We start from the raw sequence: 56,829 nt of genomic DNA on the forward strand, positions 1-56,829 counted from the left end.
ATCTGCGGAGTTGCTGGATGAGTGGTCGGTGGCCATTGGTCAAAGCCCTTATTGAGCCTGGTAGCTACTCCATGGCCGCATAGTTACACATGAACAAAGCGCACTACGACACTTTGGAATGCACCCATCGTACGAGTGTAGGATATCGAGGGGGAACCTGCTCCCTTTTGGTACGATTCAAGAGGCTCCATCCGCAGCAATTACATTGTCTTACGGTACACCCAGGGCTACTCCCTAAATGGACGTTTCTACCGCCTGGCCCAACTCTGTCCGCTGCTTCGGCGGCACACGCCTACAGATCATCCAGCGGACTTTTGAGGGTGCTGATTTTGTTGGCCGTTACGTGCGCATACTCTATGGTTACTCTCCAATGTAGTAGCCCTTATCGCACTATCGCCCAGTCAAAAGCAGCAAAAAACCGAACGGACATTACTCACCGAACAATACGTTACGCGTTGTTCGGTTGGTGATGCCCGTTCGGTAAAAGGGTTATTAGGTGAACTACAGTTCTTCCAGCACCAGATTCCGCCAGCGGACTTTGATGCCGCCCCCGTCGTGGATCTGCAACGCGATAGAGCCGTTGGCCTTGGCAATCTTGTCGTCGCCCATGTCTACCATCGCTTTGCCGTTCAGCCAGGTTTGCACGTGGTCGCCCTGGACCCGGATACGCAGTTTGTTCCACTCGCCGGGTTTCAAAATATTTTCTTTGGACTGCGGAATCTGATGCAGCCAGCCGCGGCCGTACGATTCGTAGATGCCGCCCGTATCGTGGTTCGGCGGGGCTACCTCTACCTGCCAGCCGCTGATTTTGGTGCCCTCGATAGTGGAGCGGAAAAAGACGCCACTGTTGCCGTTGGCTTCCTGCTTAAACTCTACGGTGAGGTCAAAATCCTTGTAAAATTTGTCGGTGGCCAGGTAACCGTAGCCTTTGTCCGGGCCGCTTTCGCAGATCAGTTCGCCGTTGTCGACGTACCACTTTTCGGTGCCGTAGATCTTCCAGCCGGTCAGGTCTTTGCCGTTGAACAACTTTACTTTCTTGGGAGCCGTAAAGGCTACAAACGCCAGCGCCAGTACGGCAATCAAATAGGTTTTCATTCGGTTAGGGAGTTAATTAAGGTGGTAAAATACCTGTTTTACGCGATAAAACGCAAGGCAGACGTTCAACTGTTTCAGGTTTCATGGTCTAGGTTGCTGACGCACAAACCTCAAACGTTAAACCTCAAACTTCTTCAGCGCCTGGTACACCCGGTGGGTGGGCAGACCCATGACCGTATAAAACGAACCCTCCAGCCGGTCTATGCCGACGAGCCCGATAAAATCCTGCGCCCCATAAGCCCCGGCTTTGTCGAACGGGCGGCATTCGCGGATGTAGTAGGCAATCTCATCGTCGGTGAGGTGGGCAAAGTGAACGGTGGTTTCGTCGGTAAACGAGATGGTATCGTCGGGGGTCAGGATGCACACACCCGTGCGGACCCGATGGCTACGGCCCGACAATTGTTTCAGCATCCGGTAGGCGTCGGCCTCATCGGCCGGTTTGTTCAGGATCGTTTTATCCAGAATGACCACCGTATCGGCGCAGAGCACGATTCGCCGGCCCAGGTCGGGGCGGAACTGTTCGGCTTTTTGCCGGGCCAGGTACTCGGCCACCTCGCCGGCGGGCATATCGACCGGAAAGGCTTCGTCGGTCGGGCGGATTTCAATGGTAAAGGCAAAGCCGGCATCGGTCATCAGTTGTCTGCGCCGGGGAGAGCCCGACGCCAGAACCAGCGGGTAGCGTAAGGTAAGCATAGCTAAAAATCAGTCCGGCAAAGGTAGTAGTAGTTACCGGCTTTTGTCGTATTTTAGAGAGTTATTGCCTAATCTGATGCACATTCGCCACGCCACCATTGAGGATGCCGAAGTCCTGACCGGTCTTGCCATTGACACTATGCAGGAATCTTTCGGGCCACCCCACAATCCAGCCGAACTGGTCGACGCGTATATTCAGGACACCTATTCGGTGCCGATACTCCGGCAGGAACTGGCTGATCCGCGTTCGACGTATCTGCTGCTGGAAACCCCGGCCGGCGAAAGCCTCGGCTACGCCCGGCTGTACCGCCACGCGCCACCCCGCCGGATGCGGGAGCGACGGGCGCTGGAGATTCAGCGGATTTACCTGCGCCAGGCTTGTCTGGGGCAGGGGCTGGGCCGGCAGCTGATGAACTATTGCCTGGAGCAGGCGAGGGTCGAGGGCTACAAAGCCGTGTGGCTGGGCGTCTGGGAGCGAAATCAGCGGGCACTGGCTTTTTACCGGAAAATAGGATTTGAGCCGTTTGGCTGGCATTATTTTCAATTTGGCCCCGAACGGCAGCGTGACTATTGGCTGCACAAATCGTTATAAGCAAGTGGACAACAAGTACTTGGATAATCATACGATCAACTGCCAGATCTGGCTCGGCCGGCTCTGGATAGTATGGATATGGCTATCCGGTACGCTTTGCCTGGCCCAGACCGGTAGCGGGGGATCGGCCCCGACAAACAATAAAGTGCCGGCAGATTCGGGAGCGGCTGCTTATCCTACGCAAGTGGTTGAACCGAAGATCGACAGTGCCACTAAAGCCCGCGACAGTCTGTTTTACACCACGCTGAAGCAGAAAATGTACCGCCACCGGCTAACCCGAGAGCTGTACAACGCCTTTATCCATGACGTGTATAACAGTACCGAGGTGGAGGAGGTAAACGTCATTGAAGAAAATCCGTTTAGAGCCTATGCCGGTAAAGTAATCGGTACCATTTATGTCCGGCGGCTGGGCGTATTCGGACAGAGTGTGTACGATACCCTCCGGCAACCGCATAGCTGGTTTGAGCGCTTCGCTAACCGCGTTCATATTAATACGCAGGAGGGCGTGATCCGGCGGTCGTACCTTCTGTTTCGGGAGGGCGATCGGGTAGAGCCCGACATGCTGCGTGATAACGAACGGCTGCTGCGAAACCTGCCGGTGTTTGTCGACGCCCGTATTCTGGTGGTCCCCCGCGAAGGCAGCCGGGAGTTTGTGGATGTATACGTGATTACGCAGGATGTCTGGTCGCTGCTGGCCGACGGTAGTGTGGGGGGACTGGACCGCTTCAGCGTTGGGCTTGAACAGCGGAACGTACGCGGGCTGGGGCATACGCTGAAAACGCAGTTTTTTTACAATGGCAAAGACCCCTTGCAGCGTGCCGAGTACCAGGCCCGGTATACGGTGCCCTATATTGGGAAAACGTTTCTGACCGCTCAGGCTGATCTGCTGTATTTCCGGGACTGGAAGCAGTTCTCCGCCAAGGTGTTCCGGCCGTTTCTGACCCCCGAAACCAAATACGCCGGTTCGCTGGAACTGGGCCACTACAAAATACGGAACCGGCTGCTGCGGAACAACCAACTGGATACAGCCGCTTCGTTTCCGATTAGTTACAATTACAGCGATGTCTGGTTTGGCCGCTCGTTCAAAATGTTTTTTGGCAACCCACAGGAGCAGGAGCGGGCACGGCTGGTAGTGGCCGGGCGCATGACCCGCTACACCTACCTGGTACGCCCGGAGGTCGGGGCCGATACCAACCAGTTGTACCAGAACAGCCGCACCACGCTGTTCAGTGTGGGGTACTCGCAGCGTAAGTATGTCCGTGATGTGCTGATCTACGGCTTCGGCCGGACGGAAGACGTACCCGTTGGCAGCCTGATCTCGCTCATCGGCGGGGTCGATAATGCCGAACTGGGCGAGCGGGTGTACGTGGGCCTGAATTTGTCGAGGGGGCAATATATCCGAAAAGTCGGCTATCTGTATACGCTGATCAACGCCGGTACGTTTTACCGCCTGAAACGACAGCAGCAGGGCTTGTTCTCGTTAACCACGAATTATTTTAGTCCGTTGCAGGCTATTCCCTGGGGCCATATGCGGCATTTTTTTAACGCCCGGATCACCATCGGAATGGACCGGTTCAACAATGAATACATTACGCTCAGCGGGCGCGACGGTATTGGCCTGACCAACGACGCACTGATCGGTACCAGGCGATTACTGGTTGGTTACGAAAATGTTTTATTTTCGCGTCTGAATCTGATTGGGTTTCGGGCGGCTTTTATCACCTTTGCTAATGTGGGGCTTATCAGTTTCAGCGACCGGGCCTTTCTGCAGAGTCCTCTGTACCAGGCCTACGGAATCGGTATCCGGCTCCGGAACGAAAACCTGACCTTCAACAGCTTTCAGATCCGGCTGACGTGGTACCCTAATATTCCGAACAACCCGTATGCGTTCCGGACTGCTTTTGAAGGTATTCCGACGCTGAGATTCAGAGACTTTGATATATCGGCACCGGCTATCGTTCCCTACCAATAACGAACCTAAGGCGTAGAAATGTTGTTACATTAAATGTAAATACACAAATTTGCTGACTGTAAACAACAACTACGCATGAGACCTTTTTCTGAAGCTATGTCCATCGAGAAAGATATAAAGCAAACGTCCTTTCGCTCGCCGTTCCATCGGCTGGTGGTAAACCTGATGTACACCAACAACTGGGTGTGCGACCACCAGACGCGCCTGCTAAAACCCCACGGTATTACCCTCCAGCAATACAATGTGTTGCGCATCCTGCGCGGCCAGTACCCCAATCCGGTCAAGGTAAGCGACATTACCGAGCGGATGCTCGATAAAATGTCCAATGCCTCCCGGCTGGTGGATAAACTGGTGGCCAAAAAACTGGTGGATCGCACCGAATGCCCCAGCGACCGCCGGGCGGTCGATGTGGTAATAACCCAGAAGGGCCTGAACTTACTAAAACAACTGGATACCCAGCAGTGGGAAGACCGGCTGAAAACGCTGTCGGAAGACGAGGCCGTTCAGCTTAGCCAGATGCTCGACAAACTGCGGGGTTCCGACGAATGATCTGATTGGGGATTTCGGATTATCTGCCGACTCTTAAAAAGGTGTTCGGCGAAGGACACCCCGTTTCGTGGCGTGGCCCCGACCGGGTCTGGTGTTCGGGGGGGTATCTATACAAAAGCAGGGAAGTCGTCGAGAAAGCGAACCGTGGCCGTTTCGTGATCGATGCCGCAGCAGTAGTGCGTTAGTCCGTTGGTAACCACCAGGTAAGGGGCCTGGTGAACATGGTTATACCGGGCAATCTGGTCGAACACAGCCTGCGTGAGGGCTACACTGGGCGCTTTACACTCTATCAGTAAAAATGGTTTTCCCTGCCGGTCAAACACCAGCACATCGGTCCGCTTCTGGAGCTGATTCAGCGTAAGTCCACCCTCTGTCCGGATCAGGGCCTTTGGGTACAGGTAGTGGGTTATCAGGAGGTGTACTATATGCTGCCGTACCCATTCTTCGGGCGTAATGCGCACGTATTTCCGGCGCAGCGCATCAAAAATATACGGTTTCCCCTCGATCTGCTTAATTTTGTAGTCAAAGGCGGGCAGATTCAACGTTTCCATGCGCCAAAGATAAAGAGCGAAAGAATGAAAGAGTGAAAGAGCGGTGGAAAACTTGCCCATTCCAATGTCCGCTTCTACTCATTCACTCGTTCGCTCATTCACTCTCTATCCTATGAAAACCAAAGACGAGATTGTACAGAATTGGCTGCCGCGCTATACCGGCACGCCGATCGACCAGTTTGGGGAGTATATACTACTGACCAATTTTATTAACTACGTTGAGCTGTTTGCCACTAAGTTTGGGGTAGAGATCCACGGCATGGGCCGGGCTATGCAGACGGCTACGGCCGTGAATATCACCATTATCAACTTTGGGATGGGCAGTGCCATGGCCGCTACCGTGATGGATCTGCTATCGGCTATTCGCCCTAAAGCGGTGCTGTTTCTGGGGAAATGCGGTGGGCTGAAGAAGACGCAGGTAGGGGATCTGGTACTGCCCATTGCCGCTATCAGGGGCGAGGGGACCAGCAATGATTACATGCGGCCCGAAATACCCGCGCTGCCGTCGTTCCGGCTACAGCGTTCGGTATCCTCCATTATTAAACGCCACGAACTCGATTACTGGACCGGCACCGTGTACACGACCAACCGCCGGATCTGGGAACACGACGAAGAATTTAAGGAATACCTGCGGGAAATCCGGGCAATGGCAATCGATATGGAAACCGCCACCATTTTTACCGTTGGTTTCGTCAATTCCATTCCGCACGGTGCCCTGTTGTTAGTATCGGATAATCCGCTGGTACCTGAAGGCGTAAAAACCGAAGAAAGCGACAAGCGCGTGACCTCCTCCTTTGTTGAAGCCCACCTGCAGATCGGCATCGACTCTCTGATCGAACTCGCCAGCTCCGGCGAATCCGTCAAGCATTTGAGATTTGAGTAATAAAAAAGGACCGCTCAGCGGTCCTTTTTTATTACTCAAATCTCAATTACAGTACTCGCTAATGACCTTATAAGCCGCCGTGTACCCAACTTCGCCGGCTTTGCTGAGGTCGAGGCAGCCGCCGTTTTCGTCGCCGAGGCTGTGCTTGATAATACCCCGGACATAGTACGCTTCACCATAGCGCGGGTTCAGTTTTACGGCGCTGCTGAGGTCCATAATAGCCCCTTTCTGGTCGCCCTGCGCCGATTTAATTATCCCTCTGGTGAAATGCGCTTCGGCGTACGTGGGGTTTAGCTCAATAGTTTTGTTTAAATCCACAATGGCTCCTTTGGCATCGCCCTGCTTGTTTTTGCTGACCGCCCGGCTAAAATAGGCTTCCGACCGTTCGGCAGTTAGATCATTGATCTTATTGCGTTCCTGCACGGCATTGCGCAGGTTATCGAGCGCGGCCCGGTTCAGGCGGCCACTGTACAGTACTTTGCCGCTCTCCATGTTCTCATTATTGAGTTCAATAGCGGAGTTGAAGTCCTGAATAGATCCTTTCTGATCGCCCAGTTTGCTACGGGTAAACCCCCGGCCGTAATACGCCCGGAAATCGGCTCCGTTCAGGGCAATGGCGCGGTCGTAGTCGGCGTAGGCCGATTTGTAATCGTCGAGTTTACTTTTGGCAAAGCCCCGGTAGTAGTATGAGTCGGCGTCCTGCGCGTTTAGTTCAATGGCTTTGTTGAGGTCGGCAACGGCTCCGCTAAAATCTCCTAACTCTATTTTGGAAACGGCCCGACCCGCAAACGCCTGGGCGCGTTTCGGGTTCATATCGATTACTTTGGAAAAATCGGCCAGGCTACTGGCGTAGTCCTCCAGCTTTTGTTTGGTAAGGCCACGGGCGTACAGGGCGTTGGCATTCGTGGGTTCCAGCTCAATCGTTTTGCTGAAGTCCTGAAGCGCCCCCCGGTATTGATCCAGGCGGCTGCGGCTGGCGCCCCGGTTGAAATACGCCTGCGGATCATCCGGATTTAACTCAATGGCCCGGCTGAAATCCATCAGGGCCGCCCGGTGATCTTCCTGCTTGCTTTTGCTGACCCCCCGGCTGAGATAGGCCAGAGCATCTTTCGGGTTCAGTTCGATGGCCCGGTCATAATCCAGAATGGCCCCCCGGTGATCTTTCAGATTGGCTTTGGCCAACCCCCGGTTGTAGTAACTGGCCGAGTTTTCGGGGTTTATAGTAATGGCCATGCTGAAGGCCTGTAGCGCACCCGGAAAATCACCCGACTTACTCTTGGCGATACCGTTTTCAAAATAGTCGGCGGCCGACTGTTGGGCCAGGGCAGAGCCGTTCAGGCCGGCGACTACCAATAAAGCAGACAGCGGCAGGAGAAATTGTTTCATAGGTGACAAGTACGTAAGTTGTGGTAGGTAACAAACTTTAGCCTATAAAATTAGGCCTAATGTTGGTAGCGGCCAAACAGAGATATTGTTAAATTTTGGCTGAGAGGTACGGCCACATAATCAGGTACTCCACCACAGCATCCGATGAGGTGCCGGACTGCTGTTGGTAAACCGAAGACTTTATAACCATTCCGGCAGGTATGTTTGAATTAAATGTGTCAAAATGGCTGTACTTCTGGCCCTTACATGGAATTTTAGTGACATTTTGTCTGGATTGGGATGGGAAGCGGGTTTGGCTCTTTAGTTGATTACCAATAGGCGTATTCGATTAGCAACGAAAACCTCACACAACAGCTATGACTACGTTAGTTCGTTATAATACCGTACCGGCACTGGTCAATCGCCTGATGGCCTTGAACAATTATTACAACCGCCCGACTTATCGCGGCAACGGGTATGTCCACACGCCGGCCGTCAATGTCAAAGAAGACGATGGCGCGTTCCACCTCGAAGTAGCCGCTCCCGGCCTGAAGAAAGAAGATTTCAAGGTAAGCGTCCACAAGAACACGCTGACCATCTCGTTCCGGCAGGAGCAGAACACCGACGAAACGGTTGGGACTTATACCCGTAAGGAGTTTGGCCTTCTGGCGTTTGAGCGGTCTTTCCGTCTGCCAAAAACAGTTGATGTCGGGCAGATTCAGGCCACCTATGTCGACGGTATCCTGAAACTGGACCTGCCGAAAGTTGAAGTGAAAGAAGAACAGCCAAAGGAGATTACCGTAGCCTGAAGCTGACCGGAAAGTTTGTTGAATCAGGTGCGGTGAACAGAGGCCACGACCCGGACGGGTGTGGCCTCTGTTTGTTTTCACGAGTGTCGGCTAAATCAGGCGTTGGTAATGAGCAGGCTGTTTCCGTCGGCACTGACGGTTGTTTTGTACTGGGTTAGAGACCGCGTAGCCGGTCCCTGCGTGACCGCGCCCGTGGTCGAGAAGCGGGCACCGTGGTTTGGGCAATTAATGCTGTCGGAACTGGCAATATACTGTACCGTAGACCCCTCGTGGGTACACTTTTTAGATAGAGCAATGTAGCTGCCGTTTTTGATACGCGCCACCAGAATGTTGCCGGAATAGGTGTAACTCCCAATGGTTTTTAAGCTGGCATACGCCGGCGTGGTCAAATCCAGAGTAATGCCATTTGCATCGAGAGGCTCCACATCCATATCAGATTTGGAACAGGACATCAGGGTGCCGGCGCAGTAAAAAGCCAGCAGCGCCGAGCCGCTCAGGCCTAATTGCTTCAGAAAGGCCAGACGGCTGATGGATTCGTTGTCGGTTTGCATAGGTGGTAGGTTAGTACTGCCAATACGCTCAAATTCTGCTATATGTTGCGTACGAGAATCGCTTTTTTTCTTTATACCGGCCGGTGTTGCCGACGACCCAAAGCAGGATAGTCCGGACATTGACTATCAGCCGCAGCTTACTCGAAAATCACGCAGGAAATGGCTGGTTAACCACAGTCAGCCTTGGTCCTGATTCGCGTCATGTTCCGACCAGCGGGTGGGGGGTAATTTTGTGCCATCAGATAAAAAGACAAAAAACAGACAACAATATGGCAACTGTTTCACACGCATCGACGGTATACACAGGTCCTCATTCGCAGAAAGCAAACTGGCCGGCCCAATACGCTGATTACGTAGCTAAGGCCGAATTCAACCGAATTGGCTGGGCGGCTTCGGCCCTGGCTGTTCAGGGGTGTATTCTTTCCCCGGCATTATTGCTGACTATGGCTTATTTCGGCGGGGGCGACTGGCAGTTCCTTGTCAGCATGCTGGGCTTTCTGGTGGTGCTGGTTCCGGTGCTGGCGGCATTGCCCGTGAGGTTTATATTCCGGATGTTTACCCTAAGCGCATTGGCTCATCTGATCATCATACTTATCAACGTTTTGCAGGGTTTAGCCGGTTAAGGCTTCCGGGCAGGCAATGACGTACCGGCCCGAATGCTTATCTATCCGGAGCGATGTGTTCAGAAGGCCCTTTAGCAAACAGAGGGGTACCAATAAAATCGCCGGTTGCAGACACAACCGGCGATTTTATTGGTACGAAAAATGGCTGGTTTACCGGGCCGGCCGCAGTGCCGTGTAGCGCTGTTGCAGCAGGTAGTATCCGCCAAACAAAACGGCGGTGTATACCAGATCGCCCAGCACCGAGTACTGGAAGAACGGCAGGGCGGCTACGTAGCAGGCCAGCAGGCCGGCCCCGTTTTGTGGGTAATACGCACTGCCATACCACACGCCAAAATTAGTAATGAGGAAAAACAGCACCGACGATAGCAGCGAGGCCGCCCCGATGACCGGCACCGTTGGGTTTTTGCGTATCCAGAGTCCCAGCAGCCAGCTCAGCGCAAAACTACCGTAGACGTACGCCATCAGACCGTGAAAGCCGATCAGGGCATCACTCAGCAGCATGGCCGCAAACGGGGCCAGCAGACCAATTACTTTCCGCTCAAACAAAGCTGCGCCGAACAACGCCAGAGCCGCCACCGGCGCGAAGTTAGGCGGGTGGGGCAGCAGGCGGGTCAGCGCCGTCAGCAGAACCAGTACGCAAAGGGTAATCAGACGAATATGGAAAGGTTTCATACAAATAAGGTGCCGAAGCAAACATTAGCGGTTGATGTATTGGATCGTATAGGTAGAACCGTTCGCGATCAGTTTTGTTACGGAACCGTAATCGAGGTGAATCCGGTACGCGTTCCGCAAAGATAGTTCCAAAAATAAACACAGCAAAGCCCGGATTACACCACCGTGCGTAACAACGTATACAGGTGCTGCCGAATCCGGTTCGCCGGTCGTTAGCGGCAGTATGGTATCGTGCCAGAATGCGGCAACCCGGTCAAACAGTTCCTGGAAGGTTTCGCCGTTGGGCACACGGTGGTTCACAAAATCGGCCATCCAGGGGTCGAGCAGGTGGGAGGGTATGGCCGACCACGCCTGCATCTCCCAGTCGCCGAAGTTGAACTCCTTCAGCCGGTCATCGAATCGGATGTCGGGGTGCAGGGCTTCGGCCAGGTGGCGGCACCGGCTCAGCGGACTCGAAAAAACAGCCACCGGCTTACCGGGTAGCAGGGCACTCAGCCGGTCGCGCTGCTGGGGGTAATTAGCGGCCAGTTCTACATCGGCCTGCCCGTAGCAGATGCGCCGGCCCACGGTCACTTCGGTATGCCGGATCAGATAGATGTCCATAGAAACGCAACAAAGGAAAGGTACACAACTACTTCGGCAAGTTGCTGCGTGGCGCCCAGGCAATCGCCGGTGTAACCGTCGATCCAGCGCCGGAAAAACCGGATAAGCCACCAGCGCAGCCCCACCAGCGGCAGCAGAAACGTCAGGTAAAGCCACAGGCCCGTATAAACCACCAGTGCCAGCAGCGGGAGCAAACCAATCAGCGCGGCCACCAGCAACTGCCCGCCGGTAATACCTTTGGCTATCGGCTTTACCTTGCTGTCGGCGTCTTCGCGGGCGTAGGGCAGACCGGCAATGATGGTTACCGCCGTGAGCCGGCTCAGGCTGTGGGCCGCCAGCATTTTCAGCGCAACCGCCCAGCCGAAGACCTCTGTGGTAAATATAGCCTTAACGGCAAAGAACTTGACAGCCAGCAGCAGGCCCAGGCCGACCACGCCGTAGGTACCCACCCGACTATCTTTCATGATGGTTAAGATCTGCGGTTTAGACCAGCCCCCGCCGAAGCCGTCGCACACATCGGCAAAGCCGTCCTCGTGAAACGCGCCGGTGGTCCAGACTGTTGCTGCCATGCTGAGCAACACGGCCAGTTCCGGCGGAAACAGCACCGAGCCCACCCCATACACACACACGGCAATACCGCCCACAATCCACCCGATCAGCGGAAAGAAGACTGTCGCCCGGTTCAGCCTATCCTCCGAATGGTCGATTCCGTTTGGCACCGGAATGCGGGTGTAGAACATGACGGCGGTGTAGAAGAGGTTGAGCATGGTTTGAGGTTTGACGTTTGAGGTTTGAGGTTTAACGTTTGACTGACGCACGCTTTAAGCGATACCGCTCTTTTAACGTCAAACGTTAAACTTCAAACTAATTTAACCCTTCTGACTAATGCCGGCCTGCCCAAAGGAGGCCATTTCGATGAGCATCTGCACGGCGGAGTCGATGATGGGAAAAGCCAGCGCGGCACCGGACCCTTCGCCCAGGCGCATACCAAGTGTAAGCAGGGGGCGGGCGTTCAGGTATTCGAGCATCCGGCGGTGGCCCGCTTCGTCGGACTGATGACAGAAAATACAGTAATCCAGGATGGCGGGCTCCAGGGCGTGCGCTACCAGCAGGGCGGCCGTACTGATAAACCCATCCACCAGAATGACCATGCCGTTTTCGGCGGCCTGCAGCATACCCCCCGTGAGGGCCGCAATTTCCAAACCTCCCATAGCCGACAGCAGGTCTATTAAATCGGTCAGACCGGCGTAGCGGGTTGCCACTTCCTGTAAAATGGCAGTCTTATGAGCAACACCGGCCTCATCCAGTCCGGTACCCGCGCCTACGCACTGATCCAGCGGCAGGCCCGTCAGCCGGTGCATCAGCAGCGACGCGGCCGAGGTATTGCCGATGCCCATTTCCCCGAAGCCCACGATGGTGCAGCCCCGGTAGGCCACGCCGTTCACCAGCGTCCGGCCGGCATCCAGGGCCGCTTCGCACTCGTCGCGGGTCATGGCGGGCTCAAAGCGCATATTGCGGGTGCCGGGCCGGATCTTAAACTTGACAAAGGTTTGCGTGTTTTCGGCAAAGGTGCCATTTACGCCTACATCGCAGATCAGCAGGTTAAGACCATTCTGTTTGCAGAATACGTTGATGGCCGCACCACCGGCCATGAAATTCTGCACCATCTGGTAGGTAACTTCGGGCGGGTAAGCACTGATCCCTTCGGCAACCAGACCGTGGTCGCCGGCAAAGACCAGGATGTGCGGGTTGCTGAGTGCCGGGGTAAGTGTTTGCTGGATCAGGGCAATTTGGGTGGCTATATCTTCCAGCCGGCCGAGGGAGCCTGTGGGTTTGGTTTTCTGATCTATTTTTTGCCGGATAGCTCCGGTCAGCGAACGTTCTACTGGGGGAATGGCCATACGAAATCTGACAATTGCAGCTACAAGTATCGGAATAAGTTTTTGATTCCCGATGGTCGGGTCACCACCAGTTGTCAGGCCGGCTGATTCAGCCTTCTCCAGCACCTACCGCAGCCTTAGTCCATCGCGGAGCAGTTGAATCCAGCCTTTCTGCACCAGCGGGGGCGCATTGCGGCTCACACTGGCAAAGCGCACCCTCACCTGATAGTAGTACAAACCCGAGGCCAGATCCTGACCCGCCGTTGTCTTGCCGTTCCAGTTCAGGTTGTTGCTGATGCTGCTCTGGCTGCAGAAGCGCTCATCGCTCAGGGCGGCACAGTCCAGCGGGGCCAGACTCAGCACCGGCGGGCAGGGGTGGGTTGAGTAGCACGGGGGGCTGTTGAGGCCCAGGGCCGCATTCACCTGAATGGTTGTGGCGACGTAAAAGGAGGTGCCCAGCGGATTCTGGATATTCAGGGTGCCGCCGTTGCGGGCAAAAATATCGGCCGAGATCGTGTAGGTGCCGGGGGCTGGGTAGGTGTGGGTCGTCCGGTAAATGTTGATGGTTGTGTTAGAATTGATATTCCGGGGGGGCAGCCGCCGGACATCCTGTGTGGTACCGTCGCCGAAACAGAACATAACCGTTTCCTGATTACGGGCCGCACCCGCTCCGCCAACCACATCGTAGTAAACGGTCAACGTGACTTCGTACGTCAGCGCGGTGGTCGACAGACGCCGGGTGGTGATTTCACCGGCCCGTACGTGGGTGGCGTAGCTGGCGGTAGATCCGAAGAACCCGGCCAGAATCAGCAGGACGGGAGAAAATACGCATTGACGAATAGGGGTATGGCCAACGATAGAACCCCGGTAACCGGTTTAAAAACAACGCCTGTTGCTGGATTAGGCATATCTTGTCGATCTATTTACCGGTTTGCGACACCCCTGCCAGCCCATACCGCTCACGCCGGCGGCTTAACCCTAAGCGCACGTTTTTCGGTAGGGAATAGCCCCGTTCCGTCAACAACAGGTTGTAAACAGCCATAGCGCCGAAAAATTTCTTAACATTCACTTAACATTGACATAACAATTGCATAATATTGCTTAGGCATTGGTAAGCGAAGCGCTACCCTGCCCATTGATCCCATAACGATCAGCTACCATGAAAAAGATCACAATTCTCCTGGCGGTTATGAGCCTTTTCTGTGGGGTTCAGGGTGCTCTGGCGCATACGAAAGAAGGGGACAAACAGATACGGAGCTGCGAAGAACAACTCGTGGCTTACCTTACTCGTCCGGAAGTCTTGAAAGAAAAAAATCTAGGGGGTATTGTGGTGATTCAGTTTCAGGTAAATGCCGATAGTCAGATGGACCAGCTAAGGGTATTTAGTGCTGACGAGCGGCTCAACGCCAGTCTGATCCGTCAGTTGCTGGGTAAAAAGCTGAACCTGACCAATAATGAATACCGGAAGACGTACACGGTGCGGCTGCACTTTCAGGTAGATAAATCGTAGCAAACCATTACAAAATCAGCTAGACTAAAGCCCTTTCTGCCCGTCGGAAGGGGCTTTTTGCTGGGTTACGATTACCTTTGCCGGTACATGTTCCTGACGCTATGAAACATCTTCTCTGGATTGGATTATGGATACTGACCCTGGGTTGCCGTTCCAGGCAGACCGCCGGACAGCCGGCAGATGCCGGGCTGCCTGCCGCTTACCGGATACCATACCAGCTTACCGCCCCCGACCAGCGCTATACCGTGCCGCCGGCGCTGACCGAAATTTCCGGGCTGGCGTACTACAAAAACGATCAGTTGCTATGTGTTGAAGATGAGAAAGCCGTAGTCTATGTGTACGACACCCGCCGAAAACAGGTGATCGAGGAGTTTGGCTTTGGCGGCTTCGGCGACTTTGAAGATGTTGCGTGGGTCACCGGTAATATCTATGTGCTGGAAAGTGACGGTACGCTGTTTCGCTTTAAACCGGGCTCGACGGAGATTGGCCGGACCGGCACAGACCTGCCGGCCAACACCGAGGTGGAAGGGCTGGGTTATGAGCCGGCAACCAACCGGCTGCTGCTGGCGCCCAAAGACGGTAAGTTTGGGGGTGAAAAACGAATCTACTCCTTTGACCTGCGAACGAAAACGGTCTACAAAGTCTGGGTCATGGCCGAGAGCCGGCTGGACGAAGCCGGTATCGACGGGAAAGCCTTCAAGCCGTCGGGGCTGGCGGTGCATCCCATCAGCGGAGACTGGTATTTGCTGTCGTCGACGGGCAAGCGGTTGCTGGTTACCAACGCAAAAGGCGAACTGCTGACTTCTGTACCACTCGACCCGAAGCAGTTCCGGCAACCGGAGGGCATCTGTTTTGCGCCCAACGGCGATCTGTATATTGCCAGCGAAGGCGATGGAAAATCCGGCTACATCCTGAAGTTTCTCTACCGGCAGTAGACCGGAGAAGGCAAGTGGGCGACTGTCGGGCAGCCGCCCCTGCACTGCATCATTTTCCATAATAAAGGCTGAGAAGCCCTTATATGGTCCCTAACCTATCATTGATGAGGTAAAGTCAAGGGAATAAGGTAGCGCCGGATCCTAATTTTGCATTGTGTTGCCGGGAACCAGGCCCGACCTATAGGAAGGCCACGGCTATACGCCAAAGGTACTCGTTACCTTAGAAAGCAGAATTTCGGATAGTTTACCCGTTTATCTTTTTTCGGCTTCCAGCTCAATTTCTACCAGTACATCGGGTATAGCCAGTTGCTTTACTTCGAGCCACGATCCGAGCGGATACCTGGTTTTGTAATACCTGGCTCGCTCACCGGCATATTGCTTCAGCAGATTCATATTGGTGGTGTAGATATGCTCCACCACCACATCATCAAACGTACAGCCGAAATGCCGGAGCGTTTGATGCAGATCGCCGTAAATAGTCTTTAACTGACTTTCCATATCGCCCACCGACGTGGGGTTACCCTGATCATCCAGGCTAACGGCTCCGGATATTCGAATCGTGTTGCCGATGCGTACCGCCCGGGTATAGCCATATCCTTTCTGCTGATTGGGATGCAAATTAAAATATTCGGCAGCACCATTTGTGTTGCCGGAGTCGTCAGGACCGGCTTTTCCAGGTTGGCAGGTAGAGTGAGTCAGAAGAATGAGGGCCATACCGACCCAGGCAATTATCGTTTTCATCTTGAGGTAGGTTCCGGTTTCAGAGAACGGTTCGGGAAAGAACCTCGTCAAACCTACAAAAAACCACCCCGGCGTACCTATCAATTTTGGGCCAAATACTATCAGAATTGGGCCAGTCATCTGGTCAATGGTCTGATTTTTGGCGTATTTAACAATTAGTTAACCGTCAGCGTCCCCTTATCCACCGTAACCTGCCGCGTGTACAGGAACGGGTAGTGACGGTACGGAGAATCAACGCTCAACCGATAGGTACCTGGTTGCAGACCGGTCAGATCAAATTGCTGCGCGTATTTTTCGCTGTTCATAGAGTGGGTGAATACAACCTGGCCGTTGCTGTTCCGCAGCGAAATTTTCAACCGGCGTTTTTCCGGATTATCGCATTGGACGAGCAGGGAATTAGTTTTTTTCAGGATATTGGCGTTCACCTGGACCATGGCATAATCTGTATGAACCGTTGCGGATGCGGTAGTCGGACTACCTTCCGGTTTTTCGGTGACCGGCTCCGGTGCCTGGTAGCCATCCGTCAGGTCATACACTTTTACTTTCGACAGGATCAGTTTGTTGGCTGCTACCAGTTCCAGGGTTTCGTTGATCCGGCTGACGGTTCGCTCGGTCAGCTTTATGTACTGGCCCGGCATGATTTCCTCGTAGACCAGCTCATTGCCGCTGTTGTACAGACGAATAATGGTGTTGCGCGTGGCATGATCGGTGTACAGTTTCCAGTAGCCCCGGTTGGGCTGGGTGGGGTCGAGATAATTGATCGGGCTTTGCGACCAGGCTGGTGCGGTAGCGGTCAATCCTAGTACCAGGCTAAGAAAGAAACCGGTAATTTTTGGGGTGAGGAAGTAAAAGCGCATGGCTTTACAGTGTTAAGGTGATTGATTGAGTTCCATGTTGTTTAGTGGTTAGGGAGTTCCGTACCGACGCTTGTAAAGTGTATGTGGCCGGTTTGTTTAATCAAATGTACCAGCTGTCCGGCGAAACGGGTTAGTAAATTCCGGCCATTTACCAGCACTTTTCGGCCATAGCTTCCGATGATGTGAAAATACGCCAGGCATTGAGCGAACGGTTTATGCTAAATGGGAAAATGTCCCGGGAATCAGCCGACTGGTTCCCGGGACGTTTAGGGAGTAGTGGGAAATTTGTTTAGCTCGCCGGTAAGCGAGGAACAATGTTGTTGTTCATCCGGAAGAAATTGTCCGGGTCGTATTTTGTCTTCATATCAACCAGCCGACCGTAATTTTGTCCGTAAGCGGCCCTTACTCCAGTATTGCCGCTTTCTTCATCCAGGTGGTTAACGTAAACTCCCTGGGTGAATGGCTCCACCGCGTTCCAGAAATTACGAACCCAGACTATGTGCCTTGCTGCTTCACTCGGGTCAGTCCATTGGGCTATAATGTCAAAATCCCACTGATCATTTCGCAAACCATACGCTGTTTCTTCGGCAGCCACGCGGGAAGCGGTCCCTTTCATGTGAAGGAATAAAATGACTGAGTCTGGTGATGTCCGTCTGGCAGCGTTTTCCAACACTATACCAATCAATTCATCGTTGATCTGACGGATATACCCCGACTTCCAGTATCGGTGAATGCCGTGGGCCATGCCGGCGTCGAACATACCCTGGAGTTGAGTATACGGCATAACCTGAACCAGATCGGCTAAAGGCGTTCCAAACGCACGGAGTTCGCTTAGCTGAGCATCCCCCTGATCCAGCGGGCCAAACCAGCCTATCAGCAGCGCGATGACTGGTAGGCCGTCGGGCGTAGTCAGCAATCCCGCAAAAAGCATAAACTCGTCAGGCTGGCGCCGGGCAAATTCCCGGTAGAACTGTAAGACTTCTTTCGCCTGCTCCATCGGATAAAGGATCATACCGCCGAGGATGTCAGGCCCTACCGGATGAAGCTGAAACACAAAGGAGGTAACGATGCCGAAGTTGCCGCCACCACCCCGGACGGCCCAGAACAGGTCTTGGTTTTCGGTCTGGCTGGCCGTGAGTAGCCGGGCGTCGGCCGTGACGATCTGTACCGATAAAAGGTTATCGCAGGAGAGCCCGTACCGGCCCATCAACCAACCCAGACCTCCGCCCAGCGTAAGCCCGGCAATGCCCGTATGCGATACCGTGCCGCCGGTTGTGGCCAGGGCATACCGCTGCGTTTCCCGGTCCATGTCGCTCCACAAAGCGCCGGCTTCCGCCACTGCTGTTCGTTTGTCCGGATCTACCGTTACCTGGTTCATGAGCGATAAATCGATCATGAGGCCGTCTTCACACACGCCATTGCCGGCCACATTATGACCGCCTGCTTTAACCGAAAGCAACAACCCGTATCGTCGGGCGAAGCTCACCGCCTTTATCACATCGTCCGTAGACACGCAGCGGGCGATCATGGCCGGATGCCGGTCAACGGTGCCGTTCCAAACGTGTCGTGCTTCATCATACGCTGCATCATCCGGGCGTAGCAGCCGGCCTTGTAGGCTTGCCTTGAACAGTTGAATTGCCCCTTCATCCAAAAGGGTGCTTAATTCAGAAGCAGTTTTGAGGTCCATAGCTGAGCGAGATCAGGAAGCCTGAAAAATGATTTGATTACCTGAAGATACTGATTTTCAGTACCAAAGGCTAAGGCTTCTGGTTCGTAGCCCCGAATGACTCAGAAATCGGCTATGATTTGAGTGAACGGTAATCCCCATACGATCAGCGGGCTGTATTCAGCGTTCGATAATATGGGTAAACGCAGCAGGCGTGACTCGGCCGCTATTGATGTCACGCCCCCATACCTAATTACGGCTACGGATTATATGACATTTATCGCTGCGTTGTCAGTTGCGTGGCCTTCGGATAATCCGGGTGTGCTTTGACCTTAAGAATCTGCCGCATATGGCGGTCGCAATGGCCCCACATAACAATATACATCTGGTGTACGCTGCGTCGCCGGTCAGGAGCGGTTGTCTGGAAAAAAGCCCGCAGGTCGGCGTCGGTCTTTTCCATGAAGCCGATGTGTTCATCGCGGAGCTTCAGGAAGAACCGCAGGTTATCTTTACCCCGCATAAAACCCAGCGGCCGCGAAAAGTCTGGCGATATATGTTTGGCTTCTTCCATAATAAACGCCAGATGAACGCTGTCGGGCGCACAGGTCTGGTTCAGTTCCGGTGCGGGCTTGGGTCGCATCGCCATCGATATATCACGGGCAAACAGCATCTCCCAATAACCGAGGTGCTCCACAATCTCGCCTATGCTCCAGCGGTTGGGCGATTCGCGGAAGTGCCATTGCGCGTCGGTCAGGTTTTCGGTTTCCCGGATCAGCTCGGCACGCGTACGGCGGAGATTATCCAGCAGATATTGCTGATCGGCTTTGGTCCAGAGCCGCTGGGGTAAAGCGCTATGGCTCACCAATAAGGCGAAAAGAGAAATCAATACGGATTTCATGGTTAAAACAGAAGCCTGACTGTGCATAGATAGGATGGATGCGTTGACTGGCTGCTTACAAAGCCCCCAACTGCCGCTGGAAACTTTCATGGTTCCAATCGATCGTAACGCCGGAAATCTTATCAGCCTCGTTGAAGCGGAAGATAAAGATGTGGTCGCTGTTAAAGCGGAGCCCTTTGCTCGGTATACCGGCGAAGTCTTTAGCCTGGGTGCCAAAGATGGCTACTTTGCAGATAACCGTATCGCCCTCGGTCTCCATCGTATCAATGGTGTTGTCGATGTCGGGGAAGCAGTCCATCAGCAGGGTCCAGAGGGTGCGTCCCAGGCCGTCGATAATGCCCCGGCCGTCGTCGCCGAGGGGCTTGAACCAGACTTCGCCGTTGGGGTCGCAGAGGCCAATCATGCGGTCGATCTCCAGATCCTGATACGCCGAGAAAAATTCGATGCAGGTACCTTTGCGGGTCAGTTCAACGACCGATTCTACGTTGTTTTTGGTTTCCATGAGAAGATGTGTTCAGCGTGTTTTAGTCTTATTGACACAGCAAAGCTACGCGCCGGTGGTCGCCTGTGATTGTAAAAAACGGACGTTTTGCCCTGGACAGCTTTATTGTTCACTGAGGTATTTGGCCAGTTCGATATTCTGCCGGGCATATACAGTTGGGCGCTTACCGGTAAAGCCGGTAAACTCTTTGATAAAATGAGACTGATCGTAATAACCGGCGCGGTAAATCAGCTCGTGCCAGTCGGTTACGTGCCAGCGATTAGCCACAAACTCGCCCAAAATATAGCCAATCCGGCGTATCCGGGCGTAGTATTTTGCGCTGACACCGACTTTTTGCAGGAACTGCCGCTCAAACTGACGGCGGCAGATGTAGAGGTCGTCGATCAGTTCGTTGATGTTGATGATGCCCCGTTTCTCAATAATCAGGTTGGCGGCATAATCGGTCCGGTTAAAGGGTGACTTCAGCCGCGACAGCCGGTCCAGCAGAAACTGCTCCAGCAGCGCAATACGGGTAGCTGCGTCTGATGCTTCACCAATGCGATCGTATAGTTCCTGCATGTTATTACCCAGCACGTCGGAGAGGGCAACGCGCTCGTCGGAGAACTCATACATGGGTAAACCGAACAGGCTGTTCAATCCGGCCGGTTTGAACACGACCCCAACCATGTCGATCCGGTCCTGTAGCGTTAACTGATAGCTATGGGTAGCCTGACCGGTAATAAAAGCAGAAGGAACTGCCAGCACCGGATGCTTGGGGTTTTGGATCGAGTAGGCACCGCCGTAGTTCAAAACAATGGATCCGTAACCACTCGGTGGCGATTCGACCCTGAACGTTTCGGTCAGTCGCTGCTCACTATCCCACCTATAATAGCATTCCACAAATGGTTGCAGGGACAAAGCCGGTTTAAATTTCCTGTAAAGCATAAGCTTTGATTCTGGTGTAAGCAAGAAGAACACAAGCTCCACACGGCGCTGTTTAAACAGACCCGTGTGGCTTGGCTACCAGAAAGTTAAGTGAAATTTTGCAGGAATTCTTCGGCGCATTGAGCAAACGGTAACCGGAACCTATTTGATTTCCCGGTTGATGTAAACGGGTTGGGGGCGGAAAAGGTAAACGTCCAGCATGGCACGCGGACGAGCCAGATACTCCCGGATGAGGGTGCGGAACGAGTACCCGTCGGGCACGTCCTGGGCGGCAAAGGCTACTGCATTAATCCCTTCATGGGCGCAGATATACAGGGCGCGGGCGTTGTGGAAGTTCTGGGAGATAATGGTGATATTCTCCTGGTTGAACACCTCCTTGCAGCGCACCACCGAGTCGAAGGTGCGGTAGCCGGCGTAGTCGAGCGTCAGCACCGATTCGGGTACGCCCAACTTAATCAGGGCTTTCTTCATGTCGGAAGGCTCGTTGTAGTACTCCGAATCGTTGTTGCCGCTCAGGATAATGTATTTGATCTTGCCCTCCTTGAAAAGCCGGGCGGTAGCCTCCATCCGGTAGCGGAAGAAAAGGTTTTCTTTTCCGCCTTTGACGTGCTTACTGGTACCCAGTACCAGGGCTACGTCGTTGGAAGGAAGCTGGTGAATATTAAAGAAAATCTGACCCCTGGTGCTGTACACCACCCACCAGTTACACAGCAGAATTACGATCAGGGTGAGGAATGCCAGCAGGATTCCTCCCTTGATAAACCGCTTGACCTGCCGCATCGATACGCGGGAGCGCGTCTTCTGATCGGTGTAATCTGTGGTGTACAACGTTGGGTTCATTGGTTAAGAAAACAAACCTAACTGGACCGGTTCAGTAGTTGCCGCAACGTCGGTTGCCGCAACGTCGGTTGCCGGAACCTCTTCGACGGCTTCGGCCGGCAGGACTTCCTGCGCCGGTTTGCCGGTAGCTTTTCCGTTAGTCGTAATTTTGCCGCCTGCCGGAGCCGGTTTTTCGTCAATAACGCGCGGAGCCAGCAATTTGACATCTTTCACCCTGGCGTACGGTAATTTGCTGCCCAGCGCTTTCCAGCCGCGTATATCAATAAAACCTTCCGGTTCCAGCACCATCTTTTCGACCGGGCCACGCTCTTTGAGCTGGTAGGTTAGCTCCATACGCGGATGCCGGTCGCTGGTCACTGCCCCAAGTTTGGAGCCTTTGCCGTCACCGATGAAACTAAATTTCTTATCGAGCGTAGTGGTCTCTACCTTAAACCGCTTCACATACCAGGCTTTCTGGTTGGCCTCGTAATACACCGCCGATAAGACCCGCTCCGGATCGAACTTCTCCAGCACGGCAATATCGTGCGGCTCGTAGCGGTTGGTCAGGTCGAAGCTCGTCAGCTCGTAGGTGCCGTCTTTGTAGGCGACCAGTATGCTGTCTTTGGCGTCGAAGTTGCCCAGCAGGCGACCCCGTTCGTCGCGGTTCAACCGGCCCAGGTGATCGTCGTACCAGATGTCTACCCCGCCCAGGGTCGATACGCCCCCGCTCTTCTGCACGATCTTCCGCACCGGATACCGGGTCATGATATTGCCCTGCGCCGACCGGTTCTTGACCCCCAGCGTCGCAAAGTCAAAGTCGAACTGTTTTACTTTGGCCGAACTCTGAGCCGTCAGATTCACCGTGATTACCTCCGCTTCGCCGTTGTCGTTGGCCGTAAAATACAACACCTTCGACTTTGGGTTGCCCATCGTCAGGTCGTACTCGCGGTCACGGGTTACGGCTGTGATCGGGAAGCGCTTGGCCATCGAAATACCCGACTTGCCGTCGAGGTACACCAGGTTGTAGATCTTCCGCTCGTCATTCTTCTTAAAGACGGAAACGTAGATAATATCCTTACCGACGAAGACTTTATCCGCAATTTTTGTGACAAGGCACTTGCCGTCGCGCCGGAACACGATAATATCGTCGATGTCGGAGCAGTCCATCACGTACTCGTCCTTCTTCAGGCCGGAGCCGATGAAGCCCCCTTCACGGTCGACGTACAGCTTCTGGTTGGCGGCCGCCACCACATTGGCGGCAATGGTGTTGAACGCCCGAATCTCGGTTTTGCGGTCGCGCCCTTTGCCGTACTTCTTCTGGAGGTCTTTGTAATACTGAATCGAGTACCGGATGATGTTGGCCAGGTTGTCCTCCGTTTCGGCGAGCTCCTGCTCGAGTCTCCGCATCAGTTCATCGGCTTTAAACGCATCGTATTTCGAAATCCGCTTGATCTTAATCTCCGTCAGCCGGATGATGTCGTCTTCCGTAATCTCGCGGTAGAATTCCTTCTTGTACGGCTTCAAGGCCTTATCGATGGTTTCGATCACCGCTTCAAACGTTTCGCACTCCTCGATCTTGCGGTAGATGCGCTTTTCGATAAAGATCTTCTCCAGCGAACTATACAGCAGCTTCTCCATCAGCTCATGCTTCCGGATCTCCAGTTCACGCTGTAGCAGATGCACCGTCTGGTGCGTGTTGAGCTTCAGAATGTCCAGTACCGTTACGAAGTGCGGCTTATCGGCAATAATCACACAGGCGTTCGGCGATATGGACACCTCACACTCGGTAAAGGCATACAGCGCGTCGATGGTGATGTCAGGCGAGACACCGGGTGCCAGGTGCACGTGAATCTCCACGTCTTTCGACGTCAGGTCTTCCACTTTCTTGATCTTGATCTTCCCGTCGTCATTGGCCTTGATAATGGAGTCCTTCACCGAGGTGGTGGTGGTGCCGAACGGAATTTCGCGGATGATGAGCGTCTTTTTGTCCAGCTCCTCAATCCTGGCGCGAACCCGTACTTTGCCGCCCCGCAGGCCGTCGTTATAATTGCTGACGTCGATCTGACCACCCGTGGGGAAGTCGGGGTAAAGCACCACCGGCTTATCTTTCAGGATCTGGATAGATGCCTCGATCAGTTCGTTGAAGTTATGCGGCAGAATTTTGGTCGACAGACCAACGGCGATACCCTCCACGCCCAGCGCCAGCAGCAGCGGAAACTTGACCGGCAGCGCTACGGGCTCTCGCTTCCGACCGTCGTACGACAATTGCCACTCGGTAGTGTCGTTGTTATAAACAACTTCGTTGGCAAACTTGGAAAGCCGCACTTCGATGTAGCGGGGAGCGGCCGCACCGTCGCCGGTGCGAATGTCACCCCAGTTGCCCTGAGTATCGAAAAGGATATTTTTCTGCCCGATGGTGACCAGTGCCTCGTTGATGGAGGCATCGCCATGCGGGTGATACTGCATGGTCTGGCCGATCACGTTGGCTACCTTGTTGAAGCGCCCGTCGTCCATCTCCTTCAGGGCGTGCAGAATCCGGCGTTGCACCGGCTTCAGGCCGTCCTCAACGGCCGGCACCGCCCGTTCCAGGATTACGTACGAGGCATACTCCAGAAACCAGTTTTCGTAAAGCCCCGACACCACGGTTTGTTCGTGCAGGGTTTCTTCTTTCTTCGTATTTGTTGTTTTGGATTCGGTAGGTTCCTGATGTTCCTGTTCGTTCATCATGAAGCGTTACGATTGAAAAATGGGTGACAGGCGGGTTTTGCAGAGCATGTCTGATGCGAACGTCCAGACCTGTCTATGACTCCTTAAATATACAAAAAAATCCGATAAAAACCGCTTTTTGCGGCAAAAATGGCAGTTTTTGGCTGAAATCAGACAAGATGATCAATAACGGTCAGCAGCTCGCTGATCATCATGGCCGTGGCTCCCCACACCCGGAACTCCTGAATCTGGTAGAACGGAGCGTTAATGGTGGTACCCCGCACCTCGATCTCGTTGATGCCGATGATGCTCTCGTCCATCAGGCTACGCAACTCCACTTCCACCACCCGGTCGACTTCGCGGGGATCGGGGTAAAACTCGGGGCGGTGGGGGAGCACACCCACCACCGGTAGCACAAAGAAATTGCTCGGCGGAATATACAGTTCCGTGAGCTTTCCCAACACCCGCACGTCCGTCACCCGAATACCGATTTCCTCCTGTGCTTCGCGGAGGGCGGTCTGAATCAGACTGCGGTCGGTACGCTCCATGCGCCCGCCCGGAAACGCCATCTGCCCGGCATGAACGCCATCGTAAATCGGCCGCAGGATCAGGGGCATGTAAATGGAACCCTGGTACGGGTAAAACACAATCAGTACAGCACTCTTGCGGGTACGCTCATTGGGTTTCAGCATCTGCCGCAGCCGCGATGCCGATGCCATCTTCCGATGGGCAGCCTCTCCCGGCAACGGCTCCCGCAGTTTCTTTTCAAGGGTTTCGGTAAAGGTTGTAAATGACGTTTGCAACATTCAGGGTTTCATCATTTGTTTCAAGTTTCAGCGGGGCCGCCCGGCGGTTTCAAGTTTCAGTAGTTGAAGGATTTGTCCAAACCTGGAACTTGAAACTGTTTAACTATTCGTAATACTCAATCCGGCGAATCAGGTTGTTGGATTTGCCGGACCCACCTTCCTGCTTCTGCTCAATCCAGTTGCCAAATTTATCGTACTGGTACCGAAAAACAGGACTGGGATAATTCTTGTGTTCATACGTGAGCTCATTCCATTTACCGTCAAATTTGCTTCGACTGCGGTCCGAAAGGATATACTGCTTTTCGGGGTGCAGATTGGTGATCATCTCCGAGACCAGTTCGCCGTTTTGGTCAAATGATTGCCGGATAATCTGGTGCGCTTCCGATCCATAGCTGTATGTAGCTACATCGGTCCGTCTGTTATAGCGATACGTTTCCTGTCGAACGGGCCGGTCTTTCCGGTCGTACACATATACCTCCCTGGTTGTATCAGACCGCCAGGTGGGTAGGGACTTTTGGCTGACGCGCCGGGCAGCCTTCTCCCGTTGCCTCAGGCTGTCCAGCTTTTTTTGTTCCCATTCCGTTAACGCTACACCTGCCCGCTTCATTAAATCCTCAAGGCTTTCCTCCGTCGTGGATTCAAAAAACGGTTGTCGGGAATTAAACCGGCTAATCTTTTCCGTTACATAACCCCGCTTATCCCACCGATAGATTAGTTCCTGGGTCATTACCGTATCCAGTTCGAATGTCCGTTGCACCAGAGTACGCTTTCGTTTATCCAGTATGGTTTCCGTACGTTTCTTAACAGGCTTGTTGCCAATCACTCGCTTGTCACGAACGATATACGTATTCTCCCCGTACTCATAATCAATCCGGCCCTCGTGGCGGCCCATCAGCGCATTGGGTCGTAAGTCTTCGATCTCCAGTGCGGTGACCTGCCCATTGGTAGTATAGGTATACCGGTGAATGCTGGTGGGCGTGTTAAAATCATCCCGGCTTATTTTTTCTATCAGCCTGCCCTGCTGATCGTAGGTCTCCGTATAATTCGTCCCGGAAGAGCCGTCGAGCCAGTCCTCTTTCTTGTTACTGATGGGTGACTGCTCCTGGGTAACGCGTTTAACCGGTCCTTTCAGGGTAAGCTTCGCCACCTCGGGGCCGAACCGGAACAGTGATTCTGCCTTAATCTGAGCCAGAGCAGGTAACGCAATCAGACCAGCCAGCAGGAAGAACACCCAACGCAAATGCTTCATAACGAATGTGAATGGTACAAGTTTACTAATTGTTCGGCGCAGCGTTCGCCGTCCATGGCGGCCGACACGATACCGCCGGCGTACCCGGCTCCTTCGCCACACGGAAACAGCCGGCGTACCTGCACGTGCTCGCAGGTATCGGACTGGCGCGGTATCCGGACCGGCGACGAGGTACGGCTCTCCGCCCCGATGATCTGCCCCTCGTTGGACAGGTAGCCCCGCATTTTCTTCCCGAACTCGCGCAGCCCCTGCCGCAGCGGCTGCGCAATGTGGTCGGGCAGGACATCAGCCATATCCACCGACGCCAGACCGGGCTGGTAGGAGGTGGGCAACAAGTTAGGAGAAACGCGGCCGTTTACAAAATCGGCTATCCGTTGCGCCGGGGCCGTCTGATTAAGTCCGGCCAACCGGCAGGCCCGCTGTTCCAGGTCCTGCTGCATCACCAGCCCCGCCAGGGGGCCGTGTTGCCGGTAGGGTTTCAGGTCGGCTTCGGTAATGGCGACCACCAGGCCGGAGTTGGCAAACCGGGAGTCCCGGCGCGAGGGGGACATACCGTTGACGACCAGTTCGCCGGGTGCCGTAGCCGACGGGACAATAAACCCGCCGGGGCACATGCAGAATGAAAAGACGCCCCGTTCTACGCCATTATGCCGCGTCTGCGTCACCAGGCTGTACGATGCCGCCGGGAGGTACTCCCCGCGATTGGGGCGGTGGTACTGCAACTGGTCGATCAGCGCCTGCTGGTGCTCGATGCGGACGCCCATCGCAAAGGACTTGGCTTCGATGGCAATGTTATTGTCCCGCAGCAGGTAAAAGATGTCACGGGCTGAGTGGCCGGTTGCCAGGATGACACCGAGGCCGGTAATTTCGTCGCCGTTGGCCGTAATAACGCCTTTCATCTCGTCCTGCTCTACAATCAGCCCGGTCACTTTGGTGTCGAAACGCACTTCACCCCCCGCATCCAGAATACTCTGGCGAAGGTCGGCAACGACATAAGGTAATTTGTTGGTGCCGATATGCGGATGGGCGTCTACCAGGATCTGGTCGGTAGCGCCGTGGGCGACCAGAATTTCCAGAATGCGCCGGACGTTGCCGCGTTTGGTCGACCGCGTGTAGAGTTTACCGTCGGAGTAAGTACCGGCTCCGCCTTCGCCGAAGCAGTAGTTGGATTCCGGGTTCACGATATGGTCTTTGTTAATGGCGGCCAGGTCACGACGTCGGGTGCGGACGTCGCTGCCGCGTTCCAGCACAATAGGTTTTATGCCCAGTTCGATCAGCCGCAAAGCCGCAAAGAGACCGGCCGGACCGGCACCCACCACAATAGCCTGCGGTGCGCGGCTGACGTCCGGGTATTCTTTCCGGAATTCCAGTACGGGCGGTGGCGTTTCGCCGACGATCACTTCGGCATCGACGTGAACCCGCACCTGCCGGCCACGGGCGTCGATGGATTGCCGGCGTTTGCGGACAATCGGTTCGGCGGTATTGGTAAGTCGTACGTGCTCTAGCGCAATGACCCGGAAGGTTGGTTCGTCCAGTGCCTGTTCGGGGCTCAGCGTGAGCGATAGGGAATGAATCATCGTCGGATGGTAAGGTAGTTATCCTTACAGAATCACAAAAAAATATAATTTGGCGGTAATTCTGACCGCTTCAGAAACAACATTCGCTTTTTGTTTTGAGTTCTGAATTTAGGAGTCGATAGCCGATAGTCAATAGTCGATAGTAGGCTTTGCCGATTTCATGCTATTTACCATCAGGCCGCCCGACTATTGACTAATGACTATCGACTAATTCACTAACGACTACCAAGCTTATGCAACCAACAACAGCACGCAATAAAACCGACCTGTTTGAATCCCCTGATTTTTACAACATCGACGACCTGCTGACCCCCGAACACCGGCTGGTGCGCTCGTCGATGCGTGACTTTGTGAAGCGGGAAATCACACCCATTATCGAAGACTATGCCGAGCGGGCCGAGTTCCCGGCGTTCATCGTGAAGAAGTTCGCGCAGATTGGTGCCTTTGGCACGACGCTGCCTTCTGAGTACGGGGGTGGTGGTCTGGACTATCTGTCGTACGGCCTGATGATGCAGGAAATTGAGCGGGGCGATTCGGGGATGCGGTCGACGGTATCCGTGCAGAGTTCACTGGTGATGTACCCGATTTACGCGTACGGAAGCGAAGAGCAGAAGCGCCGGTTTTTGCCCAGGCTGGCTAGCGGTGACCTGCTCGGCTGTTTCGGGCTGACCGAACCCGGCCACGGCTCCAACCCCGGCGGTATGGAAACCGGGTTTATCGAGCGCAGCGATTATTACCTGCTCAACGGCAGCAAGATGTGGATCACCAATTCCCCGCTGGCCGACATTGCCCTTGTCTGGGCCAAAAACGACCAGGGTGCCATTAAAGGCCTGATTGTAGAGCGCGGCATGGAAGGTTTCTCCACCCCCGAAATTCACAACAAACTCTCCTTGCGGGCCAGCATCACCGGCGAACTGGTGTTTGAGGATGTGAAGGTGCCGAAGGAGAACTTACTACCCGGTGCCGAAGGACTGAAAGCGGCCCTATCCTGCCTGGATCAGGCTCGCTACGGCATTGCCTGGGGCGCGGTGGGCGTGGCCATGGACTGCTACGAAACCGCCCGGCGCTACGCCCAGGAGCGGGTGCAGTTTGGTAAGCCCATCGCCGGTTTTCAGCTCACCCAAAAGAAACTGGCCGAAATGCTGACCGAGATCACCAAAGCCCAGCTCATCTGCTGGCGGCTCGGTATGCTAAAAGATCAGGGAACGGCCACCTCTGCCCAGATTTCCCTCGCCAAACGCAACAACGTGGAAATGGCCCTCCGCGTTGCCCGCGAGTCCCGCCAGATCCTCGGCGGTATGGGCATCACCAGCGACTACCCGATCATGCGCCACCTGATGAACCTCGAATCGGTAGTGACCTATGAAGGCACCCACGACATTCACCTGCTGATTCTGGGGGCGGAGATTACGGGGCTACCCGCTTTTAAATAGTGAAGAATTAAGAGTGAAGAGTTAAGAATTAGGCTGGCGCAACCAAATGAGCGAAGCCGAAATAATTCTTAACTCTTCACTTCAAAAGCTCCATTCCCCGCTTCATCCCCTCCAACTGTCTCCGTTTCTGGAGGACGGTGGGGGCGGCTACGCGCTCCCGGCAGTCGAAGAGGCCGCAGCGCTCGCAGGCTTCGTTGACGATGCGGTGGGTGATGCCGTTGGCGGGGTTGTTCAGGAAGCGCATCTTGCTGCGGAGGGCGTCGTTGACGGCAAAACACATGGATACGCTCATGTTTTGCCCTACTTCCGGCTGGTAGGGGTGCGCTACCGTAATAATCAGGTAAGTTCGGTCCGTATCGACATACTGGGAAAGCTGCGCCCGGCACAAAGCTCCGCTGAATTCCTTTTGCTGTTGCAACAGGGCCAGCTCCTGTAAGCTGGTGAGGGCGACCCACCGGCGGCAGTGGTGCTCATCCACCATCCCTCTGGGGCCCTGTAGCCGCGACAGGTGCATCTCTTTAGTCAGCCGGAAGATGTTCTGTCCGGCGGTATTGTTGAACCGGTAAAAGAACAACTGGTCGATGCCGAAGTCCCTGGGCAGGATGTTGCTGAGCCGGTAGAAAAAGCGCTCCGGGGTGGACCGGAAGTCGGCGATGAGTTGCAGAAAATCATCGCTGCTCCAGGTGTCCCGCCGGAAGAACTCCTCCAGCCGGGCCACCAGTTGCTCACGCCGGATCAGAATGGCCCCGGCAAAATAAGAAGCTTTGTAGTTGTTCAGGATCTGCTCGAACGACTCGGCTTCGACCCACGAATACGTACAGGGCCGGACTTTCAGGCTGAGGTACTGAAAACCCAGTTCGCGGGCCAGAATAAACGTTTTCTGGTTGGTAGTCAGGTTGGCGTTCAGGTGCAGTACCTGGCTTTCGGGGCGGAACACCGACCGGAGTTGCGCCAGTTCAGGCTGAGCCGCCGGGTCGAACTGGTGGATTTCGATGTTGTACTGCAGCCGCAACAGGTTGGTCAGTAGCGACTCGGTCACTTCCTGGCCCTGGGGGACAAATTCGGTCAGGAACCGGCCGGCAGCTGCTTCAATGTCCTCAAAGTGGTTGTCGTACATCTCCTGGTACGACCGCAGCATGGTCAGGTACAGCCGCTCCACGCTCATGTTGTAGCTCTGGGCAATGTCCATGAACGTCCGGATCATGGCGCTGACCTTATCGGGGGCTTCGGCCAGCAGTTCGAGCAGGTCGGCGGGGTCGATGCCGAAGAGTTCAAGGGGTATTTCGGTCAGGAAGTTGGAGCGCAGCAGGTCGGAGATCGGCTCCAGCTTTTTGCTGAGTTTCAGCGAAACCAGACTGTCATAGTCCACCTGCATGGCGTTGGCCAGGGCGGCTATTTTGTCGGTTTTGGGGTATTTGCGGCCTTTTTCAATCTCGGTAATGTACGACACCGACATACCCGATGCCTGAGCCAGCTCACTCACGGACAGGCCTTTATCGATGCGCAACTGCCGGAGTTTTAAGCCGAACAGAAGGCGAATATGGTCGGTGGGAAACGACACGTTGGCAACTTTTATCATAATCTCTCTGTAAAGTAACGAAAAAAGCCGGGGTGGTTGTTCCGGCTGCCGGCCTTTGGTTACTTATAACCGTAAAAGAAAACCCGCCGGTCGTTTTACCGGTTCGGCGGGCGAGCAGTAACTTTATAAGTGACAAAAAGTAAATTTTGGTTGTTTCAACCAGAGGATTTAAAATCTGAAATATGAAAGAGCTAGTATTTACCGTAGAGGCTGACGAAGACGGCGGTTATGTGGCCAAAAGCCGCCTGGACAACGGCTCAATTGTCACTCAGGGAGATACTCTCGAAGAACTGAAGGCTATGATTATAGACGCTATTCAAGGGTACTACTTCGATAAGCCCCAGGAGCGTCCCCAGACGGTTCGCTTACAGTTTGAGGAAGTCTTCGCGCTGGCCTCATGAAGATACCCCGTGATCTGAACGGCAGCGACCTGATGAAACGACTGGAGCGGGTTGGCTATCTGGTACACCACCAGACCGGAAGTCACATCATCATTCGGACCACCCAGAATGGTGAGAACAATCCTCATTCGCTCAAAAATTGCTTACGCCTTTATGAGAAAACCCGCCGGCGGATATACCGACCGGCGGGTGTTGCGCATAGTGAATGGTGAAATGGAAAATCAGGCCGGGACCATTTCTTTTTTGGCCCGGTTCCAGTGCCGGTGCATGGCCATGGATTCTTGTAAGGCGGTGAAGAAGTCGCTCGAATAGGAGTCGGCCATCACTACGCCTTTGTCGGTCATGCTATCGTCGCTGAATAACCCTCCGTTATCGTCGGGCCGATTCAGGTTAACGCCCCGGATGGAGCTGGCCTGGAGCAGCCGGATGCCTTCGCTGGTGGCTCCAATGGGTTTGCAGTGCTTGAAAGCTTCGTTGATAAAATGAATCGCGTCGCCCTGCACCCGCAGTTTCTCGACGCTGTCTTCGCCACCGGCTACGTATACGGCATCGTACAGCACCGAAGCCGTGGTGGTGAACGTCTTGTCGATCTTCACCTCATCCAGGTTCTTCAGCTTGCCCAGTTTGGTAGATACCACTTCTCCCTTGGCACCTTCGGCTTTCAGGGCATTCTTCAGGCTGACGATCTGCTCCACGTCGGCCCCCTCGGCCGCCAGTATGGCTACCTTCCGGCCTTTGATAGAATCTTTTCTGGTGTTTTCCATGCTCAGGGCGGGCGATTGGTCTACCGTTTTGCGGTTTTTCCAGAGCGTCTCCCGCTGTGCCCGCAGTTCCTCCTGAATAGCCTCTATCTCCTTGTCGGGCAGCGGATCGAGGCCCAGCCCTTCGGCTACCTGCCGCGACAGGTCGGCATCGACATGGGCAATCAGTCGCACCATGCGCTCCTGAACGGCCATGGTCTCTACCTTACCCAGTTCAAACAGGAACGCTTCCAGAATGTGTTCTTTCTCGACGGCCGACATGCTGTTGTAAAACAGGGTAGCCTGGCTGAAATGGTCGCGGAAACCCTCGCCCCGGTGCCGGATCTTCGGCCCCTGTACGTGTTCCGGATAATGCACGTAGCCGTTCTCCTCCTCGGGAGCCATTTTCGGGTACCCGTCGGCCAGCGAGTTCGGGAAGTAGTTGACGCGCCCTTTGTTGATGGTCTGGCGCATATACCCATCTCGCTGGTTGTTGTTTACCTCGGCATGGGGGCGGTTGATGGGTATCTCCGCAAAGTTGGGGCCACCGAGCCGGATCAGTTGGGTATCCAGGTACGAGAACAGCCGGCCTTGCAACAGCGGGTCGTTGGTGACGTCGATACCGCTGACCACATGGCCGGGGTGGAAGGCAACCTGCTCGGTTTCGGCGAAAAAGTTGTCCGGGTTGCGGTCCAGCGTCATCTTGCCGATGATCTTTACCGGCACCAGTTCTTCGGGCCAGATCTTGGTGGCATCCAGAATATCGAAGGTAAAATCATCGGCCTGCTCTTCCTCGATCATCTGCACGCCCAGTTCAAACTCCGGGTAGTTGCCTATTTCGATGGATTCCCACAGGTCGCGCCGGTTGAAGTCCGGGTCCTTACCGGCAATTTTCTGTGTTTCATCCCACACCAGCGAGTGCATACCGGCTACGGGCTTCCAGTGGAACTTAACAAAGCGGCTTTTGCCCTGATCGTTAATCAGCCGGAAGGTATGCACGCCAAAGCCCTCCATCATGGAATAGCTGCGGGGCAGCGCCCGGTCCGACAGCACCCACATAATCATGTGCATCGACTCGGGCATAAGAGATATAAAATCCCAGAAATTATCGTGAGCCGCCGAGGCCTGCGGCATTTCGTTATGGGGTTCCGGTTTGATAGCGTGGACCAGGTCGGGGAACTTGATGGCGTCCTGGATAAAAAACACCGGCATGTTGTTGCCCACCAGGTCGTAGTTACCATCTTCGGTATAGAATTTGACGGCAAAGCCCCGCACATCGCGCACCGTATCGGACGATCCCCGGAAGCCGACAACGGTGGAGAACCGGACAAAAACAGGCGTCTTTTTACTGGGGTCCTGCAGGAATTTAGCCTTGGTGACTTCCTGCATCGACTCATACACCTGGAAGTAGCCATGCGCTCCGGAGCCACGGGGGTGAACCACCCGTTCGGGTATCCGCTCGTGGTCGAAGTGCGTCATCTTCTCCCGGAAGTGGAAGTCTTCCAGCAGGGTAGGTCCCCGGCCGCCGGCTTTCAGGCTGTCGTCGGTGTGATTGATTCTTACGCCCTGGTTGGTGGTAAGGTACTGTTCTTCCTGGTTTTTGTCGGGTGCCGGCTTTTTATTGTCTTCCATAACGCAGACTGAATTTTGTTGAGTGAGTTGAGTCGTAAGACGATCCTGGTCAGGGTCGCCTGTTCGTATAACCCCCTCTATACGTTATGGTTATTAGAGTTTAATTAGATTTACGTTGTGTAAGTGCCTGAGAGTGAGAAAATTCTGTTTGGTCGGCTACAAGCTGACAGTTTTTGCTCCGGAGGAGCCGGCGGTTTGTAGCAGCGCCTACAACCAGGAGTTTTTCTGCGCTGTAGGCGCAAGCCATACTTACCTGATAATCGACTGAATAATGTGTATTGGTGCCAGGGCCTGCTCGGGTTGGCTGCGGAGGCTCCGGCTCAGGTCATTGACCGCCCGTTCCAGCATATAGGTGTCCAGCATCATCTGGAACTCGCCTTTATCGGCCGGCACCAGCGTATCGTCCTGAATCGTCTTCAGATAGCCCTCCATAAAGAAGCCGCTCATGTGGTAGGCCCAGAGGTCGGCAAACGGCAGCAGGGTTGAAATATCCTCCTGGGCCACGAGGTGGGTCGCCTGAAGGCCATCGTAGGCCACCTGATAAAACGAGCGGATCATGGCCGCCACATCGCGCAGCGGAGAGCGTTTCAGCCGCCGTTCGCTATAGGGTCGGGTGGGGTCACCGCCGAAGTTGGTAATGGTCATGTCCTTGCCGGTAAACAAGACCTGCTGGAGCCGCATATTGCCGTGAATCCGGATCTTGACCACATCCAGCTTCTTCGCGTATATTCGCTTCAGGGTGTTGAGGATGTCTTCTTTCCGGTTGGTAATGGCCTGAACTTCCTGCCGGATAGGGTCGGGCAGCTTTGTCATGTTCCGGGACAGCAATTCGTAGCTTTCCCGCACCTGCGCCTGCATAGACGAGAACAGCGACCGCTGGTAATGCAGCGAAAACTCTTCGGGCGTAAAGTCTCGGTGATTAGTACGGGCCGCCAGCGCCCGGTGCAGTTCGGCCAGGCGAATACCCATCTGCCAGGCCTGTCCGGCCGCGTGGGCACCCAGCAGCTCGCGCAGATGCTCAGGCAGGTCGTCAAACGGCGTAGGGTCGGTCAGGGTACCTATTCGTTCGTCGGGCCGGAGCATTTCGCGATCGCGGGCCAGTATCCGCTCGATGTAGTTGTTCAGTCGTTCGATCATGAAGCTGCGGCCGTCGCCGTGGTTCTCCACCAACTCCTGAATCAGACCGATCTGAACGCTGTCTTTAGGTAACCGCCACTCAATTGATCCGAAATACCGGGGCGTGTGGGGAAACGAGGCCTGCTCGCAAAGGTACCGGCTCAACTCCACGTCGGGGTTGATGGCCCGGTCTACCTTGCGGTAGATCTTCAGGAAGAAGCGGTTGTCGTAGGTAATGGCCGTATAATCCCGCACAACCGGATAGATCCGGGACCGGATATCGTCCATACCCTCCACAATTTCACCCAGGCCTGGATTACCGGTAAAGGCCAGCGTACTGTTCGAGAGCGAAAGCTGTTTGTTGGTCAGTAAATTGGCCAGCAGGTGCTGCTGAAAGTCGGCGGTAAACAGTGCGTCGCAAAGCAGCCCCTCCTGATCGCCGATGCGGAGTTGCGAGATAACGGCCTGCGGACAGTTCTCGCCAATGCTGCGGGCTTCAGGCTCCTGCACAAACATTACCGGCAGCAGGTAGTGTTCGGGCAGGCCGCTCTCGAAGGATACCTCCAGCAGCAGCAGATAAGCGGACTGATCCATCACCGTCAGCGTGGCCTGTTCGCTGATGGCGAGGCTGAAAATGCTGCGGCCATTACCGCTGAACCAGCTCGACTTACGCAGAAAGGCCGGGAACAGCGTGCTTTCCAGCCGGCTGCGGGTGCTGGTACTCAGCAGCTCTTCCCAGCGGTCCAGCCGCAGTTCCGGCAGGGATTCTACGGCATGGGCTTCGTTCCGGACTTTCTCCAGCAAAAACCACTGGAACTCATGGGCGCTGAGGGTGAAGAAATAGGGCCGCTCTTCGCGAATAGTGGGAAACCGGTTCCGGCTGAACACCTCAACCGGTACGTAGCCGCTGAAATCGTTCAGGTCGATCTCTGCCGGCTGCGAGAACTTGGACAGGTTCACCACAATCAGCAGCGTTTCGTCTTCGTAGGTGCGGGTAAAGGCCAGTACCTTCGGGTTCTCAAGGGGCAGGAATTTCATGTCACCCCGGCTAAAAGCTTTGTAGCGCTTCCGCATGGTAATGATGTGCTTCATGAACCAGAACAGCGAGGAGGTATTTCGGCGCTGCATCTCCACATTCACCGATTCGTAATGGTATTCCGGGTCCAGAATCGTCGGCAGGTACAACTGCTGCGGGTTGGATTCCGAGAAGCCGGCGTTGCGGTCGGGTGACCACTGCATGGGTGTCCGGACGCCGTCGCGGTCGCCCAGGTAGACGTTGTCGCCCATGCCGATCTCATCGCCGTAGTAGATTACGGGCGTACCGGGCAGTGAAAACAGCAGCGAGTTCATCAGTTCAATGCGCCGGCGGTTGTTCTCCATCAGCGGAGCCAGTCGGTGCCGGATACCGAGATTGATGCGAGCCTTCGGGTCTTTGGCATAGACCTTATACATGTAGTCGCGTTCTTCGTCGGTCACCATCTCCAGGGTCAGCTCGTCGTGGTTGCGCAGGAACATAGCCCACTGGCAAACCTCCGGAATGGCCGGCGTCTGGTCGAAAATGTCGGTGATGGGGTAGCGGTCTTCCATCTGGAGCGACATAAACATGCGGGGCATCACCGGGAAGTGGTAGTTCATGTGGCACTCATCGCCGTCGCCGAAATACGAGGCCGAATCTTCGGGCCACATGTTGGCTTCGGCCAGAAAGGCGATGCCGGGGAATTGCTCATCGATGTGTTTGCGTAGCTTTTTCAGGAAGGCGTGCGTCTCCGGCAGGTTCTCGCCGTTAGTGCCTTCGCGCTCGAAGAGGTAGGGCACGGCATCGAGCCGGAAACCGTCGACGCCCATGGCGCACCAGTAATCGAGAATTTTAAAGATTTCTTCCTGCACCAGCGGACTGTCGTAGTTGAGGTCGGGCTGGTGGTAGAAAAACCGGTGCCAGTAGTACTGCTGCGCCACCGGGTCCCAGGTCCAGTTGGAAGCTTCGAAATCCTGGAAGATGATCCGGACATCTTTGTACTGGGTCGGGTCGTCGGTCCAGACGTAGAACTCCCGTTCGGGGGAGCCTTTGGGGGCCTGCCGCGCCCGCTGAAACCACGGGTGCTGGTCGGAGGTGTGGTTGATGACCAGCTCGGTTATAACTTTCAGGTTGCGTTTATGCGCTTCGTCCAGCAGTTGTTTGAAATCGTCGATATTGCCGTAGCGGGGGTTGATGCTGTAATAATCGGCAATGTCGTAGCCGTCGTCACGCAGGGGTGAGGGGTAGAACGGCAGCAGCCAGATAGCCGTAATGCCCAGTTCCTGCAGGTAATCGAGCTTCTCCAGCAATCCTTTGAAATCACCAATACCGTCGCCGTTGCCGTCGCGGAAGGCTTTGATGTGTAATTCGTAAATAACGGCGTCTTTGTACCAGTGCAGTTTATCGTCTAAAAGGGGTCTTTGATCTGCCATAACGTATCGGAGCAGTTTTCTTGGGTTAATCTATAGCGGCCTGTACCGGACGAACGCCGGTTGCGGGAATCAGCCAGACAAATGGTTACGTATGATAAACTGATGGAAGCGGTGTTTGTTACCGGCGGGGATGATTAGCTTTGCCGGGCTACTTGCTTTTATAACAAATCGAAGTCTTTCTGGAACTTTCGATATTTATTTTTCTCTTCTCCTATTTGATGAATATGCAACGACGATCCGCACTGAAGAGTATAGCCGGGGCGATAGGCGGACTGGTGAGCCTGCCGGCCTGGGCTAATGGCTGGACGCCCGAATCCATCGGTTCCGTTTCCGGCCTGCCTGCCGATCAGCAAACCCTGCTGGGCGAAATTGTAGAAACGATTATTCCGGAGACGGACACCCCCGGCGCTAAATCGCTCAAGGTGCATCAGTTTGCCTTGCGGATGATCAACGACTGCTACGGCGAACCCGCTCAGACCGCCCTCACCAAAGGGCTTGCCGCCACAGAAGAAACCGCCCGGCAGACTTACGCAAAAGCGTTTGCGGCCTGCGATGCCACACAGCGTACGGATGTACTCTCGAAGCTCAGTGCCTCAACCGACGAGGTAACCAAACGCTTTGCCGGTCTGATCAAGAACCTGACTATTCAGGGCTATATGAACTCCGAGTATTACCTCACCAACGTCGCCAAATACGTGATGGCCCCCGGTTTTTACCACGGCTGCGTACCGGCTCCAACGCGCTCACTTACGGAAAAGAAATAGTTTACAAATGTTTCAGGTTCCAGGTTTCAAGTTTCAGGGTTGTATGCCCAGCCCACATGAAACCTGAAACCTGGAACCTGAAACCTGGAACTTGAAACAAACATGTCCTATCTGAACATAGATTCCATAAAAGACCGCACCTTCGATGCCATTGTGATTGGCTCAGGCATCAGCGGTGGCTGGGCGGCTAAAGAGCTGACCGGCGGAGGCTTGCGGACCCTCGTGCTGGAGCGGGGCCGCGACGTAAAGCATATCCAGGATTACCCAACAGCGATGACGCAGCCGTGGGAGTTTCAGCACGGAGAACAACTCACCAAAGACTACCGGGATGCCAACCCCATTGCCAGCCGGTGCTACGCGAACCGGGAAGATGCGTCGCATTTCTTTGTCAAAGATGCCGAACATCCCTACATCCAGGATAAGCCGTTCGACTGGATTCGGGGCTACCAGGTTGGCGGGAAGTCGCTGATGTGGGCGCGGGGTACGCAGCGCTGGTCACAGTATGATTTCGACGGTCCGGCCCGCGACGGTTTTGCCGTGGAGTGGCCTATCGGCTACCAGGATATAGCCCCCTGGTACAGCTACGTCGAGAAGTTTGCCGGTATTTCGGGCAATAAAGATGGCCTGCCCCAATTGCCCGACGGCGAGTTTCTGCCCCCGCATGAGCAGTCATGCGTGGAGAAATATTTCACCGACCAGATGGCGAAGCAGTACAAAGGTGCCCGGCCGATTATCATTGGCCGCTGCGCCCACCTAACCAAGCCGCAGCCGATCCACTTTCAGCAGGGGCGGGCGCAGTGCCAGAATCGCACCCTGTGCCAGCGGGGCTGTCCCTACGGTGGGTACTTCAGCAGCAACTCATCGACATTGCCGTGGGCGGCCAAAACGGGTAAGATGACGCTCCGGCCCAATTCGGTGGTGCAATCCATTATCTACGATGCGAAGAAAGGCAAAGCCTCCGGTGTGCGGGTGATCGACGCCAACACGAAAGAAATGACCGATTACTACGCCCGCGTGATCTTTGTGAATGCCGCCTGCCTGAACTCCAACCTGATTCTGCTGAACTCCACATCGGACCGCTTCCCGAACGGGCTCGGCAACGACAATGGCCTGCTGGGCAAGTATATGGCGTTCCATAATTTCCGGACCACCATTTCGGCCGAGTACGAAGGCTTCCTGGACGTGACCACCGAAGGCAACCGCCCCAACAGCAGCTATATCCCGCGGTTCCGCAATGTCTTTAAGCAGGAAACCGATTTCCTGCGCGGCTGGGCGGCCGGTTTCGGTTCCAGCCGAATGCTCGACATGGACCGCTCGGCCATTGGCGAAGACCTGAAGGCCAGCCTGATGGCGCGTAATCTGGGTAACTGGCGCGTCAGCTCGCACATGATGGGCGAGACTATTCCGAAAGAAAGCAGTACCGTATCGCTGGATAGCAGCCTGACCGACCCGTGGGGCATTCCGCAGTTGCGCGTCTCAATCGGCTACGACGACAACGACGAGAAGATGATCAAAGACTTCCACGAGTCCATGACCGAAATGCTGACCCTGTCCGGCTTCAAAAATATCCAGACCCACGACAATCCGAACAAAGCACCGGGCCTGGACATCCACGAAATGGGCGGGGTGCGCATGGGTAAAGACCCCAAAACCTCGATGCTCAACAAGTGGAACCAGTTTCATAATTGTAAGAATGTCTTTGTGACCGACGGAGCCTGTATGACCTCCACCTCCACGCAAAACCCCTCCCTTACGTTTATGGCTATCACTGCCCGGGCGGCCAACTACGCCGTCAGCGAGATGAAAAAGAAGAATCTGTAAGCTGGGTTGGTCTGTCGCTTGTCTACTGTTGCGAACAAGCAATTTGACGAGCATCCGCAAAAAAGCCTGCCCTGTAAAAGGCAGGCTTTTTTGCGGATGCAAGGCTCATTAAAAAAAGCGTATAGCGGTTATTGCCGTCAGTTGAGTACCTGGGATCCCTGGCTGGATGATTTCAACCCCGACCTGTTTCCGGTCAATGGCCAGGCCGGAAACAGGAACATGGGAGGTATGCGGGCTATTGCCGGCGGGCATTACGACGCGTACCATTGATAAATGGGCACAGGATGCCAAAAAATTCGGCGAGCCGTTTTTTCTGCGCTGTGGGCCACTAACGCCATCTGGGTGTGGTCTCCGCACCCGGCCCACGAAACTTTTGAGAACTTCTATCCCGGTCATACCTTCGTCGATTGGGTCGGGACTACGGCCACCAACTACGGTACGGTGGCCCCCTGGCGTCAGTGGTGGTCTTTTCGGGAGGTGATCGGTTCGTTTTACGATCGGGTCTCGCTCTATAAAGTGATCGATCGTCTGCGAATTTGGTTCGCTACCCGTTGGCGGCAATTGACCCGCCTGGTTTACGGATGCGCTCGGCACCCTGCCAACGGAGTGCCGAGCGATAAAAGCGGTGGTTTTTTGCCACAACGGCAGCGATATAATGACTACGTACAAATCCCTCGACTGCACATTCCGCTCCGATCCGGCTTCGGTAGCCGCGATCAGACAGGCCAGCCGGACCTGGCCCGACGCTAAGGCCCCGTAAAAGACGGCTTCTTCGGCCTGATTTTTAGCTAATTCGCTCGGAAAGTAGTTATATTGCTTAGGAAACAATAGCTATTTGTTGCATGCGCAGGATCTGTCTTTTGGCTTTGGTATGTCTCTTTTGTGCCGGCGCACATGGGCAGCGGTGCGATGTGGCCAAAGATGCCCGGGGCCGGGTCGTAACCATTTGCGTCATGTATTATGCCCAGATCATGCCCCAGACAACCGGAATGGGAGGACCTTCGCACCGGGAGATCACGTATCTGGGTAGTGAATTTTTTGGTTTTCCAATCTGGCAGGATGGGACTATTCAGATCGGGAGCCGCCAGATACGCTGTTCGCTGGCTTACAACCTGATGAGCGATGAACTGCTGGTAAAGCTCCAGAACAGCGAAACTATTCAGAAAGTAACCCCCGAAGCGTTTACCATTGGCAGTAATCGGTTTGTCTGGGATGGAACGAAAGGAAAAGGTAACCGGTATTACCTGGTACTTAACGATGGACCCACCCGCCTACTGAAGACATTCAAATGCCAGTTAAAGGCCGCCGTAACCAACAATGGCTACACGAACTCCAAAGAGGAAGAATTTGACGGCCATTACGAGATTCAGGAACAGTACTACATCAAGAAAGGGAGTGCCGCTCCGGAATCGGTATATCTGACCCGAAAGTCGGTGCTGGCGGCCCTGGGCGATCAGGCCGAAAAAGTGCTGCACGAGCTGCCCCGCCGGAAGCTTACCGAAGAACAGGTGATTCAGGCCCTGAGTCACTACAACTCGCCGGCTCAGTAGCCATTCCCGCTGAACATAGGAACTATGTAGTGCATTTTTACCCTACCGTTCTGCTATGACTGCCCCGACGCTATCCGATTATATCGAGTTTCTTGCCCGGCCCGGTTCGTATGCCGACCCGACCACTGCAGTGGAGATCCGGCAGACGCATATCTCGGTGGTAGCCATAGCAGATACTTATGTGTATAAGCTGAAGAAGCCGGTTCGGTTTGATTTTCTGAATTTTTCGACCCCCAAACGGCGGTTGCATTTCTGTAAGGAGGAAATCCGGCTCAACCGCCGGCTAAGTCCGTCGTTGTACGTAGACCTGCTGCCGGTCTATTTCTATCAGGGCCGGTTGCAGTTTTATCCGGAGGGGCGAGTCGTCAACTACGTCATTCAGATGCACCGGCTGTCGGAAGAAGGCCTGCTGGTCAACCAGATCCGGCGGCCGGCATTTTCGCTGACGGTGCTGGACCGGGTTGCTGCAACCCTCATTCGATTCTACCGGCAATCGAAAGCAACCCTGGGGATGAGGTCGTATGGGAGTGTCCGGCAGGTTCGCCGGCTTGCGCGTGCGGTGACTCCCGGCACCGGGGAACTGGAACAGGTGGGTATGCCGGCCTCAACGGCGTATTCTTTGTTTCAGTACCTCTCCGGCTTTCCCGATAGCGAAAGCGAACGTTTCTTGCACCGGATGGCGACCCGGCGGATTGTGGAAGGACATGGCGACCTGCGTTGCGAGCACATTCATATCGAAGGCAGTGCAGTCAACATCTATGATTGTCTGGAGTTCGATCGGAAGCTGCGCTGCCTCGACTGGCTCAACGACATTGCGTTTTTGCTGATGGACCTGGAGTATCGACGGTGCCGGCATTTAGCCGGTTATCTGGAGACTAAGCTGCTGAACGCGCTGGAAACAGAGGATGTGGGCGCATTGCTGACGTTTTACAAGACTTACCGGGCCTGTGTGCGCGGCAAAGTAAACAGGCTGAAAGCCGCCGAAACGGAGGTGCCGGAGCCGGAGCGGGAGGCCAGCCGGCAGAAAGCCCGGCGGTATTACCAGTTGGCGCTTCGGTACTCCCTGCTGGGTTCGGCACCAACCGTTGTGGTTTGTCTGGGCAGTGTAGCCAGTGGCAAATCAACGCTGGCCGCTGCGCTGGCCTCCTGGCTGGGCGTGGCGCACCTAAGCTCGGATAGGCTCCGCAAGCAACAGGCCGGAGTAGAACCATTGACCCGCTTACCCGATCCGGAGCGGGCTCAACTCTATACCCCGGCCATGACCGACCAGGTGTATAACAGGCTGACCGGGCAGGCGCTGCAGGAAGTAAAACTGGCCGGAGCCGCTATGGTGGATGCTACGTACCGGGAGCCCCGTCACCTACAGGCGTTGAGGGATCAGTGCCGGCAGGAGGGCATTCGGCTGCTGGTGATTCAGACCCAAGCGTCCGAAGCGTTGATTCTTCAGCGGCTGCGTAGCCGGGAGGGCCAGGCGACCGTATCAGATTTGCGCCTGTCGGATTACGCGCCGGAGACCTTTCATCTGTCGTATGCCGTGGCTGACCTGGCAGACACGGTGTTACCGGTCGATACGGGTGAGCCGGTTGATCAGCTTATTGAGAGACGGGTGTTTCCCTGGTTTCGGGAAGCCGGCGTACCCAAAGCGATTATCGCCAATAAACTATAACCGGTTAATCGTTCTGTTTCTATGAATGAGCCACTGACACATGAACTACTCCAGACGGTGACGGAGCGCATGACCGGAAGCGCATCGGTGCAAAAAGTATACGGTGAGCCGATTGTGGCCGGCCAGAAAACGATCATCCCCATTGCCCGGGTCATGATGGGCTTCGGGGGCGGCTACGGGGCAGGCCACTCAGGCAACCACGGCCCTAAAGCAGAAACTCCCGACGGCAGCCGGGGCGAAGGCGGAGGAGTTGGCGGGGGGCTTGTTGTTCAACCGCAGGGATTTATCGAAGTGACGCCCGACTATACGCGCTACATACCCCTGCGGCCCGGTCGTTACGTAGCCCTGGGAGTGGCACTTGGCTTTGTGCTCAGCGGAATCATCGGGCTGCGACGCCGGAAGAAGTGAGTCTAATTGAAAAGTGAACTTTTCTACTTGATTTAGTGAAAAAGTTCATTGTATGGCTTCTCTATCCAAAGCATATTCAGGAAAGCGAATGACCGCGCTACCGTTTACCGAACAGGAGATTGTGGTTCGCAGCCGGCAGGGCGTTTTACGGGCAGAAGCGGATCGGGTGGCTCAACTCGTCGGGTTAACCGATAAAGAACTCGCTGCGGCATTAGGCTTGTCAACCAGCTATCTGCACCGCCTGAAAACAGATCAGCGGATCAGTCAGGACGCATCGGAGCGGCTGCTCCTGTTGGAAAATCTGCTGCAACACGCATTAGATACCTTCGAAGGGAGGCCGGCAACCGTAGTGAACTGGCTGCGGACACCCCTACGGGAACTGGATAATCAGACTCCTTTACAAACTCTGGATACAGTCACTGGCTATACACTGGTAGACCGGGTATTGGGCCGAATCGACCACGGTATTTCCGGATAGGATGGCGCTGGTATATCGGGTAGTCCGGCAGAAATACGCCGACAGACCCCTGGCTGTTGAAGGGACCCGTATAAACGGCGGTCGCTGGAATCCGCCGGGCATCGGTATTCTGTATACAGCCGAACACCCGGCACTGGCTTTGGTGAAGATTTTAGTACATATGCCTCGCATACCCTACGCCGAACTGCCCGCTTATCAGCTTTTAACGGTAGACATTCCGGATGGGAGCCGACGCATACTAAATGCCGGAGAGTTACCGGCTCAGTGGAATGAAAATACCTATGCCCGAAGTCAATATATTCTCTCCGACTGGCTTGCCCTGCCTGATGTACTTGCCCTGGGCGTACCGTCATCCGTAATGCCGGATGGCGTTAATTACCTGCTGCATCTGGCCCATCCACAGTATAGCGAAATCAGGGTTCTCGATGAAAAGCCGTTAATAATCGATTCCCGGTTGTGGTCGCCGTAAGGCTGCCAAGCCTTTTCCGGCAATGACCGGCCGAAAATACCGTTAAGGCTAATATGATCCTTTAAAATAGTGCCCTGATGCGATCGATCTTATTGGTAATGAGCCTGGTTTTGGCCGGCTACTCCCTGTCTGTTGCCCAGCGGGGCCGGCTGCTGCAGCGGTATGCCGAGCAGCGTTTCACCCGCGATGCCGCGCCCAACACGGGGCCGGTGCCCGATTACAGCAAGCTGACCTACTGGGCGGCTTCGCCGGATAAGCCGGACCCCGGCGATAGCATTCCCCTTTTCCTGAAGGGGGAACAACGAACCAGCCGCGCCGACGTATTCTTTATTCACCCGACCTCCTACATCGGCGATGGCGACGAAAATGAGATCCTGAACCCCGGGTCGAACCGCCGTGACCTCTTTGAAGCCATGCAGCATACGGCCTGGAATGCCGACCTGACCGATACGGCCGTCAACCGGCGCACCGATTCGCGGGCTATTCTGTACCAGGCGTCGGTATTCAACGGCAGCGCCCGCGTATTTGCGCCCCGTTACCGGCAGGCCAACATCAAAGCCTTTTTCGTGCGGGATTCGCCCTCAGCCCAAAAAGCTTTTGATCTGGCGTACGGCGACATAAAAGCGGCTTTTGCGTATTACCTGGCCCACGCCAATCAGGGGCGACCCATCATCATTGCCTCCCACAGCCAGGGGACAATGCACGCCATCCGGCTGCTGCGGGAGTTTTTTGACGGGAAGCCGTTGCAGCAACAGCTCGTTTGTGCCTACCTCATCGGCTACCACATTCCGGTAAATACCTTCGCCCATATTCCCGTTGGCAGTGCGCCGACGGCTACAGGCTGCTTTGTGGGCTGGCGCAGTTATCAGAAAGGGGCCAATCCCCGGCTGGTGGCGCAGGAAAACGGAAATTCGGTCTGCGTCAATCCCCTGACCTGGACCACCGCGACGGACTGGGTCTCCCGAGAGCAACATGCCGGCGCGTTGCTGCGGTTTAACCTGGTGGTCCCGCAGAGCATCAGCGCCGGCATTGAACCGGCCTCTAAAATCCTGTGGGTAACGCTGCCTGATAAAGTTGGGGAGCGTATCGGGAAAATGGAGAATCTGCACACACTGGATTACAATCTGTTCTGGATGGATATCCGCCACAATGTAAAAGCCCGGATCGATGCCTATCTGGCGCAGCAGCGGTAAGGAGAACGCTAATTTTTGTGCAAACCCCATATGCGCATTGTATCCGTATCCCTGCTCGTCCGCGTTTGTAACGCGGACGAGCCCAGGTTGACTTTTTACTTCACCATCAGCCATTTTGGTTTTCCAATGAACATAACCAGGCTGAATGCACCGTGGTTGTTGCAACCTATGCCGGATCTTCCCCGGGTGCAACTACGCGAGCTTAGTTCTTCTTTGAGGGGGCTGGTTTGACGGCGGGATTATTGCTTTTAGGCGGGGTTGTAGTACCAGTAGATGGGGGAGGAGTAACGCTGACGCCTAATTTTTTCAGGACCAGTTCGGTAATGTCGTGTTCTTTGGGGGCGTAGAGCAGGTTGGGCAGGGCGTTGGTTCCGCTGTCGGTGCTCAGGATGTAGGTATAGCCGTTTTCTTTCGCCACGGTATCAATAGCCGCCTGGGCTTTTTGTAAAAGCGGAGCAACCAACTGATCATACCTCTTCTGAATGCCCTCATCGGCCGTGCGGGCAAATTCCTGAATCCGGTTGTTCAGGGTTTGCAGTTCGGTTTCTTTGTCCTTCCGGATTACCTCGCTCATCTGGGCGGCTCTCTGCTGGTAGGCGGCATATTTTGTCTGAAGCTCGGTTTGCAGGCGCTTCATTTCATTTTGCGACTGCGTCTGCTGCAGCGTAAGCTGGTTGTTGGCGGTTTTCATCTCCGGCATCTGCTCCAGAATATACCCCAGGCTGGTATAACCAATTTTCAGCGGGGCGGCCATCTGCGGGGCGGCTGTACCCGAACCAGTTTCGGAGGTTTGCGCCGAAGCGGCCAGCGGCCATAACAGACTGAACAGGATTAGAAGGGTTTTCATCGACTAAATTTTTCGAAAAATACCAGTTTTGGACCGGAAGCAGAGGCTCTTAACAAATTTTAACGGTTAGGTGTGACGACGGTGTTCCTTGCTGGCTGAGCGCTGGTGATTAGATAAGGTAAAGGCGGGCTATACAGCTCCAATGAGCTGTTTTCTGGTTAAGTGTCTTTGATTAAATACATGGTTGCCTTCGACCGACCGATCCGCTCAACTATGCCCTGCTGAACCAAATACTGCAAATCTTTTTTTAAGGTATTTATGGAAACATCCGGCAAGCAGGTTGCCAAATCACTAAGTTTAGCCGGCTGCCGTTCCTGTAGCCACGTTAGTACCTGCCGCTGTCGTTCGTTGAGGTAACCGCCTTTCTGCTGATAGACGGCATATTTGCTTTCGAGTCGTACCGTCAGCATATGCAGACAATCCAGGAAGAAGACCATCCACTCCCCAACAACTTCTTTCTCGGTGCTTCGGTATTGCTGACCGGCCATCAAAGCCCGGTAGTAGTCAGCCTTACGTTGTTCAATGATGGTCTCAAACGACACATATTGGACAAAGTCGTAGCCCGTTTTCAACAGCAGCAGGGTAGTCAGCAATCGAGACAAACGCCCATTGCCATCCTGGAATGGGTGAATCGACAAAAATTCGTACACAAACAGGCCAATGACCAGCAAGGGATGAATTTGACCCTGTTCCAGCGCCTTAGCTATCCACCCAACCATAGCGTGCATCTCGGATTCGGTCAGGTGTGGTGCCGTGGTGTTGAAAATGATACGTTGCGTTCCGTCGGGGTAATTGGCTACTACCCGGTTGGACAGTGTTTTATAGCTGCCCCGGTGCCGCTGGTCCTTGTCACTGTAACGGAGTAAAATGCCGTGTAGTTGTTTGATATACGATTCTGTTAATGCTATGTCTTTAGCATGGTCGAGAATCAGGTCTAAGGCTTCAAAATACCCGAATACCTCCTGTTCGTCGCGGGTTCTGAACTCCGTAATTTTAACGTTATGGATTAGCTTTTCAACTTCTTCATTGGTCAGAATAGCCCCCTCAATTCGTGTTGACGAACCAATGCTTTCGATAGTGGCCACGCGACGCAACTCGCGCAGGTAACGGTTGTTTTTCTGCTCGATTACTTCCCATTTACCGCGAAAGGCATCAATTACCGCTATTCGCCGGATGACTTCCTGCATGGTAGAGAAGGAGAAAGTTAACTTTGCTTCAAAGTTCATATCCGCATTGTATCCGCATTTTATCCGCAAATGTAATAAAATACCCGCCTACCAGGCCGCATCGACTACGGCATTTTCAAGTAGCTATTGTCATCGTAGTTATGTGCCCCGCCCGTCTCCTGACTCAGTGGTATGACGGGCGAGAGCATAGATACGCGGGAGAGGTGAATACGGCCTTAGAAAGCTAACCCAAGACCTATTTTTAACGTTGTTTGATTCGGGGCGTAGAACCCGCCCCGGTTGGGCAGCACATTACGGCTATGCGAGACCCCAATGTCAATAAATGCATTGTTGAATAGTCGTTGCTGGAATCCGACAGTACCGCCCACACCCAGGTAATTTGATGTGTTGATGCGGTAGGTTTCGCCGGGATTCGCTCGGGAGTGGATATAATCACGCCGATAATCTGTATGGGGGCCGACGTAAAACCCCGACAGGTTATTACCGCCAGTGCCGCGCCGGATCTGGTACTGTTGCAGCAGGTAATATCGCAGTTGCAGCGAAGGTTGGAGCGTCAGAAAGGTGAATCCATACGGAGTGGTATAGGATTGTCTTTGCAGATTTGTATTCAGGGCGGTGTTAATGGAGAGTGGACTATTTCCTATCTTAAATTCGTAGGCTACATCGAGTATGGCCCGCTGATTCTGCGTACCCAGGACCAAGTTCGGCCAGTTAATTTTCCACTGGTTGCGCACGATTTCCTGACAGCGAAGCACATCACAGAGCGGAGGATTTTTCGCCTTTCTCCAGTCCCCGAAAGCCAGGCCAATAGTAGTACGAGTCAGTGAGGTAGTTCTGGCTAAACAAGCCGACCCCGAAGTCGAAGAAACCCCGGTTCAGGAAACGGCGCTGAATGCCGTATTCTATTCCCATCCGAACCCGGGTTTGATTAAAGGCCGGACTATACTCATATACGGCACCGATATAATTGCCGGTAAAGTTATTGCTGCTCTTTCCCTCGTCTATCCGCCGTCTCATGTCGTAGTACCAGCGGGTCTGGACAGACGCTGCATAATCTCTCCGGAAACCCTGGAGGTAATAATTGCGAAAGGTGAAGTTAATACCAGCCGAAAATGATGGCGAAATTTTGAATTCGTACCCAGCCTGCAGCGAATTGCCAGGGAAGGAGGAAGTAGTCTGCCCAATTTTCACCATATGCCGGGTGGGTACTTTGGTCATAAAGACGTTCTCGTAGCGGTCGATGAAGCGCTGGCGGGGCAGGGTGTCGGGCTCCTGCGTGTAGGTAATGCGGAGGCTGTCCTGGGCGTAAAGCGCCGGGCGGCAAAGCAACAGCAGTAGTAACCAGTAAGGGTTGCGCATGGGGTGTAGTGGATAGAGGTTCCGGGCTTATTTTATAGTCAGGTCGCCGAACTCGGCAGTGATGGAGACAGTGGCGGTTTGCCGGCTGCTGAAGAAAGCTTCTTTAAAATCAGCCGTGTTACGCTTCCAGTTGAAGCCATTGGGCAGTTGCAGGGTGGCATAGGCTCCGCTGATGGCGTAGTCGAACTGCTGCCAGTTTTTAGGAAAGACATTGACTACTGCCTTCTTCGATTGAATGGTCAGGCCGGTCAGCCGCTCGTCGGGCAGGATGTCGACCGTTCCGTAAGCGGCATTCAGTTTAACGGACCCGGCCGGCTGCTCCAGCCGCAGGTTAGTATGGTCGGTGGCGAACACGAACGTGCCGGATAAGCTGCGGGCGGTGAGTTCGCCGAATGAGGTCTCCAGCGTGCCTTTGGCCATAATGTCGGTCAGCGTGGAGATGCAGAAGTCGGCCTTGAGCCGGAGCGAATTGCGCACGCCTTTCATCGTAACGGTGCCGAAGCTGTTCCGCACATCCACCGCGCAGGAAGCCGGCAGATACACCGTATAGCGGGCCTTTAGATTCGATAGGGGCTTGGCTTCGCCGTCTTTCAGCAGAATAAAGTTGCGGAGGAAAAAGTCGCGCCCGCTGCGGTCGGCTACGTACTGCACTTTGGCCAGGTCGTTGGTGGCTGTGGTTTTGTCGGGGTGCCGGGCCGAGAGTTCCAGCTTCACGGCAATGGTGGCTTTATCCCATACCGCCAGCTCTATATCGGCCTTCTCGGCCACGATATGCAGCGTGCGGATGCCGGCTGCATCGACGGATCGCTCCACCGTGCGGGTGGCCACCTGCACCACGGCCTGCGCCTGCACCAGATTAGGACTAGCCAGCAAGCCAAGTAAACCAAGACTAAGCCGGCGTAGGCTTAAGAAGTAATTGCTGAGGGTTGTCATATGTAATGGTGTGGCTACTTTGCTGTAGTTAAAAGTCTAGTGTCTAAAATCCAGTGTCCAGCGTCCTGATCAAATCAGTTTTGCCATTTGGTTTAAGATGCTCGCTTTCTGTCGCTCTACCTCGCTCAGTTGCCGGACCAGCTCGGGTTCGGTGTTGTAGTGTCCCATCGCTTGCTGCAACTGCTCGGTAGCAGCCTGCAGGGTCTGGTATTCGGCCTGCAACTGCCGGAACCGGGGCGAGTGGCAAACAACTGTTTCGGCCTCGCAGTAGGCTTTTAGCTGCTGGTAGGTGGCATCGGTCAGCGGCTCCTCCGGAGGCAGCAGGCGGGTGTCCACCACTTCGGTTGCGTACGTGATCGGCGGCTCAGGGCTGTTATGGCGGATCAGCCAGATAGCCAGACTACTTACCAGCACCCCTACGGCGGCAGCCGCCCATCGGCTGATGCGGAACCGGTCATTGTTCTGCGGCCGGGTGGTGGTTTGAATGGCCTGCCAGACAGCTTCGTCAGGTTCGTAATTAGGCAGTTGCTGAATAGCCTGCTGCAGTGGGGCTTCGGCCAGTTGGTGGCGGATGGTCTGCCAGACGGCTTCGTCGGGTTCATACGCCGGAAGCTGCTGCAAGGCCTGTATCAGGGTATCTCGATTTCTTTCCATGGCGTTAGTGTCGGTTGAGCATGTCCCGTAATCGTTTCCTGGCGGAAAAAAGCTGGGATTTGGAGGTGCCCTCCGAGATACCCAGCATGTCGGCTATTTCGCGGTGGGTGTAGCCCTCAACCTCGGCCAGCACAAACACGGTCCGGAAGCCATTGGGCAAAGCCAGAATAGCCGCTTCGAGATGGGCCGCGTTGATGGCTTCCTGGCCCCAGTCAACACCTGCCTGGATATCGGTATCCAGTTCCTGCCAGTGCGTTACCTGCTTCTGGCGGGTCGCTTTACGCACCACAATTCGCTTAATCCATGCCCCCAGGGTAGCATCGCCCCGGAACTGGTCGAGGTGGCTGAACACCTCGATGAACGCATCCTGCAGCACATCATTCGCCGAGTCAAAATCGCCGGTGATGCGGTAGGCCAGCGTGTACATGGCCCGTTTGTAGCGGTCGTACAACCGGCGTTGCGCACTGGGGTCGTGTAACAGGCATCCGGCAATGAGTTCGGCCTCGGTGGTCATTCAGGAGTGGATTAGCGACTTTGCTGTAAAGAGGAGTTGGAAAGGGCAAAAGGTTGTATGGGCTGTAAAAATAATTGAAAGTATAGCCCTATAAAAAACTAACGGTTAGAGGTGCCGGCCTGAACCGACAATGCCTCTAACCGCAGTCTGACTATTCCCTAACTCTACTTATTCATCATAGCGTTACCAGTTCAAGCGGGCCGGTTCCGGGCTATCTGCTCAGAGTCCGGCATTCATGGAGGGATTTAATGGGGTGTACGTTAGATTACTGACGGATATACCCGTGACCGACTTGATGAAGACGTTAGTCATGTTCTTTTCCGGGAAAAAGATGTCGGTCATAACGGTCAGTCCATTGTCGGCAAAGAGTTCAACCGATGCTACATCGGCCAGTAGGGTAATCGAAATTTTTGAATCGGACGACAAACGCGGGGCGGTATGCCGCTTGCCAAATCCCTTCTCAAAATCTGTCTTACCTGCTTTTGCCCGGTCGATGTAGTATACATTGCCCCCTTTGTCGTAGCCGATGACCAGCTCATTCCCCTGCTCGTTGGCTAGTACAATGGAGAAGTCATTGGTGGCCGGTGCCGACAGCGTGAGTTTAAACAGGGTAGCCGTTCCGCCGGTTTTGGCCGTTAGGTCATACTGCCCCTTTACCGCTACATTGTTCAGCGATGTGGTTTTGCCGTTTAGTGCGTCCAGTTCTTTCACGGGCGTAGAGGTCAATACCAACTCTTTGTTTACGGCTGTGAGGCCAAGTTCGCGCGGCACGGTGGTTGCACTGCGCCAGGATGACGTGGGTACCACATTGGCATACTGCCAGTTACTCATCCAGCCGATCAGCACCACCCGGTTGCCGGTATTGGCAAAGGTGACGCCGGCGTAATTGTCCGTCCCGTAATCCATCCACTTGGTTTTGGTAGAATACGGTTTGAAGGTTTTGCCGTCAAAATCACCGACAAAATACTGGGTGGCCGAGCCGCCGTTTGGTCCACCCGGATTGATGCTGACCAGCAGCACCCACGCCTGCCTGCCGTTATGGGTCAGCGGGAACAGGTCCGGGCATTCCCAAACGCCACCGTGCGCCCCTACCTCCTGGCCAAACTCGCTTTCCTTCGCCCAGTTTTTCAGGTCAGGTGAGGAAAAGAACGTGACGCGGTCTTTGGTTGCCAGCGTCATAATCCATTTCTTTTGCGGTTCGTACCACCGCACTTTGGGGTCGCGGAAATCGGTGATACCGGGGTTAGGCAACACCGGATTGCCGGCGTACTTTATCCAGGTTTTACCTTCGTCGAGGCTATAGGCCAGACTTTGGTACTGATGGGTGCCGGTCTTTTTCTTTTCCAGTTCCGGGTTATGGTGCGTAAAAATGGCAACCAGGGGCACCTGGCCATTTTTGCCGAAACCGCTGGTATTGTTTACATCGACAACGGCACTACCCGAAAAAATCATGCCCAGGCTATCGGGGTACAGCGCAATCGGCTGCTCCTGCCAATGCACCATGTCTTTGCTGGTGGCATGACCCCAGTGCATGGGTCCCCAGGTGGTGCCGTTGGGATAGTGCTGAAAAAACAGGTGATAGGTCCCGTTATAATACACCATCCCGTTCGGGTCATTCATCCAGTGCGCTTTGGGTGAAAAATGGTATTGGGGCCGATGTGGCTCCTGCGTGGCTGGTGCCTGCTGTTGCGACTGACTGTAGGTAGTAGCCCCGAGTGTCGCCAGCAAAACCAGGCTTACAATAAGTTTTTTCATGTGTCTGTTAGGAAAGGAGTTAACAATGGAGCTACCGGGTTGGCGGTAGCTCCACGCTGAACCGATTGATTGGGTAAGTTAAACCCTAAAACCCTGGATTCTGCTTATAAAGTCCTTTCGTAAAGGTAATCTCCCGTTGCGGAATCGGCAGGTACTCATCCCGGCCTGCCGTGAACTTTGCCGTTGCCAGAAACGGCCGTCTGACCTTTTCCTTCTCGATGTAGGCGTTCAGCGTTTTTTCGGCGATACCCCAGCGAACCAGGTCAAAGAAGCGTGGGCTCTCGGTGGCAAACTCCAGCCGGCGCTCCCATTGCAGGGCCTTTCGGGCATAATCCTGCGTCCAGCCAGCAGCCGGGTATTCTTTGATGTTGTATTTCGACGGGAAGGTGCCGTCCAGCTTTTTGAGCCGGCCCGTGCTGGCAGCCGCCCGTCTGCGGATTTGGTTAATCAGCGGAAGCGCCATGTTTTGCTGGCCCAGTTCGATATAGGCTTCGGCCTGCATCAGCAGCACGTCATCGTAGCGGAGGATGTCGATGTTTTTGGAGGTGCCGATAAAGGGGCCTTCTTTATGGTACGATGAACTGGTCGCCAGTTGTTGCTCCTTCATGGTATGGAAGAACCCATATACGCCGGGGTCACGCACCCAGGCATTGCTGAACGGCTTGCTCGCGTCGTACTTATACGGGTGGCCGTCGATGCCGATGGTATGGTCCACACGCGGGTCCACGGTATCCGTAGTAAAGTCGACGTTTTTGTCGTTGAACGTATCCAGTTGCGGCAGTCCGTTTGCATCCGTTTTAAAGGCGTTTGCCAGGTTCTGGCTGGGGGCATGGAAGCCGCAGCAACCGTATTGCGGAGCCCCGTGCGGGTAGTTCAGGCCCGTTACGTAGCTCAGCCGACCCACAGCCGTACCATCGTTGATGGAGTATTGAACAGCGAAAATCGACTCCGGACCATTTTCCGTTTCGGCAATAAAGTTCTCTGCAAAGTCGGGCTGCAGGCTGTATTGCCCGGAGCTGATGACCTGCTGCGTTAGGGTGACTACCTCCTGCAAACGAGTCTTATTAATGTTGATGACCTTGTGGTTATCGTCCTGCTCATATGCCTGGTACAACCGTAGTTTGGCCAGGTAAGCAGCGGCTGCTATTTTGTTGGCGCGACCAATTTGCTGCTGCCGGGCGGGCAGGTTGTCCAGGGCAAACTGGAAATCCTCGGCAATCTTATTCCACAACTCGTCATTCTTGTACTTCACGTTCGACTCCTTCAGAATGTCGTCGCTCGACAGGTTCTCGGTGATGTACGGGATATTCTTGAAGAGCATCTTCAGCATAAAGTGCGCGTGGCCTCGCAGGAAGCGCATTTCGGCCTGCCGCACTTTCTTGAGCGGAAACTCGGCGTCCGGCAAGGAAGTCAGGCTGCGCAGGGCGGTATTCGACCGGGAGATGGATTTGTAAAAGTTCTCCCAGGTGAAGGGGTGCATCCAGCCCTGGTCCGGCCGGGTCAGGTTGTAGTGCTCATAAAAATCGATGTCGGCTACATCGCCAACGCCACCTCCGCCTTTATAGGCATCATCGGAGCGGACACTGCCGTACACCCACATGCTGGTCATGGGACCAATCATATCGTCATTGCCAATCCCGGCATAGGCTGCGGTAACCAGCGCTTCGGCACCCGATGCCGACTTAATGTTATCCTCGGACAAAAGGCCTTGTGGCTGGTAATCCAGAAAATCTTTGCAGGAAGAGGTAATCAGTAAACCACCTGCGAGGAGCAACGAAGAGAGTAGGTTATTTTTCATGTTGATTGGAGGCTTAGAATGAAACATTGATGCCGGCCGTGTACGTACGCGGGATGGGTATTGTGTTGATGTCGGTACGCTCGGGGTCCGGTCCCTGGAAGGATTTGCCTTTGATGACAATCAGATTATCGGCCATGACAAATAACCGGAGCCGTTGCAGGCGTATCTTCTCAACCAGCGCCGAATTGAGCGTGTAGCCGAGCTGAATATTCCGCAGCTTGTAGTAGCCCGTGTTCACAAAGAAGTAATCTGAAGTACGCGTTTCGCCGTTTACATCCGACAGCGACAGCGCCGGAATGCGGGAGCCGGTATGGGTCGGCGACCAGGCACTAAACACCCCCGGACCAACGTTATCGCGGCCCCGGATGAAATTGTTGTAGAACGTGTACGAATCGAAGCCGGTCCGTCCTGCAATACCGGATCCAAACAGCGAGAAGTCGAAGTTTTTGTAATAGGCATCTACGCGCAGGTTATATTCAAATGCGGGTAGGGTAGTGCCAATCCAAACCCGGTCATCGTCGTTAATCTGACCGTCCTTGTTGGTATCCACGTACCGAATGCGGCCCGGACCAGCCCCCACCTGCTTCGGAGCGGCATCGACTTCGGACTGGCTCTGGAACAGACCGGCGGTTTTGTAGCCAAAGATATCGAACTGCGAATGGCCGAGAATACTGTTGATGGCGTTGCCGGGATAGGCGGCCCGTACTTCTTCCGGCAGTTGGGTGATTCGGTCGCGGAACCGGCTCATACCCGTGATGATGCTGTAGGTGAAAGCGCCCTTCGGCTTGGCGTAGTAGCCCAGCGAGAACTCAAAACCGTTGTTTGACTTCGAGGCACCATTCACCGCCTTTAACTGCCCTTCGCCGACGGCCGAGGCAATCGGGGGTGTAATCAGAATGTCGCTGGTTTTGCGGGTAAAGTAGTCGAATGACCCCTGGAAGCTGCCGTTCAGGAAGCCGAAATCCACACCCAGGTTCAGTTCGTCGGTTGTCTCCCATCTCAGGTTCGGATTGGCTCCCTGAATAGACACAAAGCCGGAGGGAAGGTTGCCCGTATTCGCACCGTTCAGGTCATAGGCGGTACCGATGTTATAAAACTGGTCGAAGAAAGGCTGATGGCCGTTCGGGAACTGCGATTGCCGGGCACCGTAGCGGGTGTCGTACAGCCCGAACCGGGCCAGGTCGCCAATCTCCTGATTACCCACACGACCAATACCGGCTCTCAGTTTTAGGTTGCTGATAGACTTGATACCCTGAAAAAAGGCCTCCTTATCCAGTCGCCAGCCCACCGAAGCCGCCGGGAAGATACCGTAGGCGTTTTCGGAACCGAAGCGCGACGAACCATCGCGCCGTACCGTCAGGGCAACCAGGTACCGGTCATTAAAACCGTAGTCGATGCGGGCGAACTGCGACAGCAGGCGGTTGCCGGAGCCACTACCCGTAACGTTGGTATTGCCGGTGCCGGCATTCAGCACAAAATAGTCTTCGGTCTGTACGGCAAAGCCATCCTTGCGGGCCACCTGGTAGCGAAAATCGTTCTTGATGGCTTCGACACCCACCAGGAAATTGAAGTGGCTCTGGCCCAGATTCAGGTTATACCGGGCGGTGTTTGACCAGGTGATGCTCAGGTAGCGGTTCTGGTCGATGGTCAGGCTGTTGTTGGCGCGGCCGAACGACCCTTCTTCAAACGACTGCTCGATGTTCTTGAAGTAGTAGTTGGCGTTGTCGGCTCCCAGACTGGAACGGATAAACAGGTTTTTGATAGGCTCGGCTTCCACGAACACATTCCCGAACAGGGTAAACCGGTTGGCATTGTCCCAGCGGTTGATGTATTGCATGTGCAACGGGTTGTTCCGGTCAGAATATCCGGAACCGATAGCACCACCGAATGAGCCGTCTTTGGCGTATACCGGAATCGTTGGGGCCAGGGTAACCGCCAGACCAGGGGTAGGTGCGCCACCTATGTCCGTAGCTACCGGCGTTTCGTTCAGCGAAGCTACCTGAATGTTCGCGCCAATCTTGAGCCGGTTGTTAAAGGCGTTGGTCAAAGCGTTGAT

General features: G+C 54.7%; 55 protein-coding genes (1 of these 55 only partly in view). 21 read left to right on the plus strand and 34 right to left on the minus strand.

Translation table 11 applies throughout. The features are described from left to right. Window positions 1–501 precede the first annotated feature (501 nt). Together ABD931_RS21370 and ABD931_RS21375 are read right to left on the minus strand one after the other, a co-directional pair. Window positions 502–1,095 carry a 3-keto-disaccharide hydrolase gene (locus ABD931_RS21370; protein WP_345269990.1) on the minus strand — a complete coding sequence of 198 codons (594 nt, stop codon included), beginning with the start codon at window positions 1,093–1,095 and terminating at the stop codon, window positions 502–504. A gap of 117 nt (window positions 1,096–1,212) precedes the next feature. Further along, window positions 1,213–1,788, minus strand: coding sequence for a Maf family protein (locus tag ABD931_RS21375; protein WP_345269991.1), 576 nt, complete (start codon window positions 1,786–1,788; stop codon window positions 1,213–1,215). 76 nt (window positions 1,789–1,864) lie between these two features. On the opposite strand from ABD931_RS21375, the gene ABD931_RS21380 reads away from it, so the two are divergent. The 3 genes from ABD931_RS21380 (at window position 1,865) to ABD931_RS21390 (ending at window position 4,901) form a co-directional block, all read left to right on the plus strand. Beyond that, window positions 1,865–2,380, plus strand: coding sequence for a GNAT family N-acetyltransferase (locus tag ABD931_RS21380; RefSeq protein ID WP_345269992.1), 516 nt, complete (start codon window positions 1,865–1,867; stop codon window positions 2,378–2,380). A 19-nt stretch (window positions 2,381–2,399) separates the two neighbouring features. Continuing rightward, window positions 2,400–4,352 carry a BamA/TamA family outer membrane protein gene (locus ABD931_RS21385; RefSeq protein WP_345269993.1) on the plus strand — a complete coding sequence of 651 codons (1,953 nt, stop codon included), beginning with the start codon at window positions 2,400–2,402 and terminating at the stop codon, window positions 4,350–4,352. Between the two features lie 96 nt (window positions 4,353–4,448). Then, a complete protein-coding gene (locus ABD931_RS21390; protein ID WP_345270186.1) occupies window positions 4,449–4,901 on the plus strand; it encodes a MarR family winged helix-turn-helix transcriptional regulator in 453 nt (150 codons plus the stop codon). Window positions 4,902–5,008: 107 nt separating this feature from the next. On the opposite strand, the gene ABD931_RS21395 is transcribed toward ABD931_RS21390, so the two are convergent. Next, window positions 5,009–5,452 carry a type I restriction enzyme HsdR N-terminal domain-containing protein gene (locus ABD931_RS21395; RefSeq protein ID WP_345269995.1) on the minus strand — a complete coding sequence of 148 codons (444 nt, stop codon included), beginning with the start codon at window positions 5,450–5,452 and terminating at the stop codon, window positions 5,009–5,011. Between the two features lie 112 nt (window positions 5,453–5,564). Here ABD931_RS21395 and ABD931_RS21400 point away from each other — a divergent pair, with 112 nt between their 5' ends. After that, window positions 5,565–6,335 (plus strand): AMP nucleosidase, encoded by a 771-nt coding sequence (locus tag ABD931_RS21400; RefSeq protein ID WP_345269996.1) that lies wholly within the window; start codon window positions 5,565–5,567, stop codon window positions 6,333–6,335. 42 nt (window positions 6,336–6,377) lie between these two features. On the opposite strand, the gene ABD931_RS21405 is transcribed toward ABD931_RS21400, so the two are convergent. Next, a complete protein-coding gene (locus ABD931_RS21405; protein ID WP_345269997.1) occupies window positions 6,378–7,721 on the minus strand; it encodes a tetratricopeptide repeat protein in 1,344 nt (447 codons plus the stop codon). Window positions 7,722–8,077: 356 nt separating this feature from the next. Here ABD931_RS21405 and ABD931_RS21410 point away from each other — a divergent pair, with 356 nt between their 5' ends. Further along, window positions 8,078–8,509 (plus strand): Hsp20/alpha crystallin family protein, encoded by a 432-nt coding sequence (locus tag ABD931_RS21410; RefSeq protein WP_345269998.1) that lies wholly within the window; start codon window positions 8,078–8,080, stop codon window positions 8,507–8,509. 95 nt (window positions 8,510–8,604) lie between these two features. Here ABD931_RS21410 and ABD931_RS21415 read toward each other — a convergent pair whose 3' ends face one another. Then, the gene (locus ABD931_RS21415; protein WP_345269999.1) at window positions 8,605–9,060 is read right to left on the minus strand and encodes a QcrA and Rieske domain-containing protein; all 456 of its coding nucleotides are present in this window, start codon (window positions 9,058–9,060) and stop codon (window positions 8,605–8,607) included. Window positions 9,061–9,329: 269 nt separating this feature from the next. On the opposite strand from ABD931_RS21415, the gene ABD931_RS21420 reads away from it, so the two are divergent. Continuing rightward, entirely contained in the window at window positions 9,330–9,683 is a 354-nt protein-coding gene (locus tag ABD931_RS21420) for a hypothetical protein (RefSeq protein ID WP_345270000.1), read from the plus strand. Window positions 9,684–9,833: 150 nt separating this feature from the next. Here the strand turns inward: ABD931_RS21420 and ABD931_RS21425 are convergent, their stop codons facing one another. The 5 genes from ABD931_RS21425 to ABD931_RS21445 form a co-directional block, all read right to left on the minus strand. Further along, complete coding sequence (locus tag ABD931_RS21425) at window positions 9,834–10,355, minus strand: DUF6580 family putative transport protein (protein ID WP_345270001.1); 522 nt, start codon at window positions 10,353–10,355, stop codon at window positions 9,834–9,836. A 24-nt stretch (window positions 10,356–10,379) separates the two neighbouring features. After that, the gene (gene cobC, locus ABD931_RS21430) at window positions 10,380–10,958 is read right to left on the minus strand and encodes an alpha-ribazole phosphatase (RefSeq protein ID WP_345270002.1); all 579 of its coding nucleotides are present in this window, start codon (window positions 10,956–10,958) and stop codon (window positions 10,380–10,382) included. Next, on the minus strand, window positions 10,943–11,725 hold the full coding sequence (locus ABD931_RS21435) for an adenosylcobinamide-GDP ribazoletransferase (RefSeq protein WP_345270003.1): 783 nt from the start codon (window positions 11,723–11,725) through the stop codon (window positions 10,943–10,945). Before ABD931_RS21435 ends, cobC begins: the two co-directional genes overlap by 16 nt. Window positions 11,726–11,827: 102 nt before the next feature. Then, window positions 11,828–12,859: a nicotinate-nucleotide--dimethylbenzimidazole phosphoribosyltransferase gene (gene cobT, locus ABD931_RS21440; protein WP_345270004.1), complete on the minus strand. Its 1,032-nt coding sequence runs from the start codon at window positions 12,857–12,859 to the stop codon at window positions 11,828–11,830. Between the two features lie 105 nt (window positions 12,860–12,964). Continuing rightward, entirely contained in the window at window positions 12,965–13,537 is a 573-nt protein-coding gene (locus ABD931_RS21445) for a PKD domain-containing protein (RefSeq protein ID WP_345270005.1), read from the minus strand. A gap of 460 nt (window positions 13,538–13,997) precedes the next feature. Here ABD931_RS21445 and ABD931_RS21450 point away from each other — a divergent pair, with 460 nt between their 5' ends. Then, complete coding sequence (locus ABD931_RS21450; protein WP_345270006.1) at window positions 13,998–14,348, plus strand: hypothetical protein; 351 nt, start codon at window positions 13,998–14,000, stop codon at window positions 14,346–14,348. Between the two features lie 101 nt (window positions 14,349–14,449). Further along, on the plus strand, window positions 14,450–15,283 hold the full coding sequence (locus ABD931_RS21455; protein ID WP_345270007.1) for an SdiA-regulated domain-containing protein: 834 nt from the start codon (window positions 14,450–14,452) through the stop codon (window positions 15,281–15,283). Window positions 15,284–15,535: 252 nt separating this feature from the next. Here the strand turns inward: ABD931_RS21455 and ABD931_RS21460 are convergent, their stop codons facing one another. The 11 genes from ABD931_RS21460 to ABD931_RS21510 all read right to left on the minus strand — a co-directional run bounded on the left by ABD931_RS21460 (window position 15,536) and on the right by ABD931_RS21510 (window position 28,028). Further along, entirely contained in the window at window positions 15,536–16,024 is a 489-nt protein-coding gene (locus ABD931_RS21460; protein ID WP_345270008.1) for a RidA family protein, read from the minus strand. A 155-nt stretch (window positions 16,025–16,179) separates the two neighbouring features. Further along, window positions 16,180–16,881 (minus strand): T9SS type A sorting domain-containing protein, encoded by a 702-nt coding sequence (locus ABD931_RS21465; protein WP_345270009.1) that lies wholly within the window; start codon window positions 16,879–16,881, stop codon window positions 16,180–16,182. A 289-nt stretch (window positions 16,882–17,170) separates the two neighbouring features. After that, the gene (locus ABD931_RS21470) at window positions 17,171–18,568 is read right to left on the minus strand and encodes an FAD-binding oxidoreductase (RefSeq protein WP_345270010.1); all 1,398 of its coding nucleotides are present in this window, start codon (window positions 18,566–18,568) and stop codon (window positions 17,171–17,173) included. 256 nt (window positions 18,569–18,824) lie between these two features. Next, a complete protein-coding gene (locus tag ABD931_RS21475; protein WP_345270012.1) occupies window positions 18,825–19,445 on the minus strand; it encodes a DinB family protein in 621 nt (206 codons plus the stop codon). 55 nt (window positions 19,446–19,500) lie between these two features. Beyond that, window positions 19,501–19,947, minus strand: a complete 447-nt coding sequence (locus tag ABD931_RS21480) for an ester cyclase (RefSeq protein WP_345270013.1) — start codon at window positions 19,945–19,947, stop codon at window positions 19,501–19,503. Window positions 19,948–20,049: 102 nt separating this feature from the next. Next, on the minus strand, window positions 20,050–20,871 hold the full coding sequence (locus ABD931_RS21485) for a DUF6597 domain-containing transcriptional factor (RefSeq protein WP_345270014.1): 822 nt from the start codon (window positions 20,869–20,871) through the stop codon (window positions 20,050–20,052). Between the two features lie 141 nt (window positions 20,872–21,012). After that, window positions 21,013–21,711 (minus strand): SanA/YdcF family protein, encoded by a 699-nt coding sequence (locus tag ABD931_RS21490; RefSeq protein ID WP_345270015.1) that lies wholly within the window; start codon window positions 21,709–21,711, stop codon window positions 21,013–21,015. Window positions 21,712–21,714: 3 nt separating this feature from the next. Beyond that, complete coding sequence (locus ABD931_RS21495) at window positions 21,715–24,417, minus strand: DNA gyrase/topoisomerase IV subunit A (protein ID WP_345270016.1); 2,703 nt, start codon at window positions 24,415–24,417, stop codon at window positions 21,715–21,717. A gap of 149 nt (window positions 24,418–24,566) precedes the next feature. After that, window positions 24,567–25,202, minus strand: coding sequence for an NUDIX hydrolase (locus ABD931_RS21500; protein WP_345270017.1), 636 nt, complete (start codon window positions 25,200–25,202; stop codon window positions 24,567–24,569). Window positions 25,203–25,305: 103 nt separating this feature from the next. After that, window positions 25,306–26,451 carry a hypothetical protein gene (locus ABD931_RS21505; RefSeq protein ID WP_345270019.1) on the minus strand — a complete coding sequence of 382 codons (1,146 nt, stop codon included), beginning with the start codon at window positions 26,449–26,451 and terminating at the stop codon, window positions 25,306–25,308. Then, window positions 26,448–28,028 (minus strand): NAD(P)/FAD-dependent oxidoreductase, encoded by a 1,581-nt coding sequence (locus tag ABD931_RS21510; RefSeq protein WP_345270020.1) that lies wholly within the window; start codon window positions 28,026–28,028, stop codon window positions 26,448–26,450. The genes ABD931_RS21505 and ABD931_RS21510 overlap by 4 nt, the downstream gene beginning before the upstream one ends. 233 nt (window positions 28,029–28,261) lie before the next feature. Between ABD931_RS21510 and ABD931_RS21515 the strand changes: the two genes are divergently transcribed. Then, entirely contained in the window at window positions 28,262–29,461 is a 1,200-nt protein-coding gene (locus tag ABD931_RS21515; protein ID WP_345270021.1) for an acyl-CoA dehydrogenase family protein, read from the plus strand. A 76-nt stretch (window positions 29,462–29,537) separates the two neighbouring features. Here the strand turns inward: ABD931_RS21515 and ABD931_RS21520 are convergent, their stop codons facing one another. Then, a complete protein-coding gene (locus ABD931_RS21520; protein ID WP_345270187.1) occupies window positions 29,538–31,022 on the minus strand; it encodes a helix-turn-helix domain-containing protein in 1,485 nt (494 codons plus the stop codon). A gap of 200 nt (window positions 31,023–31,222) precedes the next feature. On the opposite strand from ABD931_RS21520, the gene ABD931_RS21525 reads away from it, so the two are divergent. Both ABD931_RS21525 and ABD931_RS21530 read left to right on the plus strand, forming a co-directional pair. Beyond that, on the plus strand, window positions 31,223–31,441 hold the full coding sequence (locus ABD931_RS21525) for a type II toxin-antitoxin system HicB family antitoxin (RefSeq protein ID WP_345270022.1): 219 nt from the start codon (window positions 31,223–31,225) through the stop codon (window positions 31,439–31,441). Next, window positions 31,438–31,653: a type II toxin-antitoxin system HicA family toxin gene (locus tag ABD931_RS21530; protein ID WP_345270023.1), complete on the plus strand. Its 216-nt coding sequence runs from the start codon at window positions 31,438–31,440 to the stop codon at window positions 31,651–31,653. Before ABD931_RS21525 ends, ABD931_RS21530 begins: the two co-directional genes overlap by 4 nt. A gap of 9 nt (window positions 31,654–31,662) precedes the next feature. Here ABD931_RS21530 and ABD931_RS21535 read toward each other — a convergent pair whose 3' ends face one another. Both ABD931_RS21535 and treS read right to left on the minus strand, forming a co-directional pair. Further along, entirely contained in the window at window positions 31,663–33,813 is a 2,151-nt protein-coding gene (locus ABD931_RS21535) for a catalase (protein WP_345270025.1), read from the minus strand. 249 nt (window positions 33,814–34,062) lie between these two features. Next, on the minus strand, window positions 34,063–37,377 hold the full coding sequence (treS, locus tag ABD931_RS21540) for a maltose alpha-D-glucosyltransferase (RefSeq protein WP_345270026.1): 3,315 nt from the start codon (window positions 37,375–37,377) through the stop codon (window positions 34,063–34,065). Between the two features lie 224 nt (window positions 37,378–37,601). On the opposite strand from treS, the gene ABD931_RS21545 reads away from it, so the two are divergent. The 10 genes from ABD931_RS21545 (at window position 37,602) to ABD931_RS21590 (ending at window position 45,726) form a co-directional block, all read left to right on the plus strand. Then, entirely contained in the window at window positions 37,602–38,141 is a 540-nt protein-coding gene (locus ABD931_RS21545) for a gluconate 2-dehydrogenase subunit 3 family protein (protein ID WP_345270027.1), read from the plus strand. A 102-nt stretch (window positions 38,142–38,243) separates the two neighbouring features. Continuing rightward, window positions 38,244–39,962, plus strand: a complete 1,719-nt coding sequence (locus ABD931_RS21550) for a GMC oxidoreductase (protein ID WP_345270028.1) — start codon at window positions 38,244–38,246, stop codon at window positions 39,960–39,962. Window positions 39,963–40,058: 96 nt separating this feature from the next. Next, entirely contained in the window at window positions 40,059–40,232 is a 174-nt protein-coding gene (locus tag ABD931_RS21555) for a hypothetical protein (protein WP_345270029.1), read from the plus strand. Between the two features lie 3 nt (window positions 40,233–40,235). Further along, on the plus strand, window positions 40,236–40,712 hold the full coding sequence (locus ABD931_RS21560) for a glycosyl hydrolase (protein ID WP_345270030.1): 477 nt from the start codon (window positions 40,236–40,238) through the stop codon (window positions 40,710–40,712). 92 nt (window positions 40,713–40,804) lie between these two features. Beyond that, window positions 40,805–41,512, plus strand: coding sequence for a hypothetical protein (locus ABD931_RS21565; protein WP_345270031.1), 708 nt, complete (start codon window positions 40,805–40,807; stop codon window positions 41,510–41,512). A gap of 55 nt (window positions 41,513–41,567) precedes the next feature. Further along, entirely contained in the window at window positions 41,568–43,178 is a 1,611-nt protein-coding gene (locus tag ABD931_RS21570; protein WP_345270033.1) for a bifunctional aminoglycoside phosphotransferase/ATP-binding protein, read from the plus strand. A gap of 21 nt (window positions 43,179–43,199) precedes the next feature. After that, complete coding sequence (locus ABD931_RS21575) at window positions 43,200–43,586, plus strand: spore germination protein GerW family protein (RefSeq protein ID WP_345270034.1); 387 nt, start codon at window positions 43,200–43,202, stop codon at window positions 43,584–43,586. Window positions 43,587–43,638: 52 nt separating this feature from the next. Then, window positions 43,639–44,064, plus strand: a complete 426-nt coding sequence (locus ABD931_RS21580; protein WP_345270035.1) for an Xre family toxin-antitoxin system antitoxin — start codon at window positions 43,639–43,641, stop codon at window positions 44,062–44,064. A gap of 1 nt (window position 44,065) precedes the next feature. Then, on the plus strand, window positions 44,066–44,533 hold the full coding sequence (locus ABD931_RS21585) for an RES family NAD+ phosphorylase (RefSeq protein ID WP_345270036.1): 468 nt from the start codon (window positions 44,066–44,068) through the stop codon (window positions 44,531–44,533). Window positions 44,534–44,610: 77 nt separating this feature from the next. Continuing rightward, window positions 44,611–45,726 carry a DUF3089 domain-containing protein gene (locus ABD931_RS21590; RefSeq protein ID WP_345270037.1) on the plus strand — a complete coding sequence of 372 codons (1,116 nt, stop codon included), beginning with the start codon at window positions 44,611–44,613 and terminating at the stop codon, window positions 45,724–45,726. A gap of 202 nt (window positions 45,727–45,928) precedes the next feature. Here ABD931_RS21590 and ABD931_RS21595 read toward each other — a convergent pair whose 3' ends face one another. From ABD931_RS21595 to ABD931_RS21640, 10 genes are all read right to left on the minus strand, one after another. After that, window positions 45,929–46,573, minus strand: a complete 645-nt coding sequence (locus ABD931_RS21595) for an OmpH/Skp family outer membrane protein (RefSeq protein WP_345270039.1) — start codon at window positions 46,571–46,573, stop codon at window positions 45,929–45,931. A gap of 158 nt (window positions 46,574–46,731) precedes the next feature. Continuing rightward, complete coding sequence (locus ABD931_RS21600) at window positions 46,732–47,799, minus strand: Fic family protein (RefSeq protein ID WP_345270040.1); 1,068 nt, start codon at window positions 47,797–47,799, stop codon at window positions 46,732–46,734. A 176-nt stretch (window positions 47,800–47,975) separates the two neighbouring features. Next, complete coding sequence (locus ABD931_RS21605; RefSeq protein WP_345270041.1) at window positions 47,976–48,515, minus strand: hypothetical protein; 540 nt, start codon at window positions 48,513–48,515, stop codon at window positions 47,976–47,978. Between the two features lies 1 nt (window position 48,516). Continuing rightward, the gene (locus tag ABD931_RS21610) at window positions 48,517–49,119 is read right to left on the minus strand and encodes a hypothetical protein (RefSeq protein WP_345270043.1); all 603 of its coding nucleotides are present in this window, start codon (window positions 49,117–49,119) and stop codon (window positions 48,517–48,519) included. 27 nt (window positions 49,120–49,146) lie between these two features. After that, window positions 49,147–50,052: a hypothetical protein gene (locus ABD931_RS21615; protein ID WP_345270044.1), complete on the minus strand. Its 906-nt coding sequence runs from the start codon at window positions 50,050–50,052 to the stop codon at window positions 49,147–49,149. Window positions 50,053–50,121: 69 nt separating this feature from the next. Continuing rightward, on the minus strand, window positions 50,122–50,706 hold the full coding sequence (locus ABD931_RS21620; protein WP_345270045.1) for a hypothetical protein: 585 nt from the start codon (window positions 50,704–50,706) through the stop codon (window positions 50,122–50,124). 4 nt (window positions 50,707–50,710) lie between these two features. Then, entirely contained in the window at window positions 50,711–51,220 is a 510-nt protein-coding gene (locus tag ABD931_RS21625; RefSeq protein ID WP_345270046.1) for an RNA polymerase sigma factor, read from the minus strand. Between the two features lie 219 nt (window positions 51,221–51,439). After that, window positions 51,440–52,975: a glycoside hydrolase family 32 protein gene (locus ABD931_RS21630; protein WP_345270047.1), complete on the minus strand. Its 1,536-nt coding sequence runs from the start codon at window positions 52,973–52,975 to the stop codon at window positions 51,440–51,442. A gap of 85 nt (window positions 52,976–53,060) precedes the next feature. Beyond that, the gene (locus tag ABD931_RS21635; protein ID WP_345270048.1) at window positions 53,061–54,773 is read right to left on the minus strand and encodes a RagB/SusD family nutrient uptake outer membrane protein; all 1,713 of its coding nucleotides are present in this window, start codon (window positions 54,771–54,773) and stop codon (window positions 53,061–53,063) included. Between the two features lie 13 nt (window positions 54,774–54,786). Further along, window positions 54,787–56,829, minus strand: partial view of a SusC/RagA family TonB-linked outer membrane protein gene (locus tag ABD931_RS21640; RefSeq protein WP_345270049.1) — the 3' portion only. The gene runs 1,110 nt beyond the window's last position; only the last 2,043 of its 3,153 coding nucleotides appear in the window; the start codon falls outside the window, past its right edge; the stop codon is at window positions 54,787–54,789.

Origin of the sequence: Nibrella viscosa (assembly GCF_039541875.1) — a bacterium.
Classification (GTDB): Bacteria; Bacteroidota; Bacteroidia; order Cytophagales; family Spirosomataceae; genus Nibrella; species Nibrella viscosa.

Excerpts from the sequence above, each read along its gene's own strand:
- ABD931_RS21370 (WP_345269990.1), bottom strand. The coding sequence starts at position 1,095 with ATGAAAACCTATTTGATTGCCGTACTGGCGCTGGCGTTTGTAGCCTTT.
- ABD931_RS21375 (WP_345269991.1), bottom strand. The coding sequence starts at position 1,788 with ATGCTTACCTTACGCTACCCGCTGGTTCTGGCGTCGGGCTCTCCCCGG.
- ABD931_RS21380 (WP_345269992.1), top strand. The coding sequence starts at position 1,865 with ATGCACATTCGCCACGCCACCATTGAGGATGCCGAAGTCCTGACCGGT.
- ABD931_RS21390 (WP_345270186.1), top strand. The coding sequence starts at position 4,449 with ATGTCCATCGAGAAAGATATAAAGCAAACGTCCTTTCGCTCGCCGTTC.
- ABD931_RS21395 (WP_345269995.1), bottom strand. The coding sequence starts at position 5,452 with ATGGAAACGTTGAATCTGCCCGCCTTTGACTACAAAATTAAGCAGATC.
- ABD931_RS21400 (WP_345269996.1), top strand. The coding sequence starts at position 5,565 with ATGAAAACCAAAGACGAGATTGTACAGAATTGGCTGCCGCGCTATACC.
- ABD931_RS21405 (WP_345269997.1), bottom strand. The coding sequence starts at position 7,721 with ATGAAACAATTTCTCCTGCCGCTGTCTGCTTTATTGGTAGTCGCCGGC.
- ABD931_RS21410 (WP_345269998.1), top strand. The coding sequence starts at position 8,078 with ATGACTACGTTAGTTCGTTATAATACCGTACCGGCACTGGTCAATCGC.
- ABD931_RS21415 (WP_345269999.1), bottom strand. The coding sequence starts at position 9,060 with ATGCAAACCGACAACGAATCCATCAGCCGTCTGGCCTTTCTGAAGCAA.
- ABD931_RS21420 (WP_345270000.1), top strand. The coding sequence starts at position 9,330 with ATGGCAACTGTTTCACACGCATCGACGGTATACACAGGTCCTCATTCG.
- ABD931_RS21425 (WP_345270001.1), bottom strand. The coding sequence starts at position 10,355 with ATGAAACCTTTCCATATTCGTCTGATTACCCTTTGCGTACTGGTTCTG.
- cobC (WP_345270002.1), bottom strand. The coding sequence starts at position 10,958 with ATGGACATCTATCTGATCCGGCATACCGAAGTGACCGTGGGCCGGCGC.
- ABD931_RS21435 (WP_345270003.1), bottom strand. The coding sequence starts at position 11,725 with ATGCTCAACCTCTTCTACACCGCCGTCATGTTCTACACCCGCATTCCG.
- cobT (WP_345270004.1), bottom strand. The coding sequence starts at position 12,859 with ATGGCCATTCCCCCAGTAGAACGTTCGCTGACCGGAGCTATCCGGCAA.
- ABD931_RS21450 (WP_345270006.1), top strand. The coding sequence starts at position 13,998 with ATGAAAAAGATCACAATTCTCCTGGCGGTTATGAGCCTTTTCTGTGGG.
- ABD931_RS21455 (WP_345270007.1), top strand. The coding sequence starts at position 14,450 with ATGAAACATCTTCTCTGGATTGGATTATGGATACTGACCCTGGGTTGC.
- ABD931_RS21460 (WP_345270008.1), bottom strand. The coding sequence starts at position 16,024 with ATGAAAACGATAATTGCCTGGGTCGGTATGGCCCTCATTCTTCTGACT.
- ABD931_RS21465 (WP_345270009.1), bottom strand. The coding sequence starts at position 16,881 with ATGCGCTTTTACTTCCTCACCCCAAAAATTACCGGTTTCTTTCTTAGC.
- ABD931_RS21470 (WP_345270010.1), bottom strand. The coding sequence starts at position 18,568 with ATGGACCTCAAAACTGCTTCTGAATTAAGCACCCTTTTGGATGAAGGG.
- ABD931_RS21475 (WP_345270012.1), bottom strand. The coding sequence starts at position 19,445 with ATGAAATCCGTATTGATTTCTCTTTTCGCCTTATTGGTGAGCCATAGC.
- ABD931_RS21480 (WP_345270013.1), bottom strand. The coding sequence starts at position 19,947 with ATGGAAACCAAAAACAACGTAGAATCGGTCGTTGAACTGACCCGCAAA.
- ABD931_RS21485 (WP_345270014.1), bottom strand. The coding sequence starts at position 20,871 with ATGCTTTACAGGAAATTTAAACCGGCTTTGTCCCTGCAACCATTTGTG.
- ABD931_RS21490 (WP_345270015.1), bottom strand. The coding sequence starts at position 21,711 with ATGAACCCAACGTTGTACACCACAGATTACACCGATCAGAAGACGCGC.
- ABD931_RS21495 (WP_345270016.1), bottom strand. The coding sequence starts at position 24,417 with ATGATGAACGAACAGGAACATCAGGAACCTACCGAATCCAAAACAACA.
- ABD931_RS21500 (WP_345270017.1), bottom strand. The coding sequence starts at position 25,202 with ATGTTGCAAACGTCATTTACAACCTTTACCGAAACCCTTGAAAAGAAA.
- ABD931_RS21505 (WP_345270019.1), bottom strand. The coding sequence starts at position 26,451 with ATGAAGCATTTGCGTTGGGTGTTCTTCCTGCTGGCTGGTCTGATTGCG.
- ABD931_RS21510 (WP_345270020.1), bottom strand. The coding sequence starts at position 28,028 with ATGATTCATTCCCTATCGCTCACGCTGAGCCCCGAACAGGCACTGGAC.
- ABD931_RS21515 (WP_345270021.1), top strand. The coding sequence starts at position 28,262 with ATGCAACCAACAACAGCACGCAATAAAACCGACCTGTTTGAATCCCCT.
- ABD931_RS21525 (WP_345270022.1), top strand. The coding sequence starts at position 31,223 with ATGAAAGAGCTAGTATTTACCGTAGAGGCTGACGAAGACGGCGGTTAT.
- ABD931_RS21530 (WP_345270023.1), top strand. The coding sequence starts at position 31,438 with ATGAAGATACCCCGTGATCTGAACGGCAGCGACCTGATGAAACGACTG.
- ABD931_RS21535 (WP_345270025.1), bottom strand. The coding sequence starts at position 33,813 with ATGGAAGACAATAAAAAGCCGGCACCCGACAAAAACCAGGAAGAACAG.
- treS (WP_345270026.1), bottom strand. The coding sequence starts at position 37,377 with ATGGCAGATCAAAGACCCCTTTTAGACGATAAACTGCACTGGTACAAA.
- ABD931_RS21545 (WP_345270027.1), top strand. The coding sequence starts at position 37,602 with ATGCAACGACGATCCGCACTGAAGAGTATAGCCGGGGCGATAGGCGGA.
- ABD931_RS21550 (WP_345270028.1), top strand. The coding sequence starts at position 38,244 with ATGTCCTATCTGAACATAGATTCCATAAAAGACCGCACCTTCGATGCC.
- ABD931_RS21555 (WP_345270029.1), top strand. The coding sequence starts at position 40,059 with ATGCAAGGCTCATTAAAAAAAGCGTATAGCGGTTATTGCCGTCAGTTG.
- ABD931_RS21560 (WP_345270030.1), top strand. The coding sequence starts at position 40,236 with ATGGGCACAGGATGCCAAAAAATTCGGCGAGCCGTTTTTTCTGCGCTG.
- ABD931_RS21565 (WP_345270031.1), top strand. The coding sequence starts at position 40,805 with ATGCGCAGGATCTGTCTTTTGGCTTTGGTATGTCTCTTTTGTGCCGGC.
- ABD931_RS21570 (WP_345270033.1), top strand. The coding sequence starts at position 41,568 with ATGACTGCCCCGACGCTATCCGATTATATCGAGTTTCTTGCCCGGCCC.
- ABD931_RS21575 (WP_345270034.1), top strand. The coding sequence starts at position 43,200 with ATGAATGAGCCACTGACACATGAACTACTCCAGACGGTGACGGAGCGC.
- ABD931_RS21580 (WP_345270035.1), top strand. The coding sequence starts at position 43,639 with ATGGCTTCTCTATCCAAAGCATATTCAGGAAAGCGAATGACCGCGCTA.
- ABD931_RS21585 (WP_345270036.1), top strand. The coding sequence starts at position 44,066 with ATGGCGCTGGTATATCGGGTAGTCCGGCAGAAATACGCCGACAGACCC.
- ABD931_RS21590 (WP_345270037.1), top strand. The coding sequence starts at position 44,611 with ATGCGATCGATCTTATTGGTAATGAGCCTGGTTTTGGCCGGCTACTCC.
- ABD931_RS21595 (WP_345270039.1), bottom strand. The coding sequence starts at position 46,573 with ATGAAAACCCTTCTAATCCTGTTCAGTCTGTTATGGCCGCTGGCCGCT.
- ABD931_RS21600 (WP_345270040.1), bottom strand. The coding sequence starts at position 47,799 with ATGAACTTTGAAGCAAAGTTAACTTTCTCCTTCTCTACCATGCAGGAA.
- ABD931_RS21610 (WP_345270043.1), bottom strand. The coding sequence starts at position 49,119 with ATGCGCAACCCTTACTGGTTACTACTGCTGTTGCTTTGCCGCCCGGCG.
- ABD931_RS21615 (WP_345270044.1), bottom strand. The coding sequence starts at position 50,052 with ATGACAACCCTCAGCAATTACTTCTTAAGCCTACGCCGGCTTAGTCTT.
- ABD931_RS21620 (WP_345270045.1), bottom strand. The coding sequence starts at position 50,706 with ATGGAAAGAAATCGAGATACCCTGATACAGGCCTTGCAGCAGCTTCCG.
- ABD931_RS21625 (WP_345270046.1), bottom strand. The coding sequence starts at position 51,220 with ATGACCACCGAGGCCGAACTCATTGCCGGATGCCTGTTACACGACCCC.
- ABD931_RS21630 (WP_345270047.1), bottom strand. The coding sequence starts at position 52,975 with ATGAAAAAACTTATTGTAAGCCTGGTTTTGCTGGCGACACTCGGGGCT.
- ABD931_RS21635 (WP_345270048.1), bottom strand. The coding sequence starts at position 54,773 with ATGAAAAATAACCTACTCTCTTCGTTGCTCCTCGCAGGTGGTTTACTG.